51 protein-coding genes and 1 pseudogene (2 of these 52 only partly in view) are annotated in these 57,451 nt (G+C 67.8%); 13 read left to right on the top strand and 39 right to left on the bottom strand.

Translation table 11 applies throughout. From position 1 onward, the window contains the following. The 5 genes from VH571_RS14355 to VH571_RS14335 all read right to left on the bottom strand — a co-directional run. Positions 1-1,691 carry the 5' portion of an alpha-mannosidase gene (locus tag VH571_RS14355; protein WP_423265107.1) on the bottom strand. The gene continues 1,324 nt to the left of window position 1, outside the view, so only the first 1,691 of its 3,015 coding nucleotides appear in the window; its start codon is at positions 1,689-1,691; its stop codon lies off the left edge, out of view. A gap of 90 nt (positions 1,692-1,781) precedes the next feature. Then, positions 1,782-2,618, bottom strand: a complete 837-nt coding sequence (locus VH571_RS14350) for a carbohydrate ABC transporter permease (protein WP_423265106.1) — start codon at positions 2,616-2,618, stop codon at positions 1,782-1,784. A gap of 2 nt (positions 2,619-2,620) precedes the next feature. Beyond that, on the bottom strand, positions 2,621-3,598 hold the full coding sequence (locus VH571_RS14345; RefSeq protein ID WP_423265105.1) for a carbohydrate ABC transporter permease: 978 nt from the start codon (positions 3,596-3,598) through the stop codon (positions 2,621-2,623). Positions 3,599-3,603: 5 nt separating this feature from the next. Further along, the gene (locus VH571_RS14340; protein WP_423265123.1) at positions 3,604-4,995 is read right to left on the bottom strand and encodes an extracellular solute-binding protein; all 1,392 of its coding nucleotides are present in this window, start codon (positions 4,993-4,995) and stop codon (positions 3,604-3,606) included. Positions 4,996-5,255: 260 nt separating this feature from the next. Then, positions 5,256-6,575 carry an ROK family transcriptional regulator gene (locus VH571_RS14335; protein ID WP_423265104.1) on the bottom strand — a complete coding sequence of 440 codons (1,320 nt, stop codon included), beginning with the start codon at positions 6,573-6,575 and terminating at the stop codon, positions 5,256-5,258. A 74-nt stretch (positions 6,576-6,649) separates the two neighbouring features. Between VH571_RS14335 and VH571_RS14330 the strand changes: the two genes are divergently transcribed. Further along, positions 6,650-7,129 carry a GNAT family N-acetyltransferase gene (locus tag VH571_RS14330; protein ID WP_055965141.1) on the top strand — a complete coding sequence of 160 codons (480 nt, stop codon included), beginning with the start codon at positions 6,650-6,652 and terminating at the stop codon, positions 7,127-7,129. Positions 7,130-7,159: 30 nt separating this feature from the next. Then, positions 7,160-7,504, top strand: a complete 345-nt coding sequence (locus tag VH571_RS14325) for an MGMT family protein (RefSeq protein WP_055965136.1) — start codon at positions 7,160-7,162, stop codon at positions 7,502-7,504. Between the two features lie 80 nt (positions 7,505-7,584). Here the strand turns inward: VH571_RS14325 and VH571_RS14320 are convergent, their stop codons facing one another. The 7 genes from VH571_RS14320 to sucC form a co-directional block, all read right to left on the bottom strand. Next, the gene (locus tag VH571_RS14320) at positions 7,585-9,405 is read right to left on the bottom strand and encodes an ABC transporter ATP-binding protein (protein ID WP_055965133.1); all 1,821 of its coding nucleotides are present in this window, start codon (positions 9,403-9,405) and stop codon (positions 7,585-7,587) included. Next, positions 9,402-11,267 (bottom strand): ABC transporter ATP-binding protein, encoded by a 1,866-nt coding sequence (locus tag VH571_RS14315; protein WP_423265103.1) that lies wholly within the window; start codon positions 11,265-11,267, stop codon positions 9,402-9,404. Before VH571_RS14315 ends, VH571_RS14320 begins: the two co-directional genes overlap by 4 nt. A gap of 517 nt (positions 11,268-11,784) precedes the next feature. Next, complete coding sequence (gene purH, locus VH571_RS14310; RefSeq protein WP_423265102.1) at positions 11,785-13,431, bottom strand: bifunctional phosphoribosylaminoimidazolecarboxamide formyltransferase/IMP cyclohydrolase; 1,647 nt, start codon at positions 13,429-13,431, stop codon at positions 11,785-11,787. Continuing rightward, positions 13,428-14,021, bottom strand: coding sequence for a phosphoribosylglycinamide formyltransferase (gene purN, locus VH571_RS14305; RefSeq protein ID WP_055965123.1), 594 nt, complete (start codon positions 14,019-14,021; stop codon positions 13,428-13,430). Before purN ends, purH begins: the two co-directional genes overlap by 4 nt. A gap of 154 nt (positions 14,022-14,175) precedes the next feature. Beyond that, positions 14,176-15,684 carry a DUF6350 family protein gene (locus tag VH571_RS14300; protein ID WP_423265101.1) on the bottom strand — a complete coding sequence of 503 codons (1,509 nt, stop codon included), beginning with the start codon at positions 15,682-15,684 and terminating at the stop codon, positions 14,176-14,178. A 184-nt stretch (positions 15,685-15,868) separates the two neighbouring features. Continuing rightward, entirely contained in the window at positions 15,869-16,756 is an 888-nt protein-coding gene (gene sucD, locus VH571_RS14295) for a succinate--CoA ligase subunit alpha (protein WP_123939524.1), read from the bottom strand. A gap of 12 nt (positions 16,757-16,768) precedes the next feature. After that, the gene (sucC, locus tag VH571_RS14290; protein WP_423265100.1) at positions 16,769-17,947 is read right to left on the bottom strand and encodes an ADP-forming succinate--CoA ligase subunit beta; all 1,179 of its coding nucleotides are present in this window, start codon (positions 17,945-17,947) and stop codon (positions 16,769-16,771) included. A 223-nt stretch (positions 17,948-18,170) separates the two neighbouring features. Here sucC and VH571_RS14285 point away from each other — a divergent pair, with 223 nt between their 5' ends. The 3 genes from VH571_RS14285 (at position 18,171) to VH571_RS14275 (ending at position 20,988) form a co-directional block, all read left to right on the top strand. Further along, entirely contained in the window at positions 18,171-18,584 is a 414-nt protein-coding gene (locus VH571_RS14285; RefSeq protein ID WP_055965115.1) for an ester cyclase, read from the top strand. A gap of 1 nt (position 18,585) precedes the next feature. Beyond that, positions 18,586-18,810 (top strand): hypothetical protein, encoded by a 225-nt coding sequence (locus tag VH571_RS14280; RefSeq protein ID WP_055965113.1) that lies wholly within the window; start codon positions 18,586-18,588, stop codon positions 18,808-18,810. 111 nt (positions 18,811-18,921) lie between these two features. Then, the gene (locus VH571_RS14275; RefSeq protein WP_423265099.1) at positions 18,922-20,988 is read left to right on the top strand and encodes a hypothetical protein; all 2,067 of its coding nucleotides are present in this window, start codon (positions 18,922-18,924) and stop codon (positions 20,986-20,988) included. Positions 20,989-21,159: 171 nt separating this feature from the next. Here VH571_RS14275 and VH571_RS14270 read toward each other — a convergent pair whose 3' ends face one another. Continuing rightward, on the bottom strand, positions 21,160-23,604 hold the full coding sequence (locus VH571_RS14270) for an ATP-dependent helicase (RefSeq protein ID WP_423265098.1): 2,445 nt from the start codon (positions 23,602-23,604) through the stop codon (positions 21,160-21,162). Positions 23,605-23,656: 52 nt separating this feature from the next. After that, positions 23,657-24,667 carry a glycerophosphodiester phosphodiesterase family protein gene (locus tag VH571_RS14265; RefSeq protein WP_423265097.1) on the bottom strand — a complete coding sequence of 337 codons (1,011 nt, stop codon included), beginning with the start codon at positions 24,665-24,667 and terminating at the stop codon, positions 23,657-23,659. Between the two features lie 231 nt (positions 24,668-24,898). On the opposite strand from VH571_RS14265, the gene VH571_RS14260 reads away from it, so the two are divergent. Continuing rightward, positions 24,899-25,753: a Bax inhibitor-1/YccA family protein gene (locus VH571_RS14260; RefSeq protein WP_194600636.1), complete on the top strand. Its 855-nt coding sequence runs from the start codon at positions 24,899-24,901 to the stop codon at positions 25,751-25,753. 659 nt (positions 25,754-26,412) lie between these two features. On the opposite strand, the gene guaA is transcribed toward VH571_RS14260, so the two are convergent. The 8 genes from guaA to guaB form a co-directional block, all read right to left on the bottom strand. After that, complete coding sequence (guaA, locus tag VH571_RS14255) at positions 26,413-27,996, bottom strand: glutamine-hydrolyzing GMP synthase (protein WP_423265096.1); 1,584 nt, start codon at positions 27,994-27,996, stop codon at positions 26,413-26,415. Then, the gene (locus tag VH571_RS14250) at positions 27,993-28,433 is read right to left on the bottom strand and encodes a DUF3817 domain-containing protein (RefSeq protein WP_055965098.1); all 441 of its coding nucleotides are present in this window, start codon (positions 28,431-28,433) and stop codon (positions 27,993-27,995) included. The genes guaA and VH571_RS14250 overlap by 4 nt, the downstream gene beginning before the upstream one ends. 31 nt (positions 28,434-28,464) lie before the next feature. Next, positions 28,465-29,292, bottom strand: coding sequence for an SURF1 family cytochrome oxidase biogenesis protein (locus VH571_RS14245; protein ID WP_423265095.1), 828 nt, complete (start codon positions 29,290-29,292; stop codon positions 28,465-28,467). Continuing rightward, positions 29,292-30,722 (bottom strand): cation:proton antiporter, encoded by a 1,431-nt coding sequence (locus VH571_RS14240; RefSeq protein ID WP_423265094.1) that lies wholly within the window; start codon positions 30,720-30,722, stop codon positions 29,292-29,294. Before VH571_RS14240 ends, VH571_RS14245 begins: the two co-directional genes overlap by 1 nt. A 5-nt stretch (positions 30,723-30,727) precedes the next feature. Then, entirely contained in the window at positions 30,728-31,300 is a 573-nt protein-coding gene (locus VH571_RS14235; protein WP_055965091.1) for a cation:proton antiporter regulatory subunit, read from the bottom strand. Between the two features lie 223 nt (positions 31,301-31,523). Further along, complete coding sequence (locus VH571_RS14230; RefSeq protein ID WP_423265093.1) at positions 31,524-32,645, bottom strand: GuaB3 family IMP dehydrogenase-related protein; 1,122 nt, start codon at positions 32,643-32,645, stop codon at positions 31,524-31,526. A 100-nt stretch (positions 32,646-32,745) separates the two neighbouring features. Next, complete coding sequence (locus VH571_RS14225; RefSeq protein WP_423265092.1) at positions 32,746-33,327, bottom strand: hypothetical protein; 582 nt, start codon at positions 33,325-33,327, stop codon at positions 32,746-32,748. A 490-nt stretch (positions 33,328-33,817) separates the two neighbouring features. Further along, positions 33,818-35,320, bottom strand: coding sequence for an IMP dehydrogenase (guaB, locus tag VH571_RS14220; protein ID WP_055965083.1), 1,503 nt, complete (start codon positions 35,318-35,320; stop codon positions 33,818-33,820). Between the two features lie 307 nt (positions 35,321-35,627). Between guaB and VH571_RS14215 the strand changes: the two genes are divergently transcribed. The 5 genes and pseudogenes from VH571_RS14215 to VH571_RS14195 form a co-directional block, all read left to right on the top strand. After that, on the top strand, positions 35,628-37,049 hold the full coding sequence (locus VH571_RS14215; RefSeq protein WP_423265091.1) for a branched-chain amino acid ABC transporter permease: 1,422 nt from the start codon (positions 35,628-35,630) through the stop codon (positions 37,047-37,049). A gap of 12 nt (positions 37,050-37,061) precedes the next feature. Further along, a complete protein-coding gene (locus VH571_RS14210; protein WP_055965080.1) occupies positions 37,062-38,048 on the top strand; it encodes a branched-chain amino acid ABC transporter permease in 987 nt (328 codons plus the stop codon). After that, positions 38,041-39,072: an ABC transporter ATP-binding protein gene (locus VH571_RS14205; protein WP_123939546.1), complete on the top strand. Its 1,032-nt coding sequence runs from the start codon at positions 38,041-38,043 to the stop codon at positions 39,070-39,072. The genes VH571_RS14210 and VH571_RS14205 overlap by 8 nt, the downstream gene beginning before the upstream one ends. Before the next feature lie 59 nt (positions 39,073-39,131). Then, a complete protein-coding gene (locus VH571_RS14200) occupies positions 39,132-39,854 on the top strand; it encodes an ABC transporter ATP-binding protein (protein WP_370275166.1) in 723 nt (240 codons plus the stop codon). 169 nt (positions 39,855-40,023) lie between these two features. Further along, positions 40,024-40,199: pseudogene (locus VH571_RS14195) on the top strand (GNAT family N-acetyltransferase); the annotation flags it as partial. 278 nt (positions 40,200-40,477) lie between these two features. Here VH571_RS14195 and VH571_RS14190 read toward each other — a convergent pair. The 3 genes from VH571_RS14190 to groES form a co-directional block, all read right to left on the bottom strand. Next, complete coding sequence (locus tag VH571_RS14190) at positions 40,478-41,809, bottom strand: ABC transporter substrate-binding protein (protein WP_423265090.1); 1,332 nt, start codon at positions 41,807-41,809, stop codon at positions 40,478-40,480. A gap of 111 nt (positions 41,810-41,920) precedes the next feature. Further along, on the bottom strand, positions 41,921-42,922 hold the full coding sequence (rarD, locus tag VH571_RS14185) for an EamA family transporter RarD (RefSeq protein WP_423265089.1): 1,002 nt from the start codon (positions 42,920-42,922) through the stop codon (positions 41,921-41,923). Between the two features lie 125 nt (positions 42,923-43,047). After that, positions 43,048-43,344 (bottom strand): co-chaperone GroES, encoded by a 297-nt coding sequence (gene groES / locus VH571_RS14180; RefSeq protein WP_055965070.1) that lies wholly within the window; start codon positions 43,342-43,344, stop codon positions 43,048-43,050. A 137-nt stretch (positions 43,345-43,481) separates the two neighbouring features. Here groES and VH571_RS14175 point away from each other — a divergent pair, with 137 nt between their 5' ends. Further along, entirely contained in the window at positions 43,482-44,690 is a 1,209-nt protein-coding gene (locus tag VH571_RS14175) for a class I SAM-dependent methyltransferase (RefSeq protein ID WP_423265088.1), read from the top strand. A gap of 110 nt (positions 44,691-44,800) precedes the next feature. On the opposite strand, the gene VH571_RS14170 is transcribed toward VH571_RS14175, so the two are convergent. The 10 genes from VH571_RS14170 to glmS form a co-directional block, all read right to left on the bottom strand. After that, on the bottom strand, positions 44,801-44,992 hold the full coding sequence (locus VH571_RS14170) for a hypothetical protein (RefSeq protein WP_423265087.1): 192 nt from the start codon (positions 44,990-44,992) through the stop codon (positions 44,801-44,803). Beyond that, positions 44,989-45,552 (bottom strand): DUF4190 domain-containing protein, encoded by a 564-nt coding sequence (locus VH571_RS14165; protein WP_423265086.1) that lies wholly within the window; start codon positions 45,550-45,552, stop codon positions 44,989-44,991. Before VH571_RS14165 ends, VH571_RS14170 begins: the two co-directional genes overlap by 4 nt. Before the next feature lie 290 nt (positions 45,553-45,842). Beyond that, positions 45,843-46,901 carry a tRNA (adenosine(37)-N6)-threonylcarbamoyltransferase complex transferase subunit TsaD gene (gene tsaD, locus VH571_RS14160; RefSeq protein ID WP_423265085.1) on the bottom strand — a complete coding sequence of 353 codons (1,059 nt, stop codon included), beginning with the start codon at positions 46,899-46,901 and terminating at the stop codon, positions 45,843-45,845. After that, positions 46,898-47,368 (bottom strand): ribosomal protein S18-alanine N-acetyltransferase, encoded by a 471-nt coding sequence (gene rimI / locus VH571_RS14155; RefSeq protein ID WP_423265084.1) that lies wholly within the window; start codon positions 47,366-47,368, stop codon positions 46,898-46,900. Before rimI ends, tsaD begins: the two co-directional genes overlap by 4 nt. After that, positions 47,365-48,096, bottom strand: a complete 732-nt coding sequence (gene tsaB / locus VH571_RS14150) for a tRNA (adenosine(37)-N6)-threonylcarbamoyltransferase complex dimerization subunit type 1 TsaB (protein WP_423265083.1) — start codon at positions 48,094-48,096, stop codon at positions 47,365-47,367. Before tsaB ends, rimI begins: the two co-directional genes overlap by 4 nt. 227 nt (positions 48,097-48,323) lie before the next feature. Further along, positions 48,324-48,815 (bottom strand): tRNA (adenosine(37)-N6)-threonylcarbamoyltransferase complex ATPase subunit type 1 TsaE, encoded by a 492-nt coding sequence (tsaE, locus tag VH571_RS14145; protein ID WP_423265122.1) that lies wholly within the window; start codon positions 48,813-48,815, stop codon positions 48,324-48,326. Between the two features lie 35 nt (positions 48,816-48,850). Beyond that, positions 48,851-50,029, bottom strand: coding sequence for an alanine racemase (gene alr, locus VH571_RS14140; protein WP_423265082.1), 1,179 nt, complete (start codon positions 50,027-50,029; stop codon positions 48,851-48,853). Next, positions 50,026-51,129 carry an alanine racemase gene (alr, locus tag VH571_RS14135; RefSeq protein ID WP_423265081.1) on the bottom strand — a complete coding sequence of 368 codons (1,104 nt, stop codon included), beginning with the start codon at positions 51,127-51,129 and terminating at the stop codon, positions 50,026-50,028. Before alr (VH571_RS14135) ends, alr (VH571_RS14140) begins: the two co-directional genes overlap by 4 nt. Then, on the bottom strand, positions 51,129-51,521 hold the full coding sequence (locus tag VH571_RS14130) for a holo-ACP synthase (RefSeq protein ID WP_233572915.1): 393 nt from the start codon (positions 51,519-51,521) through the stop codon (positions 51,129-51,131). The genes alr (VH571_RS14135) and VH571_RS14130 overlap by 1 nt, the downstream gene beginning before the upstream one ends. Positions 51,522-51,524: 3 nt before the next feature. Next, positions 51,525-53,372, bottom strand: coding sequence for a glutamine--fructose-6-phosphate transaminase (isomerizing) (glmS, locus tag VH571_RS14125; protein WP_423265080.1), 1,848 nt, complete (start codon positions 53,370-53,372; stop codon positions 51,525-51,527). Positions 53,373-53,437: 65 nt separating this feature from the next. Between glmS and coaA the strand changes: the two genes are divergently transcribed. Then, complete coding sequence (gene coaA, locus VH571_RS14120) at positions 53,438-54,388, top strand: type I pantothenate kinase (protein WP_055965469.1); 951 nt, start codon at positions 53,438-53,440, stop codon at positions 54,386-54,388. Positions 54,389-54,418: 30 nt separating this feature from the next. Here the strand turns inward: coaA and glmM are convergent, their stop codons facing one another. From glmM to VH571_RS14100, 4 genes are all read right to left on the bottom strand, one after another. Next, positions 54,419-55,789 (bottom strand): phosphoglucosamine mutase, encoded by a 1,371-nt coding sequence (glmM, locus tag VH571_RS14115; RefSeq protein ID WP_423265079.1) that lies wholly within the window; start codon positions 55,787-55,789, stop codon positions 54,419-54,421. Between the two features lie 19 nt (positions 55,790-55,808). Next, a complete protein-coding gene (rpsI, locus tag VH571_RS14110; protein ID WP_055965039.1) occupies positions 55,809-56,294 on the bottom strand; it encodes a 30S ribosomal protein S9 in 486 nt (161 codons plus the stop codon). 29 nt (positions 56,295-56,323) lie between these two features. Then, positions 56,324-56,770 (bottom strand): 50S ribosomal protein L13, encoded by a 447-nt coding sequence (rplM, locus tag VH571_RS14105; protein WP_055965036.1) that lies wholly within the window; start codon positions 56,768-56,770, stop codon positions 56,324-56,326. 185 nt (positions 56,771-56,955) lie between these two features. Beyond that, positions 56,956-57,451 carry the 3' portion of a tRNA pseudouridine synthase A gene (locus tag VH571_RS14100; RefSeq protein ID WP_233572916.1) on the bottom strand. Its footprint extends 383 nt past the window's final position, so only the last 496 of its 879 coding nucleotides appear in the window; its start codon lies off the right edge, out of view — the gene reads right to left on this strand; its stop codon occupies positions 56,956-56,958.

The raw sequence follows: 57,451 nt of genomic DNA, 5'->3' as shown, positions 1-57,451 counted from the left end.
TCGTCGTAGGGGTAGTCGAGCAGGCCGCGGGCGGCGGCTGTCGCACTCCAGAGCTCGGCTTCGCGGAGCAGGTGCTCGCTGACCCGGTTGCCCTGCTTGGTGTTCGCCTGCGACGTGTAGGTGCCGCGGTGCAGTTCGAGGTACATCTCGCCCGACCAGACCGACGGGTGGGGCAGCGTCGCCTTGGCCTCGTCGAAGAACTGCTGGGGCGAGCCGATCGTCACCTTGGGCGACCCCTCGAGGTCGTGGGTGCGCCCCGCTGCGGCGAGCATCTCGCGTGTGGGCCCGCCGCCGCCGTCGCCCCAGCCGAAGAGGCCCATCGAGATGTTCGACGCGCCCTTCTCGGCGTACTGCCTCTGGGCGCGGGCCAGATCGGAGGCCGCGAGGTCGGAGTTGTAGGTGTCGCTCGGCGGGAAGTGCGTGAAGACCTGCGACCCGTCGATTCCCTCCCAGAGGAACGAGTGGTGCGGCATCCTGTTGGTGTCGTTCCAGGAGATCTTCTGCGTGAGGAAGGAGTCGGATCCTGACGCCCTGACGATCTGGGGCAGCGCGGCCGTGTAGCCGAACGAGTCGGGCAGCCAGACCTCTTTCGGCTCGTAGCCGAACTCGAGGAGAAAGAAGCCCTTGCCGTGCACGAACTGGCGCACGAGCGCCTCGCCGCCCGGCATGTTGGTGTCGCTCTCGACCCACATGCCGCCGACCGGCACGAAGCGGCCCTCGGCGACTCGCTCGCGGATGCGCTCGAAGAGCTCGGGGTAGAACTGCTTCATCCAGGAGAACTGCTGGGCGCTCGAGCAGGCGAAGACGAAGTCGGGGTCGACGTCCATCAGCTGCAGCACGTTCGAGAACGTGCGCGCGCACTTGCGGACGGTCTCGCGGGTCGGCCAGAGCCAGGCCGAGTCGATGTGCGCGTGGCCGACGGCCGTGATGGCGTGCGCGCTGGCGTAGGCCGGCGAGGCGAGAACCGCCTCGAGTTCCGCTCGACCCCGGCCCGCGGTGGAGGCGACGTCGTCGGGGTCGACCACGTCGCAGACCCGCTCGAGCGCGCGCAGGATCTCGGCGCGACGCGGCAGGGTGGGCTCGAGCTCGCGCATCAGACCGAGCAGGCTCCACACGTCGCGCTCTAGCTCGTACACGTCGACGTCGCGTTCGACGAGGTCGATCTGCCGCAGCGTGTAGATGGACTCGGTGCCGGCGGTCGCCTTGTCTCCGAGGGGCGTCGGAATGTAGAAGAAGTTGCCGCCGACATCGGGGTTCGATGCCGCCTCGATGTAGAAGTCGAGACGGTCGCCGGGGGCGACGTCGAGCGGCACGTAGCCGTTGTAGGGCTCGATCGCCTTGACGATGGTTCCGTCCGGGCGGAAGACGAGGCCTTCCGCCTGGAAGCCGGGCTGCCGCGTGCTGAACCCCAGGTCGACGAGGAGCTCGAGAGCCGTTCCTGCGCTGCCCCACCCCGCGGGCACCTCGCCGGTCACGTGAAACCAGGTGGTCCCCCACGGCTTGCTCCACGGGGTGCCGACGGCGAAGGGCGTGAATTCCTGCGCCACCGCCTCGGCGAACGGCACGGGTTCGTCGGGGACGTCCCACGCCTCGACGGTGAGGTGATGGGAGCGGCGGTACAGGGCCGGGATGAGCCGCTCCAAGACGAAACGGTCGACGCGGACTTCGACGGAGGCAGAGTTGTCGTGCATGGGGTGGTGCTCCTTGCAGAATTCGCGGCCGCCGGAGGGGCGACGCGAGGGCGAGAGGTGGAACGGGATCGAGGGGTTCTGCCTACCGGCCTACCCCTTCACGGCACCGGCCAGTGCGTTCGAGCCGCCGAGCACGCGCGAGATGAAGACGTACAGGGCGATCACCGGCACCGAGTAGACGAGCGAGAAGGCGGCGAGCTGCCCGTAGGCGACGGAGCCGTACTGCCCGAAGAAGTTGAAGATGCTCACGGCGGCCGGCTGGTTGCCCGGGCTCAGCAGCAGGATGAAGGGAACGAAGAAGTTTCCCCAGGCCTGGATGAACACGAAGATGAAGACGACCGCGATGCCCGGTCGCATCAGCGGCACGACCACCCGGGTCAGGGTGGTGAACATCGAGGCGCCGTCGGTCCAGGCGGCCTCCTCGAGTGAGATCGGCACGGAGTCCATGAAGTTCTTCGACATCCAGATCGCCATCGGCAGGCTGGAGGCGGCGAGGAAGAACACGGTGCCGGCCACGGAGTCGATCAGGTTGAGCGACACGAACAGGCTGTAGACGGGCACCATGATCGCGGTGATCGGCAGGCAGGTGCCGAACAGGATCCCGTACAGGAACGGCTTGTTGATCCGCATCCGGTAGCGCGACAGCGGGTACGCCGCGAGGATCGCCACGACGACCGTCACGATCGCGCACCCGCCCGACAGGATAAGGCTGTTCATCAGCGGAATGAACGAGATGTCGGGCGTCAGCACCTTCTGGAAGTTCTCCATGGTGAACTCGGTCGGGATCTTCACCGACAGCGTCGCCGAGGAGTCGAACGAGGCCAGCACGAGCCAGACGAGTGGCACGGCGAAGCAGACGGCGATGATGACGAGCACGCCGTTCGAGACGAACCGCAGGTTGCGGCCGCTGGGAGAGGTCATGGCCATGGTCAGTCGACCTCCGGCTTAAGGGCCCGGATGTAGACGATCGAGAAGATCGCGCCGATGAGCAGCATGATCGTCGCGATCGCGGTTCCGAAGCCGAGTTGCGAGAACTTGAACGCCTCCTGGTAGGCGAGGATCGGCAGGGTCGAGCTGTTGGTTCCGGGCCCGCCTCCCGTCATCACGAAGATGAGCGTGAAGACCGACAGGGTCTGCAGCGTCGTCAGCATCAGGTTGGTCGAGATGCTGCGTCGGATCACGGGCAGCGTGATGTAGATAAGGCGCTTGAACCCGCCCGCTCCGTCGACCTCGGCTGACTCGGTGATTTCGGGCGGCACCTCTTGCACGGCCGCCGCGTAGACCAGCATCGAGAAGGCCGTGCCGCGCCAGATGTTCGCCAGGATCACGGCGATCATCGGGAACGTGTAGAGCCAGTTCGCGCCCTCGATGCCGAACCACGCGAGCACCGTGTTGAGCGTACCCGTCTGGTTGAAGAACGCGTACGCGGCGAACGCGGCGACGATCTCGGGCAGCACCCAGGCCGCGACGACGAACGTGCCGACGAGCGAGCGGACGACGGTGTTCGCCGAACGCATCAGGAGAGCGAGGCCGAGCCCCAGGACATTCTGGCCGATGACCGCCGACGCGAACAGGAACACCAGGGTCAGCACGATCGACTTGGGGAAGTCGGGTGAGTTGAAGAGCTTGACGTAGTTGTCGAGCCCGATGAACGACGACTTCTGCGCCGCGGCCCCGGTGAGCGAGGCGTTGGTCAGTGACCCATAGAACGACGAGACGATGGGCCCGAGCAGGAACAGCGCCAGGAGCACCATCGACGGCACGAGAGGAATCGTGCGACCGACGGTGCGGATGTTCCGCGCTCGCGCCGACCCCGGCCGAGGCCCCTGCGACGGTGTGCCGCTGGAGCCCCGGCCTCCGGCCGGATCAGTGTCTTTGCCGAGAGGGGTCGGCGCGATCGTTGCCATCAGCCCTACTTCGAGACCGTCTTGTCGGCGCCGACGATGCCGGTGAGGGCGGTGTCGTAGGCCTTCGCGGCTTCCTCGGGCGTCTGCTGGCCCGTCATGACCGCTTCCATCGCCACGGTGATCTGGTTCGAGATCTGGCTGTAGTCGGTGGTCGCGGGTCGGAAGTGCGTGTCTTTCACGAGCGACGAGAAGAACTTAAAGCTCGGGTTCGAGTCGGCGTAGTCGGGGTCGGTCGCGACGTCGCTGCGCACCGCGATCTGGCTGGCGGCGATGTCGTACGACATCGAGCCGTCTTTATCGAGTGCGTCGGCGATGAAGTCGAACGCCTTGTCGGGGTTCTTGCTGGTCGCGCCGACCGCGAGGGTCCAGCCGCCCGACATGCTGTTCACGCCGGGAGCCTCGCCGTTCTGGGTCGGCATTCCGACCTGGCCCATGACCTTGCTCCACTCGGGCCACGGGTTCGTGCCCGTCGAGAGCCAGGTGCCACTGAGCCACGAGCCGTCGAGGTCGATGGCGAGCTTGCCCTTGGGCAGCCACTCGCCGCCGACGACGGTCGAGATGTTGGTGTCGAGGGCCTGCTCGGGTGTCGGGCCCACTCCGCCCTGGTAGACGTCTTTGATGAAGCCGAGCGAGTCGGTGAAGTTCGACGACCCGGTGATCCACTTCCTCGACGCGTCGTCGTAGAGGGTGCCGTTCGGGGTGCCGTACAGGAGCATCTCGAAGCCCTGCATGGTCGAGCCCTCGCCCTGCGGCTTGCCCGAGTAGACGTTGAGCGGCACGACGTCGGGCAGCTTCGACTTGATCGTCTTGGCCGCACTCAGCACGTCGTCCCAGGTCTTGGGCGCCCACGGCACGGTCAGACCGGCCTTCTTGAAGAGGTCTTTGTTGTACCAGAGGGCCCTGGTGTCGGTGCCCATCGGGATCCCGTAGGTTTTACCGTCAGTGCCGACGCCCGCCTCTTTGGCGTTGTCGAAGAACTTGCTCCAGTCGGCCCACTTCGCCGTGTATTTGTCGAGGGGCAGCAGGTAGCCGGCCTCGGCGTCCGCCTTCACCTTGAACGTGTCTTCGTAGATGACGTCGGGGGCCGTCGAGGGCGCGCGCTCCATCAGGGCGAGCTTCGTGTAGTAGTCGTCGTTCTGGGCCGCGATCGGCTCGAGCTGCACCGTCATGCCGGGGTTGTCCTTCTCGAACGTCTTCTTCACCTCTTTGAGGTGGGCGTCGAGCTGCGTGAACGTGCCGAACTTCTGGTACGCGATCTTGATCGTGTTCGAATCGCCACCGCCGCCGGCGCTGCACCCGGTCGCGACCAAGGCTGTGGTCATGACGGTGGCCGCGATGGCGAGGATGCGGGCGGCTCGCCGCCCCCTGCGAGAAGTGGTGGTGCCGGTGCTGCTCATCATGGTGCTCCCTTGCTCCATAAGACGCCGTCTCGGCAACTCCGCCGATCCGCTCGGCATTACTCAATCGTCTTTACTAACCTCTGTCAAGACTCATTTTCGTAACGCTCCGATTGGGATCCTGCGTTCGCTCGTGCCGTCGCCGCTCCTGCAAATTCGAAGGAGAAACCGGCGCCGGGCGACGAGAAATCAAGGATCCGACGGGGTCACCCACGCGGATCTCCTTCGAATTCGACGTCGTACCGCGAGCCGCGAGCGGGTCAGACCGAGATGAGCATCCCCGACGGCCGCGGCGAGAACGCATGGTCGAGCACCAGGCACGCAGCACCGACAGCGGCGACGTCTTCACCGATCGCCGAGCCGACGAACCCGAGCCCGCGCCGCGGGATGAGCGCGGCCGACTGCTCCACCGCCTCGGGAAGCACCTCGAGCACGACATCGCCGATCTCGTCCCAGAACGGGCCTCCGAAGACGAGCTCGTCGAGGTCCAGCAGGTTGACCAGCACGACGATCGCCCGGGCGAGGTGCAGCCCGGCCCCGTGGAGGATGCGCCGAGCGGAGTCACGCTGATCGGAGGACGGCGTCGCCTGGGCATCGGCCGGGCCGGATCCTTCGATTTCAGTCGCGTCGACGGGAGCACCGCCCGCGATGGCCGCGAGTCGGTGGAAGGCCCCGCTGACCGACTCCATGTCGGCGCCGTCGTCGAGCGCGGGAAGCAGTCCCGCGTCGACCGCCTGGCACACCAGCGCGCGAGGCGTGATGAGGTCGCCCACGCAGCCGGCCCGCCCGCACACGCAGATCGCCCCCGCGGGATCGACCGTGATGTGCCCCGCGTCGCCGGCATTCGAGCTCGAGCCCCGGACGACGTCGCGCCCGACGACCAGCCCGGTGCCGAATCCGGTGCCGTAGTAGACGAACGCGAAATTGGCGCGCTCGGAGGCCGTCGAGAACCAGAGCTCGGCGACCGCGGCGGCCGTGACGTCTTTCTCGAGCAGCACCGGCAACCCCGTCGCCTCGCTGAGTGCTGCCCGGAGCGGCACATGACGCCAGAGCGGCAGCATCGGCGGGTCGAGGACGATGCCCTGCTCGGCGTCGATGGGGCCGGGCGAGGCGATTCCGACACCGATCACGAGCCGAGGATCCACGCCCGAGTCGCCGATCAACCGGTCGATCGAGCGCGCCATCAGGTCGATCAGCTGAACGGGCTCCGACGCGGAGGGCGTGCGGGTGCGGGAGTGCGACACGACGGCCCCGCGCAGATCGAGGACGACGTAGGTGATGACGGCCGGGTCGATATGGACGCCGACCGCGTAGCTGCCGCGAGCTTCGAGCTGCAGGATGGTGCGCGGCTTGCCCGGGCCGTTGACGATCTTGCCCGTCTCGCGCACGAGGCCCGCCTCGAGCAGGCGCCTCGACACGTTCCCGATCGTCTGGGCGCTGAGCCCCGTCTGCACGGCCAGCTCGACCCGGCTCAGCCCCTCGGATGCGCGCCGGATCGCGTCGAGCACGACGGCCTGGTTGTAGCCGCCGATCGCCGGAAGGTTCGTGCCGGTTCGCATGGCGTCGAGAGTAGCGGTCATCCGGCTGACAGGCGTTCTCCACAAGGGCCGAAGGGATCCTGTTGCACCCCGGAGCCGCACGCTAGCCTGGGCACATGAGTGACCTCCGCCTCGAAGAGCTGTCGGCCAAGACCATCGTCGCGGCCAATACCCTGACCCTCAAGCCGGGCCAAGAGCAGTACGTGGCGCCCGTGTCGCACTCCATCGCCGAGGCCTACGTCAACCCGACGTCGGCGTGGCCACGAGTCGTGCTCGACGGCGACGAGGTGGTCGGCTTCATCATGGGGCAGTTCGACCCCGACAACGATCACGAAGAGCTCCGCAGCTGCATCTGGCGCATCAACGTGTCGGCCGACGCGCAGGGCCAGGGGGTGGGCCGCTTCGCCGTGCACTCGCTGGCCACCGAGGCGCGCAACCGGGGCTTCGAGCGACTCACCGTCATCTACGAGCCCGGCGACGACGGCCCCGAGAGCTTCTTCACGCACGTCGGCTTCGAAGTGATCGGCGAGACCCCCTACGGCGAGCACCTGGCCGCGCTGACCATCGCCCCGTCGCCCCACGACGACGAGGCCTGAGCCCCGACGACGCCTGAGCCGCAGCGTTCCATGCGCTCTTCCGAGCCCGGCGCCGACCTCGCGAGTCCGGCAGACGCCGACGACTGGGTCTCCCGCGTTGTCGCCGTCGTCGAGTCCATTCCCGCCGGGTGCGCGCTCAGCTACGGCGGGGTCGCGGCCCTGCTCGGCTCCCGCTCCTCCCGCGGCGTCGGCAAGGTGATGGCGCAGGCCGGCCACGATCTGCCGTGGTGGCGGGTGATCCGCGCGTCGGGTCATCCGCCCGAAGGCCACGAGCAGCGCGCCCTCGAGATGTACCGCGTCGAGGGCACGCCGCTCCGGTGGAGCCGCACGGGCACCTGGCGCGTCGATCTCGACGCTGCCGAGTGGCGCCCCTGAGCCATGAGCGCTCGTGGCACCATGTTTCGGGCCCAGCACCGCCGACAGACGGTGCCCTGCCCGAAACGTGGTGTCGGCGCTCAGACCAGCGACTCCCGCCACGCCGCGTGCAACTGCGCGAACCGGCCCGTCCCGGCGATGAGGTCATCGGGCGTGCCGTCTTCGACGATGCGTCCGTACTCCATCACGAGCACCCGGTCGGCGATCGCGACCGTCGAGAGCCGGTGCGCGATGATCAGCGCTGTCCGGTCGCTCAGCAGCGTCTGCAGCGCCTCTTGCACGAGCCGCTCCGACGGGATGTCGAGCGACGCCGTCGCCTCGTCCAGAATCAGCACCGCCGGGTCGGCGATGAACGCCCGCGCGAACGAGAGCAGCTGACGCTGACCCGCTGAGACACGACCGCCGCGCTTGTTCACGTCGGTGTCGTAGCCGTCCGGCAGCGCCATGATGAACTCGTGCGCGCCGACCGCCCGCGCCGACCGCTCGATCTCCTCGCGCGTCGCGTCGGGCTTGCCGAGCGCGATGTTGTCGGCGACGGATCCCGAGAAGAGATACGCCTCCTGGGTGACCATGACGATCGCCCGGCGCAGGTCTTTCGGGTGCAGGTTGCGCAGGTCGACGCCGTCGAGTCGAATGCTGCCGCGCGACGGGTCGTAGAAGCGCGCGATCAGCTTCGCGAGCGTCGACTTGCCGGCACCGGTCGATCCGACGAGGGCGATGGTCTGGCCGGCCGGCACGTGCAGGTCGAACTCGGGGAGCACGACCGCGTCGCTGTTGTACGCGAACTCGACGTCGTCGAAGTCGACGGCGCCCTTCGCGTCGTAGAGGTCGGTCGGGCGCACCGGATCGGGGACACTCGGCTCCTCCTCGAGCACGCCCGAGATCTTCTCGAGCGCGGCCGACGCCGACTGGTAGCCGTTGTAGAACATCGCCAGCTCTTCGGCCGGATCGAAGAAGCGTTTCGCGTAGAGGGCGACAGCCAGCAGCGCGCCGATCTCGAGCGAACCGTCGATGACACGGAACCCGCCGAACAGCACGACCGCGGCGAGGGTCGCGTTGCCGATCATCACGAGGCCGGGGTCGAACGTTCCGAACAGGCGGAAGACCTTCGCGTTGGCCTGCCGGTAGCTCTCGACGTACTCGCCGTAGGTGTCTTCGTTGCGCTTCTCCTTGCGGAACGCCTGCACGGCACGAATGCCCGTCATCGTCTCGACGAAGTGCACGATCACGCGCGCACTGGTCGTGCGGGTGGCACGGAACAGTCGCTGCGACCGGACCTGGAACCACCGGGTGAGGGCGAACAGCGGAATCAGCGCCACCCCGAGGATCAACCCCGACGGAGCATCGAGACTGACGAGCGCGATGGCCGTGAAGACCATGTACAGCAGACCCTGCACCAGCTGGTTGATACCCGAGTCGAACAGTTCGCGGATCGAATCGAGGTCGCTCGTCTGGCGCGAGATGATCCGGCCCGACGTGTAGCTCTCGTGGAACTCCAGGCTGAGTCGCTGCGTGTGCAAGAAGAGTCGCTTGCGCAGGTCGAACAGCACGCTCTGGCTGATCCGGGCGAAGAGCACCGTGTACTGCGCCATCATGACGGCGCCGATGATGCCGGTCACGAGATACAGGCCGACCACGACGAAGGTCGGAGCCCAGTTCTGATCGTCGAGCAGCGCCGGCAGCGCGTTGTCGATGCCGTACGCGATGAGGGTGGGCCCGGCGACCTGGGCAGCGGTCGAGAGCACCACGATGATCGCGGTGACGAGGATCCTGCGCTTCAAAGGGGACAACAAGGATCCGAGGAGACGCCGCGAACGCAACTGCAGTCGCCTGCTCTCGTCGCGCGTGAAGTCGTTGCGCTCTTCGCCCTTGACACCCTGGGTGCTTGCAGTGGTGCTCACGCCAGCACGTCCTCTCGGGTGGTCCGATCGTCGTCGAGCGACGAGATCACATAGCGGTAGTGGTCGTTGGTGGCGATTAGGTCGGAGTGCCGGCCGACCGCGGTGACGCGTCCGTTTTCGAGGAGCGCCACGCGATCCGCGAGGTTCACGGTCGACGGACGGTGCGCCACGATCAGCGACGTCGTCTCGGAGAGGACCCGCCGGAGCCCCGCCTCGACGCGGGCCTCGGTGTCGACGTCGAGCGCCGACAACGGGTCGTCGAGCACCAGCACCGACGGCCGCGCCGCGATGGCCCGGGCCAGGGCGAGCCGCTGGCGCTGGCCTCCTGAGAGGCTGAGCCCCTCTTCGCCGACAGTCGTGTCGACACCCTCCGGTAGATCGTGCACGAACCCGGCCTGAGCGATGTCGAGGGCCTCGCGCATCACGCGATCGGCCTCGTCGCCCGACAGGTCGGGTCGTCCGAGCAGCACGTTGTCGCGCACCGTGGTGCTGAACAGGGTCGCGTCTTCGAAGGCCATGCCGATGTGGCGGCGGAGCTCTTCGCGCGTCAGATCGCGCACGTCGACACCGTCGAGCAACACCTCCCCGTCGGTGACGTCGTACAGGCGCGGCACGAGAGCCAGGAGCGTGGTCTTGCCGGATCCTGTGAGCCCGACCAGGGCCATCGTCTCACCCGGCTGGAGCTCGAGATCGACGCCGTCGACGAGGTCGGCGAACTGCGCCGGGCTGTCTTGGTAGCGGAAATGCGTCGCCCGGAACTCGAGGTGACCGCGGGGGTTCGTGATGGTCTTGGGCTCGACCGGATCGGTCACCGTATTGACGCTGTCGAGCACCTCGAAGAAGCGGTCGACCGCTGTGCGGGTGTCGAAGGTCATCGACAGGAGGAACCCGATCGATTCGACCGGGAAGCGCAGCACGGTCGCCGTAGCGAAGAACGCGAAGAGCTCGCCGACAGTCAACTGCCCCTCGGAGGCCAGCCAGATGCCCGCCAGCAGACACAGCGCGAACGCCACGTCGGGCACGAGCAGCAGCCACAGCCACAGTTGTGCGATCGCCTTCGACTTCTCGATCTCGGTGCCGCGCAGCTCTTCGGCACGCTTCGCGAAGTCGCGCAGCGAATGCTTGCCGCGACCGAACGCCTTGAGCACCCGGATGCCGTGCACCGATTCTTCGACGCTCGTCGCGAGGTCGCCGACCTGGTCTTGGCTCCGTCGCGCGATGACCGAGTAGCGGTTCTCGAACCGCAGGCCGACGACCCAGATCGGAATCGACGCGACCACGAAGATCAGGCCGAGCAGCCAGCTGTAGAAGAACAGCACCACGAAGCCGACGACGATCGTCAAGAAGTTGACGATCAGCAGAACGATTCCGAACGCGAGCCACCGGCGGATGAGGCTGAGATCGCTGACCGAACGGCTGAGCAGCTGGCCGCTCTGCCATCGGTCGTGGAAGGCCACGGGCAGGTCTTGCAGCTTCTTGTAGAGGCCGTTGCGCATGCTCGTCTCGACGTGCGTGCTGGGCGTGAGCACCAGCCAGCGCCGGCCCATGATCATGACCGCCTCGACGACGCCGAGCCCGAGGACGATCCAGAACGCCGGCCACACCTGCCGCGAATCACCGCTCGACAGCGGCCCGTCGACGAGCTGCTGGAGCACGAACGGGATCAGCAGGGCGACGACGGAGGCCAAGAGCGCGGCCACCATGCCGAGGACGATGCGGGGGAAAGCAGGCTTGACGAAGGGATAGAGGCGCTTGAGCGTGTCGAACGTCGAGAGACGGTCGGCCGTGTCGGTGCTCGTGGTGTTGCCGGTGCTCGTGTTCGTGTTCGTGTTCGTCTTCGTGGGAGGGGGATGCTGAGACATGAAGGATCCAAGTCGTGGGGCAGGGTCGACGCGGCGATCCTGAAAGTTGCGATGTGATGGGCGTGACCGTGAAGGAGGTCACGTGAACGGCGCCACGCGGGCGCGGATGGTGCTGCGGAGGCGATCGCTGGTCAGGCGGCCGAGGCAGAGTGTCGGCGAGCGCGCGGGGAAGAGGCGGCGCTGATAGCCACCGTCCGGAACGAGGTGTGGGCTGTCTTCGTCATTGTGTCCTCCCGAGGCATTCGCTTCTGCATATAGTCACGTGGCTTCATGCCGCCACTTTGAAGGTGACTGCAAGCAGCCTTACAGGATAAACCGACGCCGACGTAAACCGCAATGAAAAGTTCGGTTCTCGCGCTGCCCCCGAATTCGAAGGAGAAACGCCCGACCGACCCCGCCCGATCGGCATGAAGTCGTCGGCGCGCTCGTGTTTCTCCTTCGAATTCGGGCCCGACCCCGCGCTCCGGCAAGAGAGCCCGAAACCGGCGGAGAGGACTCGCCCCGAAGACGCCCTCACCTAGTGGAAGAAGTGACGCTCTCCGGTGAAGTACATCGAGACACCGGCGGCCTGCGCGGCGGCGATGACCTCGTTGTCGCGGATCGACCCGCCCGGCTGCACCACGGCGCGAACGCCCGCGGCGAGAAGCACCTCGAGCCCGTCGGCGAACGGGAAGAACGCGTCGGAGGCAGCTACGGAGCCGAGAGCCCGGTCGCCGGCACGCTGTACGGCCAGGTGGCAGGAGTCGACCCGGTTGACCTGCCCCATGCCGACGCCGACCGAGGCACCGCCCGAAGCCAGCAGGATCGCGTTCGATTTGACCGACCGCGATGCAATCCAGGCGAACTCCAGGTCGGCGCGCGTGGCCTCGTCGACCTCCTCGCCCGCCACTAAGCTCCAGCCCGACGACGAGAAGCCCGTGAAGCGGTCGCTGTCTTGCACGAGCACGCCGCCCGAGATCTGCTTGTACTCGCGGTCGGCGAGGGCGAACCCGTCGGGAAGCTGCAGCAGGCGGATGTTCTTCTTCGCCGTCAGAATCGCGAGCGCCTCCGGCTCGAAGCCCGGTGCGATGACGACCTCGGTGAAGATGTCTTTGACCGTCTCGGCCATGGCGACGGTGACGGTGCGGTTCGCCGCGATCACTCCCCCGAAGGCCGACAGGGGGTCGCAGGCGTGCGCTCGGGCGTGCGCGTCGGCGATGGGGTCTGCCTCATCGAGACCTCCGACGGCGATCCCGCACGGGTTGGCGTGCTTGATGATGGCGACGGCCGGACGGTCGAAGTCGTATGCCGCCCGCACCGCCGCGTCGGCGTCGACGAAGTTGTTGTACGACATCTCTTTGCCGTGCAGCTGGGTCGCCTGCGCGATGCCGGTTCCGTCCGTCTCGGCGTACAGCGCGGCTGCCTGGTGCGAGTTCTCGCCGTAGCGGAGGGTGTGCTCCAGTTCGGCCGAGACGGCGAAGGCCTGATCGAACGGGGCCGAGGATCCTGCCGTCGCCGCTGGGGCATCCGTGCCGGCATCGTGCTCGGCCCGCACCCCGACACTCGCCGCGAAGTACGCCGCGACCGCGGTGTCGTAGGAGGCGGTGTGGGCGAAGGCCTCGCCCGCGAGACGCTGCCGCTGGGCGAGAGTCGTGCCGCCGAGGGTGAGTGCCTTCGTGATCTGGGGGTACGACGCCGGTGAGACGGCGATCGCCACGTTGGCGTGGTTCTTGGCCGCCGCCCGGACGAGCGCCGGGCCGCCGATGTCGATGTTCTCGATCACGGTCGGGGCATCGGCGCCCGAGGCCACCGTCTCGACGAATGGGTAGAGGTTGACCACGACGAGCTGGAACGGCTTGATGTCGAGGTCGCGGAGCTGGTCTTCGTGCGTCTCGAGTCGCAGGTCGGCGAGCACGCCGGCGTGGATGGCGGGGTGCAGCGTCTTGACGCGGCCATCGAGCGACTCGGGGAAGTCGGTCACCGCACTCACGTCGGTGACCGCGAACCCGGCGTCGCGGATCGTCTGCGCGGTCGAACCCGTCGACACGATCTCGACGCCCGCCTTCGCGAGGGCCGTCGCGAGTTCGACCAGTCCGGTCTTGTCGCTCACGGAGATCAGCGCGCGCGCGATCTCGATGGCGTCGCGGTCGCGGTAGAGGCTGGGGTCGATTGCGTGGCCGCTCATGCGGGAGTCTTCTCCGTCAGGTCGATTGTTCCGTTGGCGATGTCGAGGATGCTCTGCACGAGCAACCGGCGCTCGACGACCTTGATGCGGTCGTGGAGCGTGTCTTCGGTGTCGCCGGGGTGCACGGGAATGCGCTCCTGCGACAGGATGGGGCCCGAGTCGACGCCGTTGTCGACGACGATGACGCTCGCCCCGGTCTGGCTCACTCCGGCCGCTATCGCATCACGGACCCCGTGCGCGCCGGGAAACTCGGGCAGGTAGGCAGGGTGCGTGTTGATCAGCCTCGGGCTGAACGCCTCGACGACTCGGGGCGGTACGAGCCGCATAAAACCGCTGAGCACCACGAGGTCGGGCTGCCACTGCCGAATCTGGTCGAGCAGCTCGTCGCCCCAGGCCTCACGGTCGGGAAAACTCGTGAACGGCACCGAGAACGTGGCAATGCCGAATGCCTCGGCGTGGTCGAAACCGTCGGCCGCACGATCGGCCCCGACTGCGACGACCCGGGCCGGATATTCGACGTCGCTCGCGGCTTCGAGGAGGGCCCGGAGATTGGAGCCCCCGCCGGAGATGAGCACGACGAGCCTTAGCACCCGGCAAGCCTAGCGTGCGGCTCACGGCAGCCCGGGCGGTTCTCCACAGGGCTATCCGGCCCGGGAAAGCTGCTCGGAAGCGGGCCCACCAGTCGGCCCGAAATGCGGACAACGCACCAATGCCCTTCATGGTGTCGAGTCTGCATCGTGGGCGTCAGCGGGTGAACCCGTCGAGGCGCTCGGTCGGAACGTCGTCGGGCGAGCGCGTGTCGGACGACCGCGTGTCAGACGGGCGGCCGTCGGACGAGCGCTTGTCGCGCGGCAGCACCGTGTCGAGGCTCGGCAGCCCGTCGGCTGTCTCGGGCGCGCCGGGCCCGCCGGCGTCACGGTCACCGGCACCACGCGAGCGATCAGGATCCGACACAGCTGACTCCGACTTCGGCTTGTCGCGAGCAGCGGACGCACGCTCCGGCAGCCTCTCGCCCACCACCTGCGCGAGGTCGCCGATCGCCTCGGCCCCCGACTTCACCACGAGGGCGAGAACGGCCGGGATGCCGACCTCCAGTGCAGCGAATAGCCCCACGACCCAGGCGTCGGGCCCCACAGACGCAAGCCGACCCGGACCGGCGGAGCCGGCCGAGACGCCGGCCACCCCGCCGATGATCAGACCCGCGACGACGCCCGTCGAGACGCCGACGACGGCGCGGAAGAGAAGGGAGTCGCGGGCCCCCAGAGCGCGCTCGATGCGGCCGCGCATCAACGTGACGACTACGAACGAGGCGACCACGGGAACGACGAGGCCGACGAACGCGAAAGCCGGGGTCGACGTCGGCAGGGCGCCGAGGAAGGGCACGGCCGGCATCGGGCCGAGGGTGGTGCCGAGCGGCGAGACCGAGGATCCTTCGCCGAGTGCGAAGCCCGGGCCGATCAGCCACGACGCGACCCAGGCGACGGCGTTGGGCACCAGGGCAATCTGGCCGATCGTGAGAGCGAGTCCGCCGAGCACCCCGGCGTGTGCGCCCTCGTACAGCGAGATGATCGACGCGTAGTTCGTCAGCAGGAGGAGTGCGAGGATCGCCCCGGCGACCGCGAAGACGATGACCGCGACGGCGGCGCCCGCGCGAAGCGACACCAGGCCGATCGATCGACCGAGTGACGGGATGGCTTCTACCCCGCGCAGAAGGAGGGCCGTGAGCGGGTCGGGTGTCGCGTCGCGGCGACGCCGGTTGACCTCGGCCGACGCGAGCAGGGGAACGGCGAAGACGAGCGTGGGCAGGACGATGCCCTGCGCGAGGGAGACTGTCGCCCCGGGACGGCTGGCCGTGGCTGTCACGATGGCCGAGGCGAGGGCGAACGCGAGGACGGCGACGCCGGAGCCGATCGCGCGATGGCTCGTCTCGGCGATTCGCCGGCCCGCACGCGCACCGAGCAGCACGGTGGTGAGCGCAAAACCCAGAGCCGCTATCGAGATGGCGATCGGAGCACCCGCGCCGCTGATGCCGGTCGCCGCCGCAGCCGATTTTGAGAGCGTCAGGGTGAGATCGGCCCCGTGGCCCACCAGCCAGACGTCTACGCCGGCCTGCCAGAAGACGACCCAGTCGATCTGCAGCCCGTACTGGAAGGCCCAGAGGAAGGTGAGCGACACCACGGGGATGCCCACGCCGATGCCCACGACGAGCAGAGACTCGAGCGCGGCGAAGACGGCGGTGAGAGGGCGATTCATACGGCCATGACTGTACCGGGGGCCACCGACGCCGAAGGGCCGCCCCGCCGAAAGCGGAGCGGCCCTTCAGCAAGCAAGCCGCAGCCCGTGACACCGCAATTCAGCGCCGACACCGCCGATGGGCGGTCGTGCCACCGAAATGCAGTGTCAGCACCGAAATGCAGTGCCAGGCCCGAAAGCGGCGTCAGAGCGAGCTGTAAACCTCGCGCAACAAGGCAGCAGTCTCGCTGGGCGTCTTACCGACCTTGACGCCGGCGGCCTCGAGGGCCTCCTTCTTGGCCTGCGCCGTGCCGGCCGACCCGGAGACGATTGCACCGGCGTGGCCCATGGTCTTTCCCTCGGGAGCGGTGAATCCGGCCACGTAGCCGACAACCGGCTTCGTGACGTTCGCCTTGATGTAGTCAGCAGCGCGCTCTTCGGCGTCGCCACCGATCTCGCCGATCATCACGATCGCCTTCGTCTCGGGGTCGGCCTCGAACGCGGCGAGCGCGTCGATGTGCGTCGTGCCGATAACAGGGTCGCCGCCGATGCCGATCGCAGTCGAGAAGCCGAGATCGCGGAGCTCGAACATCATCTGGTACGTGAGCGTGCCCGACTTCGACACGAGGCCGATCGGACCCTTGCCGGTGATGTTGTTGGGGGTGATACCGACGAGCGACTCGCCGGGCGTGATGATGCCGGGGCAGTTCGGGCCGATGATGCGGGTCGCGCCACCCTTCGACTTGGCGAGCGCCCAGAACTCGGCGGCGTCTTGCGCCGGGATGCCCTCGGTGATGACGACGACGAGCGGGATGCCCGCTTCGATGGCCTCGACGACGGCGTCTTTGGCGAACGCCGGCGGAACGAAGACGATCGACACGTCGGCGCCGGTCGTCTCGATGGCCTCGGTGACGGTGCCGAACACGGGCAGCGTGACGTCGCCGTGCGAGACGGTGGTGCCGGCCTTGCGGGCGTTGACGCCGCCCACGACCTGCGTGCCCGCCTTCAGCATGAGAGCGGTGTGCTTGGTGCCCTCGCCGCCGGTGATGCCCTGGACGATGACCTTGGAGTCTTTGGTGAGGAAGATCGACATTGTTCTGATCCTTTACTTCTCGTCGGCAGCGGCGAAGGCCAGCTCGGCGGCTTTGTCGGCGGCTTCGTCCATGGTCGCAACGACGGTGACGAGGGGGTGAGCGGCTTCGGCCAAGATCTTTCGGCCCTCGTCGACGTTGTTGCCGTCGAGACGCACGACCAGGGGCTTCGTCGCGGCGTCGCCCAGGATGCCGAGCGCGGCGACGATTCCGTTGGCGACGGCGTCGCACGCCGTGATGCCGCCGAAGACGTTGACGAAGACGCTCTTGACCTGCTCGTCGCCCAAAATGACGTCGAGGCCGTTCGCCATGACCTCGGCGCTCGCTCCGCCGCCGATGTCGAGGAAGTTGGCCGGCTTGACCCCGCCATGCTTCTCTCCGGCGTAGGCGACGACGTCGAGGGTCGACATGACGAGACCCGCGCCGTTGCCGATGATCCCGACCTGGCCGTCGAGTTTGACGTAGTTGAGACCCGCAGCCTTGGCCTTGGCCTCGAGCGGGTCGGCGGCCTCCGCGTCTTCGAGGGACGCGTGGCCGGGGTGACGGAAGTCGGCGTTCTCGTCGATCGAGACCTTGCCGTCGAGTGCCACGATGTCGCCCTGCTCGGTGAGCACGAGCGGGTTGACCTCAACGAGAGAGGCGTCTTCGCCCTTGTAGACGTCGTAGAGCTTCACGAGCACAGGCGCGACCTTCTCGATCAGGTCGTCAGGGAATCCGCCCGCCTTGGCGATCTCGGTGGCCTTCGCGAGGTCGATGCCCGTCAGCGGGTCGACCTCGACTCGGGCGAGAGCTTCAGGACGCTCGACGGCGAGCTCTTCGATCTCCATGCCGCCCTCGACGCTGCAGAGCGAGAGGTACGAGCGGTTGGCCCGGTCGAGGAGCACGGAGAAGTAGAACTCCTGCTTGATCTGGGCCCCGCCCGCGACCATGACGCGCTTGACCGTATGGCCCTTGATGTCGAGCCCCAGAATCGCTTCCGCCGCGGCCTCAGCATCGGCGGCTGTCTTCGCGACCTTGACGCCGCCGGCCTTGCCTCGGCCGCCTACCTTGACCTGGGCCTTCACCACGGTCACGCCGCCGATCTTCTCCGCCGCAGCCCGCACCTCGGCGGGAGTATCGGCGATGATGCCGGGGAGGACTGGTACGCCGTAGGCCTCGAAGAGGTCTCTGGCCTGATACTCGAAAAGATCCACGCTGTTCTTCCAATCCGCATCGCTGCGTCTCACCACACGGTGTCGTTCCTCTTCCAGCCTGGATAACCGGCGGGAAGGGCGTCTCGAACTCTCTCGACATCGAGACTATGGGCCGTCCATCAGCCTAGCGCGCACCCCCAACACCCTTCTGGCTCTGTCCACAGGTCCGTTCCCCTGGGAGCGCCCGCAGAGAGGCCCGTACCCCGCGGCGTAGACCGGAGGCATGGCTAAAGACACGAACGTCAAGACGCAAGAGAAGCTCGGCGAGATCCTCACCGCCCGTGAGGTGTCGCGCCTCGGCGAGGGATTCCACGCCGACGTCGTCGACCACGACCCGGTTCCCGGTGCGCCCGCGGGCCTTGCCGGCATCCAGGAGTTCTGGTCCTCCTTCTTCGAGGCCTTCCCCGACGTCGACCTCAAGGTAGAGACGCTGGTCGCCGACGACGAGTACGTCACCGCGGTCTTCACGATCTCAGGCACCCACACCGGTCCGTTCGAGGGCAACGAGCCGACCGGCAAGAGCTTCCAGGTGCGAGGCATTCAGGTCGGCAAGTTCAACGACGAAGGCCTGATCGTCGAGCGCTGGGGCGCCACCGACCAGGCGACCCTGATGCAGCAACTCGGATTGGACTCCTGACATGAGCGACGCACCATTCACCGACGCGAGCGACCCCGACGAATCGTTCGCCGAGTCGGAGCAGATCGTCACCAACGATGCCGTGGCGGGCGAAACCGTCGAGCCCGGCATCGGTGAAGGCAACGACGGACCGACGGGCGGCGCACCCTCCGAGGGCGAGCCGGAGTACGCCGAGAACGACCTCGCCGGCGACGACATCGACCTCAGCGACGACGCCGACAACTGATCGTTAACACCTGAAGACCCCCTCTCCACAGAGGGGGTCTTCGTGGTTTCCGGAGCACCCCCTGTGGAAAGCGGCGGCGAAGCCGGCCGAGGATCCGAGAGGGTCATCGGCATGAATCGACGAACGTCTCCCCCTCTCCCACCGCCGCGCGCGGGCTCGACCCGGCCACGGCGGATCCTGCTCGCCCTCCTGGCTCTGCTGGCCACCTGTCTGCTGTTCGCTCCGCCGCCTCCCGCCTCCGCCCTCCAGTCGACCGGTCACGGTCGCGGATTCCTGTGGGACGGCGACGGGGTCTCCTGGCTCGGCACGTACCGCCTCGCCGACGGGCGGTCGGCGTTCTGCCTCGAGGTCGGCAGATCGTCGCCGGTGGGGAACGACTACGACCTGAGTTCCTCGGCGACAGGGCTCGGCCTGACCTCGACCGAGATAGCCCGACTCGCATATATCGCGCGCACCTGGTCGGGCACCACCGATCCGGTGACGGCGGCGGCGGCCCAGCTCTCGGTCTGGTCGATCACCGGTCTCGACGGGCACACCCTCGAGTACTACGCCGGCCGGGCCAACGAGAAGCGCGATACGGTGCTGAAGAAGGCGGCCACCTTCAGCGCCAGGGCTGCTGCGCAGGCGACGAACGGGGTCACGGCCGATGTGAGCCTGACCCTCGACGGCACCGGGGCGGGGCGAGTGCGCGCCGATCTCAGCGCCCGGCTCGAATCGGGCGGAGGCACGACGGTGGCAGCGGGTGCATTCGCCGGCACGATCACCCTCCGTGGAGGCGCCTTCGCCGACGGTTCCTCGACCAAGGCCCTGCGTAACGGCCGCAATCAGTCGTTCCGAGCGACCGGTACGACGCCGATCAACCACGTCAGCGCCACCGCGTCGTTCTCCGGCCTTCCCTACCGCGCCGTGATCACGGTCGGCTCGAGCGCCGCCGGCTCCCAGCGATTGCTCTTCGATACCGCACCCACCGGCACTGCGACCACGACCGAGACGGTCGAGGCCGTGTCGCCCCGTCCGTTCCAGCCGCGCGTCACAACGTCGACGAGCATGACCCGGGCTGCCGCTGGCGCGGCCATCACCGATGAGCTCAAGCTGTCGGTCCGACCGGGCGCGGGTCTGCTGTCGAAGTGGGGCGTCTACCGGGTCTCCGGCACCTCGCATCCCGTGCCTGTGACGATCCGCAGCAGACTCCTCGGACCATTCGCGAAAAAACCGGCGACGTCGTCTGCGTGGCCGGCGAAGGCCCCCGAGGTCTGCCGCCTTGCGACGGTCGTGAAAACGGGGCCGGGTACCTACCGGACGAAACCCTGCACGCTCCCCTCGGAGGGCTACTTCGTCTGGGTCGAGACCATCGATCCGAAAGACACCCCCGTCGCTCAGGGTCGCTCCCGGGTCAAGGCCTGGAAGTCGCCGTTCGCGTCCGCGACCGAGGTGACGTTCTCGCCACCGAAACCCCCGTCCCCGCTCCCGTCGATCACCACGTCGGTGGAGCACGACGAGGTCGTTCCCGGCGAATGCACGCCCGATCGTCTCGTCGCGACCGGATTCCCCACCGACGCGGGCGATGTCGTCGTCGAATCCGTCCTTCTCGGCCCCTTCGCCGATGCGCCAGCCGATGGTCACGACTTCGGGCCCGACAAGACCCTCGACGATCTGCCGGTCGCAGGCCGAGTCGAGACCGTCGTGACAGGCGACGGGGAGTACGAATCACCCTGCGTCGAGACCCGAAAGCCGGGGCACTACATCTGGGTCTTCCTCTCCGAGGGGTCGAAGACGATCGGCGCCGCGCAGGCGGTCGCCCCCTTCGCCGATCTCACCGCTCACGCGAGCGAGCGGTTCGTCGTGTCGAAACCCGACGTGCCGACCCCGACACCGACCCCATCCGTCCCGCCCACAACCCCGCCGACGCCCCAGAGAACGACGCCACCGACCCCCTCGGCGAGCACTCCTCCGACGACTACGCCCGTGCCTCCCGCACCTGACGAGCCCCGGCCTCCGCGCCTGCTCGCGTTCACCGGGTCCGGGCCTCTCAGGCCCATCGCGATCGCCGCCGGGAGCAGCGTCGGCCTCGGCCTGCTGGCAGTTCTCGCAGGGGTGAGCACTCGCCGCCTCCGAGCTCGGCGCGAACCCGCACCGGCTTCAGGATCCGCCGCACCCCCGCTCGACGACACCGTCTAGCCGGCCCCAACGAAAGTGCCCAAAACGGTGCTTGCCAGCTCGGTGAGCGCCGTTTTGGTCACTCTCGTGCCGCGCCTACGATCCGGCCGAACCACCCGGCAGCCCCGCTACCCGGCAGCGCCGCTACCCGGCAGCCGGACCCACCCGGCAGCCGGCAGCCGGGCAGCCCGGCTAGATCTTTTGGATCGGCGCGACCTTGACCAGCAGCTTCTTTCGGCCCGCGGTGTCGAACTGCACCTCGGCGATGCGTCGCGGACCGATGCCGGTGACGGCGACGACCCGGCCCTCGCCGAAGTCGACGTGGGAGATGCGGTCGTCGGCCGCGAGCTCGAGGTCGCCGTTGTCGCGCACGGTGCCGGTGACCCGGTTGGCCCATTCGGTCTTGGGCTTCGTCTTGGCCGCGGCTGCCGCCCGGTCGTAGCTGCCGCCGCCCATACCGCCGCCGCCGCGTAGTCCACCGGCTCGAGGAGCACCACCGAAACCGCGATCGGTGAAGCCGCTGTCGCGGCGGGCGTTGAGCGCGCGCGGTTCGGTGCCCCCGCGGCTGTTGGCCATGCCGGGCGATTGCTTCCAGTCGATGAGCTCGACGGGGATCTCCTGCAGGTAGCGCGAGGGCATCGCGACGTTGACTTCACCGAACTGCGCCCGCGTCATCGCGAGCGACAGGAACAGCTTCTGACGCGCCCGCGTGATGCCGACGTAGAACAACCGTCGTTCTTCGGCGGGGCCACCCGGCTCCGACGCCGACATGCGGTGCGGCAGCAGGTCTTCTTCGACGCCGGTGAGGAACACCGCCTCGTATTCGAGCCCCTTCGCCGTGTGCAGCGTCATCAGCGACACCGTGCCGCTGGTGTCGTCGAGGTCGTCGGCCGCGGCGACGAGAGTGACCTCGGTGAGGAAGTCGAGGAGGACCCCGTCGGGGTTGTTCTTCTGGAACTCGCGGGTGACGGCGACGAGCTCGTCGATGTTCTCAGCGCGGGCCTCGTCTTGAGGATCGCGCGACGCGCGGAGAGCGGCAACGAGCCCGCTGCCCTCGATCAGCGCCGTGAGGATCTCGGAGACCGGAGCGGTCGCCGCGGTGGCTGTCACGTCGTCGAGCAGCTGAGCCAGGCCGGTGATCGCACCGGTCACCTTCGGCCCCAGGCCGAGAGCCGCGGCGTTGCGCATTGCGTCGCGTAGGCCTACCTCGTTGGTGTCGGCATACCGCTGCAGCGCCGTCTCGGTCGCCGGACCGATGCCGCGCTTCGGGGTGTTCATGATGCGCCGGAGTGCCATGGGGTCTGCCGGGTTCGCCACGGCGATCAGGTACGCCATCGCGTCTTTGATCTCGGCGCGCTCGTAGAACTTCGTGCCGCCGAGCACGCGGTACGGGATGGCGGAGCGGATGAAGATCTCTTCGAGGGCTCGCGTCTGCGAGTTGGTGCGGTAGAAGACGGCCACGTCTTTGTAGGCCATGCCGGCCTCGTGCAGGGAAGCGATCTCGTCGGCGACGAACTGCGCCTCGTCGTGCCCGGTGTAGCCCGTGAACCCGACGATCTTGTCGCCCGACCCCACTGTCGTGAAGAGGCTCTTCGCCTGGCGGTCGAAGTTGTTCGAGATGACGGCGTTCGCCGCGTCGAGGATGTTCTGCGTCGAGCGGTAGTTCTGCTCGAGCAGAATCACCTTCGAGTTCGGGAAGTCGTGCTCGAACTCGGTGATGTTGCGGATGTCGGCGCCACGGAACGCGTAGATCGACTGGTCGGAGTCGCCGACGACCGTGAGCGACGCCCCGGGGATCCGCCCGCTGCCGTCTTTCAGCGAGGCGACGTACTGGCCGCCGCGCTCGAGCTCTTCGACGAGGGGTGTCTCGACCGGGCGTGTGAGTTCTCGGATCAGGGCGTACTGCGCGTGGTTGGTGTCTTGGTACTCGTCGACCAGGATGTGCCGGAACCGACGCTGATAGACGGCCGCCACGTGCGGGAACGCGCGGAACAGGTAGACCGTCTGGGCAATGAGGTCGTCGAAGTCGAAGGCGTTGGCTCGCTGGAGCTCGCGGGTGTACTGCCGGAAGATCTCGAGGAACATGACCTCCTGCGGGTCTCCCATGTTGATCTGGCGGGAGTAGGTCTCGACGTCGCTGAGCTCGTTCTTGAGTTTGGAGATCTTTCCTGAGGCCTGGCTCACGGTAAATCCGAGCGAGTCGGCGTCGAGCTCTTTCAGGATTCGCTTGAGCAGCGCCCTCGAATCGGCGCTGTCGTAAATCGTGAAGCTCTTAGTGAAGCCGAACTGTTCGGCCTCGCGCCGAAGAATGCGCACGCACGCCGAGTGGAACGTCGAGATCCACATCCCCTCGGCCGACTGCCCGACGAGCTGGGCGACTCGCTCACGCATCTCGGCTGCCGCCTTGTTGGTGAAGGTGATGGCGAGGATCTGGCTGGGCCAGGCCTCACGCGAGTCGAGGAACCCCGCGATGCGGCGGGTGAGCACGCTCGTCTTACCGGAGCCGGCGCCGGCCACGATGAGAAGCGACTGGCCGCGGTACTCGACCGCTTCTTTCTGCTGCGGATTCAGGCCGGCGGTCAGCCGATCGTTCGGCGTGCCGCCGGTGCTGTCGAAGGGCTCGAGGACGATCGTCATGATCCCCCAAGCCTACGGCCGCCCACCGACACCGCCACCCGCGGCGTGCGTCTCAGCTGTTGGCCGACACCCTCGGAAGAACCTCCAGCAGCAGCTCGGGAAAGTCGGTGAAGACCCCGTCGACGCCGGTCGCGGCGATCTCGTGGAATTCGGTGCGCCAATCGCCATGATCGGCCTTTGTCGACCCAATTCGGTTCGGCTTCGCGAGGAACGCGTTCTCCGGTCGCAGGGTCCAGGTGAAAGCCTCGAGCCCGAGCCCGTGCGCCCGCTCGACCAGGGTCGCGTCGCCGCGCCCGCCCTCGCCGAGCAGCAGGCCCTTGGGCACGCTGACCCCGTCGAGACCTTCGTCGCGGTTCAGGGCGGCCATGCCCTCCGCAGTCAGCTGCTCGGCGTACGTCGTCGCCGCCGCGCCATCGCGCGCCACCAGGTCGAACGCCGCGCCCGCCGCTTCAAGCAGGTAGACGAAGCGTCCTCCGACACCGCGCCCGCGCAAGTCGTCGAGGACGCCCCGCTCGAAGCTCTCCACCGTCAGCCGGGGGTCGTCGATCCAGCCGGTCTCGGCCAGTTCCGTCGCAACCAGCTCGCCGAGCGGCAGCCCGATCGAGGTGAAGTAGGTGGCGTGCTTCACCTCGGCGACGAGCGAGACGGCGGCCTCGACGGCCTGGTCTGCGTCGAGGAGGTCGAGCAGATCGCGGAACCGCAGGATCCTGCCCTCGCCGTCGTGGCCCGCACTCTCGGGTCGCAGCAGCGGCAATCGCTCCCGGATGCGCAGGCGCTGCAGCTCGGGCCAGGTGAAGTCTTCGGTGAACCAGCCGGTGACCTGCTGGCCGTCGACCTCTTTGGTCGTGCGGCGACCTTCGAAGTCGGGGTACTCGGCGACGTCGGTCGTTCCCGAGATCTCGTTCTCGTGCCGCAGCACCAGCACTCCGTCTTTCGACGCGACGATGTCGGGCTCGATGGCGTCGGCTCCGAGCTCGATGGCCAGCTGATACGCGTCGGCGCCGTGCTCGGGGCGGTGGCCGCTGGCTCCGCGATGGGCGATGACGAGGGGTTCGAGGGTCACGAGAACACGGTAACCGCAGGATCCGACAGCCCGGCTCACGACCCTCTCCCCACGCCGCTCTCAGTCGGGTGCAAACGTGCACGCCCTGCACGTTCTCCCGTGGCGAAACCGCCTCTCATCAGGTGAATTCTCAGCACGTGCCGTACAGCAAACACGTAGACTCGAGTTCAACAAAAGCAGTGTCGGCCGACCCCACCAACCATCGCCGACGCGGATCCCCTGGAGGACCAATTGGCTCACTCGAATCCCGGCTTCAGTCAGTCGCCGGCCTTTTCGAACAACGGCAACGACCTGGTGAACTGGCAGGCCGCGCAGTCGGCTCAGGGCAAGGCTGGTCAGCAGCCGGTCGTGAACGGCGGCATGACTGCCGAGCAGCTCAACGACCTGTACAGCAAGCCCAGCGCCACGCCGGTCGACACCGACCGGATGACGTACGAAGACGTCGTCGCCAAGACCGTCGGCGCCTTCGCTGTGCTCCTCGTCGGTGCCGCGATCGGCTGGTTCGTTCCCGCTCTCGCCGTCGTCGGCGGAATCGTCGGCTTGGTCCTCGCCTTCGTCAACATCTTCAAGAAGCGCCCGTCGGGCGCGCTCGTCCTGGCTTACGCCGGCTTCGAGGGTCTTCTCGTCGGTGGGCTCTCGAGCTACTTCGAAGCCGCCTACGACGGCATCGTCGTCCAGGCCATCCTTGGCACGCTCGGTGTGTTCGCGGTGACGCTGGCCCTCTTCAAGTCGGGCAAGGTCCGCGAGTCGAAGCGCGCTACCCAGATCTTCCTCGTTGCCATGCTCGGCTACCTGGCCTTCTCGTTGATCAGCTTCGTTCTGCAGCTCACCGGCGTGACCTCGGGTCAGTTCGGCCTCCGCAGCATCGAGTTCCTCGGCATTCCGCTCGGCTTCTGGATCGGTATCATCGTCGTGCTCCTCGCCGCCTACTCGCTCGTGATGGACTTCACGCAGATTAAGGTCGGCGTCGAGCGGGGTGTCCCGCGCGTCTTTGGATGGCAGGCCGCTTTCGGCCTCGTCGTCACGATCGTGTGGCTGTACACCGAGATCCTGCGCATGCTCGCGATCCTGCGCGGCAACAACTAGCTTCTGTCTCAGCACACGGGCCGCTCTCCTCACGGAGGGCGGCCCGTTTTGCGTCCACCCTGGTGCGGGCCGGGCATGAGCTCGGCCCCGGTCGATGGACAGCCGCGGCCGCTGGGGCCGCCGTAACCGCCGAGATCGCACCTGTGGTCGCTGCCACCCGACCACTACTGCGATCTCGGCGCCCGGGCGTCGCACGGCCCGCGAAATGGCCCGATCTCCCGCTTTACGCCGGCATTCTCGTAGTTCAGGCCACCTCGCGCTCTGCGGCCCCCACTGCGCCGAGAACGCACTAGTGGTCGCCACCACCCGACCACGACTGCGATCTCGGCGACGTCCCGGCGTGCCAAGCCGCGGGCGGCACCCGCGAGATGGCCCTATCTCCCGCCAGCCGTCGGTAATCCCGGAGGTCGGGCCATCTCGCGGCCGCCGCCTTGGCGCCCCGGCCTGCACCGCCGCTGTGCCGCACCCCCGCCGTGCGACGCTTCACGCCCGCGCCGAGATCGCACTAGTTGTCGCCACCACCCGACCGCTACTGCGATCTCGGCGATGGCGCCCCTCGTACCCCGGAACCGCAAACGGCCCACGACACCGCCGAAAGGCGGTGTCGCGGGCCGAAAGCGGTGCGGCTCGGAGCTAGCCAGCGAACCAGCTGCGCTCCGCTACTCCCACTCGATGGTGCCCGGCGGCTTCGACGTGACGTCGAGCACGACACGGTTGACGCCGGCGACCTCGTTCGTGATGCGGTTCGAGATCTTGGCGAGCACGTCGTAGGGCAGGCGGGTCCAGTCGGCGGTCATCGCGTCTTCGGAGGAGACGGGGCGGAGCACGATGGGGTGACCGTAGGTGCGCCCGTCGCCCTGGACGCCGACCGACCGGACGTCGGCGAGGAGCACGACCGGGCACTGCCAGATCTCGTTGTCGAGGCCCGCCGCGGTGAGCTCGGCACGGGCGATCTTGTCGGCAGCACGAAGCAGCTCGAGACGCTCGTGCGTGACCTCGCCGACGATGCGGATACCCAGGCCGGGACCGGGGAACGGCTGGCGGCCGACGATGACCTCGGGAAGCCCGAGCTCGCGACCGATGGCGCGGACCTCGTCTTTGAACAGGGTGCGGAGCGGCTCGACGAGCTCGAACTGCAGGTCTTCGGGGAGGCCGCCGACATTGTGGTGGCTCTTGATGTTCGCGGTGCCGGTGCCGCCGCCCGACTCGACCACGTCGGGGTAGAGCGTGCCCTGCACGAGGAACTTGACCGGCTCCCCAGCACCCGAGGCGTCGGCTTCAAGGACGAGGGCCGTGGCCGCCTCCTCGAAGGACCGGATGAACTCGCGACCAATGATCTTGCGCTTCTGCTCGGGGTCGGAGACTCCGGCGAGAGCGTCGAGGAACTGCTGCTCGGCGTCGACCGTGATTAGACGGATGCCCGTGGCAGCGACGTAGTCGTTCTCGACCTGAGTGCGCTCATCGGCGCGCAGCAGGCCGTGATCGACGAAGATGCAGGTGAGCTGGTCACCGACGGCCTTGTGCACGATGGCCGCGGCCACTGCCGAGTCAACCCCGCCCGAGAGACCGCAGATAACGCGGCCCGCACCGATCTGCTCCTGGATGCGTGCCACCTGCTCGGCGATGACGTTGCCGCTGTTCCAGTCGGCGGGAATGCCTGCCGCGCGGTGCAGGAAGTTTTCGAGCACGGCCTGCCCGTGGGCGGAGTGCTTGACCTCGGGGTGCCACTGCACGCCGTACAGACGTCGGGCGTCGGAGGCGAACGCGGCCACGGGAGTCGACGCACTGGAGGCGAGCACCTCGAAGCCCTCGGGCGCCTTCGAAACGGAGTCGCCGTGGCTCATCCACGCCGTCTGTGCGGCGGGTTGCCCATCGAGCAGTGTCGACTCGGTGCCCGAGACAGTCACGTCGGTGGCGCCGTATTCACGCGCGCCCGTCTTCGCCACCTCGCCGCCCAGGGCGACGGCCATGGCCTGGAAGCCGTAGCAGATGCCCAGCACGGGCACTTCGAGGTCGAGGATGCCGGCGTCCAGGGCCGGCGCACCCTCTTCGTAGACGCTCGACGGGCCGCCACTGAGGACGATGCCGACCGGGCTCTTCGCCGCGACCTCGGCCGCGGTGATGGTGTGCGGCACGATCTCGGAGTACACGCCGGCCTCCCGAACGCGTCGGGCGATCAACTGGGCGTACTGCGCGCCGAAGTCGACGACGAGGACGGGCTTCTGCACGGTCTCGTCGCTCATGCGGTGGCCTTCGCCGTCTCGCGCTCTGCTTGCAGCGCCTCGTATTCGGTCAGGGCGATCTTGGCCATGTGGCGCTCCACGAAGAATGACATCAGAGGGATAACCCCGCCGAGAGCGATGAGGATGAACCGAGAGAACGGCCACCGCATGATGCTCCACAGGCGGAAGTCGGTGAACAGGTAGACGACGTACAGCCAGCCGTGGGCGATGAGGATGCCGAGCGACAGGTCGAGAGCTGGGCTGCGGATGGTGCCCTCGCGCACGAAGAAGCCGCGCGGATCGCCGATGGCCATCTCGGTCTGGAGGCCGGTGTACTTCAACAGCATCTCGAAGCAGAGCAACAGCAGCATGACACCGGTGACGTAGGCGGAGATCTTGTACAGGCGCACCGCCCCCGGGATCTTGGGGATATTGCGCGGCCGAGGCTTCAGGGGCATGGGAGCCAGTCTAATCGAGGCGGATCAGGGGTCAGTCGGCGTGAAGCGATGCCTGGGGAGAACCACCCTCGAGCAGCGCACGGGCCTCTTCGGCCTCCTCGATCTCGCGCTCGAAGGCGTCTCGCACGAGACGGAACCAGAGGAAGATCGCGAAGCCGGCGAAGACCACCCACTCGATCGCGTAGAAGAGGTTCAAGAAGTTGATCGAGGTCTTGTCGATCGGGGGCGGCGAGTAGATCGCCGTCAGGTCGCCCCAAGAGCGATCGGCCACGACATAGCCGTTGTAGACGTCGCCCGAGAAGTCGCTCCACTGATTGATGAGCTGCGGTACGGCGACGACCGTCTCCCGGCCCTCCTGGAACTTGCCCTCGGATGCGGCCTCACTCGGCAGGTACCGCCCGGCGAGCGCGGTCGTCGTCGGGGCCACCGGCACCGACGAGATCGCGGACCTGGCGTCGGCGGCAGTCGCACCCCAGCCGAGCGCGACGGCGAGCGAGCCGCCCGTCGAGGAGTCGACGAAGCGGCCGACGAGCCAGTAGCCACTGTCGGAGTGGTTGAGGCGGCCGCTGATGACGCGGAAGTCGTCTTTGTCGAACGCGCCCGTGACCGTCACCTTCTGGCCGGTGAACTTATCGAGGTATTTGCTCTGGGGCGACGTGAGGTCGGAGAGGGGGGTGCTGGTCTCGGATCCTGTGCTGACGGGCTTGAGGCTGTCGACGCTGCGATCGAGCTGCCAGTGCCCGAGCCAGGCGAAGAGGGCGGCGACAGCGAGGGCGAGGGCGAGCATGCCGATCCAGCGCGGTCGACGCGCGACCTCCCACATGCTGTCGGGAAGCGGTCTCACCTGGTCGTCGCGCATCAGTATTCGGGGTCTCTCTGCCGTGTTGCTCGGTGGTCGGACTGCTGGCTGGCCTGCTCGGCCGCAGCGTCGACCTCGTCGTCGTCGGTGCCGTAGAGGAATTCGTCGGTGTCGACGGGGACCGCAAGCGCCACCGCTTCGAGGTCGTCGTCGAGATCGGCACTCTGCCGGGGTGTCTCACCGGCGAGGGCAGCCTCCATCAGCGCGATTTCTTCGCTGCCCCGCGGCACGACCTGTTGCTTCGCGTTCGCCCGGGCGGCCTTCTTCTTCTTGCGCAAGAGTACGCCTCCGATCTTCTCGGAATTGGCGGCGAGCAGCGGCCCGATGACGGCCATGATGAGCACGTAGAGACCGGCAAACGGTTGGATGCGGTCGTCGAGCCCTGCCCCCAGCGAGAGCGTCGCGAGGATCAGCGCGAACTCGCCCCGGTTGTGCAGAATCGCCGCCGCGTTGATTCCGGCCTGCGGCCCGAGCTTGTTGAGCCACGCGACGAACTGGCCGGCACCCGCGTTGAGCACGATCGTCATGACGACGGCCGCGATAACGGGCCAGACCACCGCGGGGAAGGTGCCGGGGTTCAGCGCAAGGCCGAAGTTCAAGAAGAAGAACGCCGCGAAGACGTCGCGCATCGGGAGCGCGAAGGTCTCGATGCGGTTGCGGAACCGCGTCGCCCCGCAGACCAGACCGATCAGGAACGCCCCGATCGCGTCGGTGACGCCGAGGATTTCGCCGATCCCCGCGAACATGACGGCGAGCCCGAAGAAGAGGATCGTGAAGAGCTCGTCGTCTTTGGTGCGCATGAGTTTCGAGACCCATTTGCCGCCCCATCTCGCGATGGTGAACATCACTATGAGGAACAGGAACGCAATCGCGAGTTTGCCGATCACCGGCCACGGCGCGGTCTCGCCGCTGAGCACGACCGAGACGATCGCGAGGTAGATCGCGATGAAGATGTCTTCGACGACAGTGATGCCGAGGATCATCGGCGTCTCGCGGTTCGCCAGACGGCCGAGCTCGATCAGCAGCTTGGTGACGATCGCCGACGACGACGTGGCCGTGATGCCCGCGATCACGAGCGCCTCGCGCGTGCCCCAGCCGACCCAGAAGCCGAAGGCCAGGCCGACGACCATATTGACGGCTATATAGCTGCCACCCGACAGCACCAGCTTGCCGACGTTGCCGAAGAACTCGTCTTGATCGAACTCGAGCCCGAGGTTGAACAGCAGGAGGATCAACCCGAAGATCGCGATCAGCTCGATCTTGTCGGACTCGAAGTCGAGGGGGAACCAGCCGACGTGGGGGCTCGCGAGCAGGCCGACGACCATGTAGACGGGAATCGTCGGGAGGCCGATCAGCTTCGCCAGCCGGCCGAGGATGTACGCCAGGACGAGGAGGATCCCTAAGACGAGGAGCTCTTGACCCAGGTGCATACGGCTTAGACCCCCGGCGGGGAGTCGAGCGACGAACCGCCGTCGACGAGCGTGCTGCCGCCCGCGGGCACGCCGGCCGCCGACTTGATGCCGCCGCTGCGGTAGAAGTGGAATGCCTTCGCGACCTTCTCGGGCGAACCCGCGACCACGAGCGTGTCGCCCGGGAACACCTTGAAGTCGCCCGAGGGCGCCGGGTTGGCGGTCTCACCGCGTACGACCGCGACGACGGTCAGACCGACGACGCCTTTGGCCGCGAGGTCACCGAGCGGCTGCCCGGCGATGTGATCGTCGTAGTCGACCGTGAACCAGTCGATGCTGAGGCCCGGCATCTGCTCGAGCGCCGACAGTGACTCGGTGATGCGGGTGCCGCCGAGCAACTCGGCGAGGGTGTGCGCTTCGTCTTCGCTCAGACGCAGCGACACCTTCGTGACGTTGTCGCCGTCGGCATCGTCGCTGAACGTGATGAGGTCGCTGTGGCCGGAACGATGCGTGATCACTCCGCACTTGCCACCGTCGTCGGTGATGAAGGTGTGAAGCACTCCCACACCGGGGAGTTTCACACGACGCACGTCAACCATGGGCTGGTCTCCAGAAGCTCGGGGGCAGTCGTCTCAGCTTACCGTCGCGAAAATCGAGGCGAGCCGGGCTGTCCACAGGGTCAACAAGGATCCGGCGGCGGCGCTTCCCGGCACCGGGTCGCCCCGCGCACGCTGTCAGCGAACCCGGCCCGCGGGATCCTGCGCTTCTCGTCGGTGCGAATCGAAAGGCCTCAACACGCGCCGCTCGACCTGACCTGCCCGGCTAGTGCGGGTGGTACGGCGCGACGACCACTTCGACGCGCTGGAACTCTTTGAGGTCGCTGTAACCGGTCGTCGCCATGGAGCGGCGGAGGGCTCCCATGAGATTCGCCGTGCCGTTGGTCGTCGGCGCCGGGCCGAACAGGACGTTCTCGAGCGTGCCCGTCGATCCGACGTGCATGCGTCGGCCACGGGGCAGTTCGGGGTGGTGCGCTTCGGCTCCCCAGTGGAAACCGCCACCCGGCACGTCGGTCGCACGGGCGAGGGCGGCACCGAGCATGACGGCGTCGGCCCCCATCGCGATGGCCTTGACGATGTCGCCGGAGGTGCCGAGACCGCCGTCGGCGATGACGTGCACGTACCGGCCGCCCGACTCGTCGAGGTAGTCGCGGCGTGCTCCGGCGACATCGGCGACCGCCGACGCCATGGGTGCGTGGATGCCGAGCGAGGCTCGGGTGGTCGAGGCTGCTCCCCCGCCGAACCCGACGAGGACGCCGGCCGCACCCGTGCGCATGAGGTGCAGCGCCGCCGTGTAGGTGGAGGCACCGCCCACGATCACGGGCACGTCGAGTTCGTAGATGAACTTCTTCAAGTTGAGCGGCTCGGCGTTCTTCGACACGTGCTCGGCCGAGACCGTCGTGCCGCGGATCACGAAGAGGTCGACACCGGCGTCGACCACCGTCTGGTACAGGTCTTGGGTGCGCTGCGGGCTGAGGGCGCCGGCGACCGGAACCCCGGCTGCGCGGATCTCGGCGAGCCTCGCCGTGACGAGCTCGGGCCGGATGGGCGCCGCGTAGATCTCTTGCATGCGGGCGGTGGCGATCTCGTCGGGCAGGCCGCGGATCTCAGCGAGCACCGCCTCGGGGTCGTCGTAGCGAGTCCAGACGCCCTCGAGGTCGAGCACGCCCAGGCCGCCGAGCTGACCGATGCGGATGGCCGTCGCGGGGCTCACCACCGAGTCCATGGGGGCCGCGATGATCGGCGTCTCGAAGTGGAACGCGTCGATCGACCAGCCGAGGTTGACGTCGCGGGGGTCACGGGTGCGGCGGCTCGGAACGATCGCGATGTCGTCGAACGCGTATGCGCGGCGGGCGCGCTTGGCGACGCCGATCTCTACCTCAGTCACTCGTCAACCCTACCGGCCTGCCGCCCTCCTGCCCGTGACACCGCTTTTCGGACTCAACACCGCCGATGGACGTGCTCCGCCCCGAAAGACGGTGTCGCCGTCATCGCCGAGTCACGCCGGCGGTACTCAGCAGCGCGTGAAGCCGTGGCGGCTCCAGCGCATCTCGCCAGACCCATCGCACCACAGTGCGAACCACCGGCAGGGCTTCGAGTCGGCGCTCGCGATGCTTCTCCCCGACGACCACCTGCGACGGTGTGCGCCCACGGAGGTACTCGGCCTTCGCGTATTTCTGAAAGCCATCCAGCTCGCCGATGACCCCCGCTCGCTCCCACCAGAAATCGACGACGCCGATGCGGCCTAGGCGGTCGTCGAAAGGGACCTGCAGCTGCGGCGCCTCGAAGCCGAGGCTGTCGATGACGACGCGCGAGAGGCTTTCACCTGGATTGGCCGCCCGAGGATCGGCAAAGGCGAGTACACGCTGAGCCTGCTGGCGCCCGTGGGTCCGGCCGGAATCTCCCAGGGCGCACGCAATGGCATCAATGGTTGTTCTTTCGAGTCGAAGTGCCGCGTCGCAGACCGCGACCGCGTCGGGGAAAGAACTTCCGAGCGCGATATCCGCGAGAGTCCGTGTCGGCGAGGTCAGTGTGAATGGTGGCATCTCGATGACGTCGGTCGCGGTCAACGGACCAGCGTGCCACGTCACCCCGCTCCGCGACCGGGTGCTCCGAATCTCCGGGCTCGTGAAGTGCACCTCTTCAGGCTCGTTCAGTAGCGGCAATCCCAGCAGAACGGCAGCCGACTCGTGAGACAGCACATCCTGAAACCCGCGCGACGCCGCCACCGCCTGAATGATCAGGAGTGATCGCCGTCGGCGATCGCTGGCCTCCCAGAGCGAAGCGTCAACGTACGCGCCGGCTCTCACTCGACGAAGCACACCCGACTTGCAGGCCTGCCGGAAGGTCTCGAGTGCGCGGCCACCCCTCGAGACATAGACGCCCTCGAATGGCCCGGGCGGAAGATCGAATCGCATGCGACGAGCTTTGACGACCCCAAGGATCCTTCGCTCGCGCTCTCCACAGCCCTCGTGGCGAAACACATCCCCGCTCACCACCGCAAAACGGAGAGGGCACCGCCCATCGGCGGTGCCCTCTCCGGAAAGCGCTGCCTAGCGACTACCGGCGGTAGTTCGGCGCCTCCACGACCATCTGCAGGTCGTGCGGGTGGCTCTCCTTGAGCCCCGCGGCGGTGATGCGCACGAACTTGCCACGGGCCTTCAGCTCGGGGATCGTGCGGCCTCCGACGTAGAACATCGACTGGCGGAGCCCGCCGGCGAGCTGGTACACGACGTTGGCGAGCGCGCCGCGATACGGCACCTGGCCCTCGACGCCCTCGGGAATGAGCTTGTCGTCGCTCGGCACATCGGCCTGGAAGTAGCGGTCTTTGGAGTACGAGGTGTTCTTGCCGCGGGTCTGCATGGCTCCGAGCGAGCCCATGCCGCGGTAGGCCTTGAACTGCTTGCCACCCACGAACACCATCTCGCCCGGGCTCTCGTCGCAGCCGGCGAGGAGCGAGCCGAGCATGACGGTGTCGGCGCCGGCCACGAGGGCCTTGGCGATGTCGCCGGAATACTGCAGGCCGCCGTCGGCGATGACCGGAACGCCGGCCTCGCGTGCGGCGAGCGACGCCTCGTAGACGGCGGTGACCTGGGGCACGCCGACGCCCGAGACGACGCGGGTGGTGCAGATCGAGCCGGGGCCCACGCCGACCTTGATCGCGTCGGCGCCGGCGTCGATGAGGGCCTGGGCACCCGAGCGCGTTGCGACGTTGCCGCCGATCACGTCGATGTCGGCGAAGGTCGGGTCGGCCTTGATGCGCTTGATCATGTCGAGCTCGCCGAAGCTCTCGCCATTGGCGGTGTCGACGACGAGGACGTCGACGCCCGCGTCGCGGAGCGCCTGGGCGCGCTGCCACGCGTCGCCGAAGAAGCCGATCGCCGCACCGACACGAAGTCGGCCCGCGTCGTCTTTGGTCGCGTTCGGGTACTGCTCGGTCTTGTCGAAGTCTTTGACCGTGATGAGACCGCGGAGGCGACCGGCTTCGTCGACGAGGGGAAGCTTCTCGATCTTGTGCTGCGCGAAGATGGCGATCGCCGAGTCGGGATCGACGCCCTCGGCCGCGGTGATGAGCGGCGCCTTCGTCATGACGTCGCGCACGAGCGTGCTGGCCATCTCGAACTTCGAGACGAAGCGCATGTCTCGGTTCGTGATGATGCCGACGAGCGTGCCGTCTTGTTCGATGACCGGGAGGCCGGAGACACGGAACTGACCGCACAGGGCGTCGACGTCGGCGACGGTCGCGTCGGGCGTCGTGGTGACCGGGTTGGTGATCATGCCCGACTCGCTGCGCTTGACCTTGTCGACGTGGGCCGCCTGGTCGGCGATCGACAGGTTGCGGTGGATGATGCCGAGACCGCCCTGGCGCGCCATGGCGATGGCCATGCGGGATTCGGTGACGGTGTCCATGGCCGCGGACAGGAGCGGCGTCGCCACCCGGATCCTTTTCGTCAGCTGCGACGAGGTGTCTGCCTCGGACGGGATGACGTCGGTGTGCCCGGGCAGGAGCATGACGTCGTCGTACGTGAGTCCGATGAAACCGAAGGGATCCGGCTGGTCCATGAGCCACCTTTTGAGTGAATGAAGCTGCGACAGTGGGAACCGGTTTCGCCGTCGAGCACCGGTGATACATCTTAACCCGCGGGGCACGCGATCATTCCCGAGACCGGAGTGGAGCAGGCCCGCCACGGACCCGCAACAGCGCCGACACGAGCCACCGGTACCGCGACGAGCCTAGGAACCATTTAGACTCCTGTGTCTCTACCGTGTTTTCGCGGAAACACAGCCGACACATAGGGAAAGTACTGTCAACGACGACGGCGAGCCAGACCCTCGGGGAAATGTCCGACTGGGCCGTCCAGGAGGTTCTGTGATTCTCGTGCCCACGAACACACCACCGCTCCGGAGTTCCCGCTCCCTGCGAACGCGTTCTGATACCCGATCGGGCTCCCGCTCCCGCATCCCCACCCGCCACTCGCTGGTCGTCGTGGCATCACTGCTGATGCTCGGGCTGCTGGCCAGCCTCGCCTCGCTCGTGCTCGCGCCGACCTCGGCGCAGGCGGCGACCACGACCTGTGTGGCCGATGCGACGACCGCGTGCATCCAGGGCACGCTGAAGACCAGCGACGGCAAGCCCGCCGAGGGCGTCACCATCTCGGCGAAGCCCGAGTCGGGCGATGCCCTGACCGGCACGACGAATGCGGTCGGCCGCTGGGTGATTCCGGCCAAGACGGCGGGCACCTACACCGTGTCGCTCGACGAGTCGACCCTGCCGAGCGGGCAGTTCCTGGCGAACGCCGGCACGAACGACCGCAAGGTCCAGGTGAGTCTCGGCTCGTCGGCCGGAACGCTCTTTCAGCTGACGACCACGAAGGGCGCGACCATCGACAACGCCGCGACCAACGACGTCACCTGGCAGCGCTTCGCCCAGCAGGCGGTCTCCGGGATCCGGCTCGGCCTCCTTCTGGCCCTCGCTGCCATCGGCCTCTCGCTGGTCTACGGCACGACCGGCCTCCAGAGCTTTGCCCACGGCGAGCAGGTGACGCTCGGCGGGTTGCTCGCCTACACGTTCGCGAACGTGCTGGGGCTCAACCTCATCCTCGCCGCGGTCGTCACGGTGGTGATCTCGGCGGCAACCGGGTTCTTCCAAGACGCCCTGATTTGGAAGCCGCTGCGCAAGAAGCGGCTCAGCCTGACGCAGCTCATGATCGTCACTATCGGCCTCTCCATCGCCCTGCAGTACGCCTTCCAGTACTTCTACGGCGCGGCCACGGTGCGCATCTCGACCGCCAACCCCGAGACGGTGACGATCGGCGGCGTGACGCTGACCATCCAGTCGTACGTCGCAATGGGCATCTCGATCGTCGTGCTCGCCGGCGCCGGGTTCTTCCTCCTGAAGACCCGCACCGGCCGTGCCACCCGCGCGGTCTCGGACAACCCGTCGCTCGCCGCCGCCTCGGGCATCGACGTCGACCGGATCATCCGCCTCGTGTGGACTGTCGCCGCCGGTCTCGCCGGCCTCTCGGGCGTCATGCTCGGCCTCGTGCTGAACGGGGTGAACTGGCAGACCGGTCTGCAGATCCTTCTGCTGATCTTCGCCGCGGTGACCCTCGGCGGCCTCGGCACGGCGTTCGGCGCCCTGGTCGGTTCCATGATCGTCGGCATCATCGTCGAGCTCACGAACCTCGTGCTCCCCGGTGACTTCAAGTACGCGACGGCCCTCCTCATCCTCATCCTCATCCTGCTGTTCCGGCCGCAGGGCATCTTCGGCCGCCGCGAGCGCATCGGTTAAGGGAGACAACTCATGGACTACATCGTCAATCTCTTCCAATCCCTGACCGTCCAGGCGCTTGCGCCGACGACGGCCGCCTTCGCCATCGCGGCGATCGGCCTCAACGTGCACTTCGGTTTCGCGGGTCTGCTCAACATCGGCCAGGCGGCGTTCCTGCTGCTGGGCGCCTACGGCTTCGCCATCGCGGTCGAGCGGGGTCTGCCGATCTTCGCGGCCGTCCTGGTCGCCATGCTCTGCGCGCTCGTCTTCGCGTTCATCCTCGGTCTGCCGACGCTCAAACTGCGGGGCGACTATCTCGCGATAGTCACGATCTCGGCCGCCGAGATCATCCGCATGGTCGGCCGCTCGAGCATCCTCACCGATCTCACCGGCGGATCGAACGGCATCACGGGCAACTCGTACAACGGCGCCTTCACCGCTCTCTCGCCCCTGCCGAACGGCACCACCACCATCCTGTGGTTCACGTACGACAACAACGGCGTCAACGGCTGGTGGATCCGCATCGTCGGCTGGAGCCTCGTCGCCCTCTTCCTCCTGCTGATCTGGGCTCTCGCCCGCAGCCCGTGGGGTCGCCTGCTCAAGGGCATCCGCGAAGACGAAGACGCGGTTCGCAGCCTGGGCAAGAACGTCTACAGCTACAAGCTGCAGGCGCTGGTGCTCGGCGGTGTGATCGGCGCGATCGCCGGAATCATCTACGTGCTGCCGTCGTCGGTGCAGCCGGACGGCCTCGGTCGTTCGACGACGTTCTTCATCTACACGGCGCTGCTGCTGGGTGGTGCGGCGACCGTCTTCGGCCCCGTGCTCGGCGCGATCCTGTTCTTCGTCATGCGTCTTCTCATCCAGACGCTGGCGCAGGATTTCATCCCCGACTCGATCATGGGAGCCCAGCAGACCGTGCAGTTCTCGTACGTTCTCGTCGGAATCGCACTTATGTGCCTGATCATCTTCAGACCACAGGGAATCCTGGGTAATAAGAGGGAGCTGTCGTTCAGTGTCTGAGACCACAACCAACCTGAAGCCCGGTTACGACTACGACCGCGTCGAACTTCGCAAGAAGCTCGCGACCGTCTCCGAAGAACCAGGATCCGCCAAACCGAACCCGATCCTCACCGTCGACAATGTGATCCGCAAATTCGGGGGCATGACGGCCGTCGATGTGCAGCACGTCGAGGTGCAGCGCGGCGCCATCACCGCGCTGATCGGCCCGAACGGCGCCGGTAAAACCACGTTCTTCAACCTCCTCACCGGTTTCGACAAGCCGAACTCGGCTCCGTCGCTCACCAACCGGGGCGAGGGCACCGCCCGCTGGGTCTTCGACGGCAAGGCGATGGGCGCGGTCGGCGCGGCGAAGGTCGCCAAGAGCGGCATGGTTCGCACGTTCCAGCTGACCAAGGCGCTCTCGCGCCTGACGGTGATGCAGAACATGCTCCTCGGAGCGCGCGACCAGCCGGGCGAGAACTTCTTCATTGCGATCGTCAAGCCGCTCTGGAAGAAGCGCGAGGCCGAGATCGAGGCGAAGGCCGAAGACCTGCTGCAGCGCTTCAAGCTCTACGAGAAGAAGGACGACTACGCGGGCAGCCTCTCGGGCGGCCAGCGCAAGCTCCTCGAGATGGCCCGGGCGCTCATGAGCGACCCCGAGATGATCATGCTCGACGAGCCCATGGCCGGCGTGAACCCCGCGCTGACGCAGTCGCTGCTCGGGCACATCCAGAGCCTCCGCGACGAGGGCACCACCGTCCTCTTCGTCGAGCACGACATGCACATGGTGCGGCACATCTCGGACTGGGTCATCGTCATGGCCGAGGGCAAGATCGTCGCCGAGGGCCCCGCCGACACGGTGATGGACAACCAGGCCGTGATCGACGCCTACCTCGGCGCCCACCACGACACCGACCTCGGTGACGACTCCCTCCTCACCGACGACTCACTCGAAGAGCTCGAGGCCGAGGTCAAAGAAGAGGACGCCGCCCGGGCCGAGACCGAGCACGGCGCAGACGGCAAGGCATCGGAAGGCAAAGCATGAGCATCCTCGACACCAGCACCCACAAGGGCACAGAGAAGTTCGCCGGCCAGGAGCCGATCATGCGCGCCGAGCACCTCGTCGCCGGCTATCTCCCGGGCGTCAACATCCTGAACGACTGCGACCTTGTCTGCTATCCGGGCGAGCTCATCGGAATCATCGGGCCGAACGGCGCGGGAAAGTCGACGCTGCTCAAGGCGCTGTTCGGCGGCGTCAAGATCCACTCCGGGTCGGTCACGCTCGCGGGCCGCGACATCACCAACCTGAAGGCCAACAAGCTGGTCCAGGCCGGTGTCGGGTTCGTTCCGCAGACGAACAACGTCTTCCCGTCGCTGACCATCGTCGAGAACCTCCAGATGGGCATGTTCCTCCGCCCGAAGAAGTTCGAGGAGCGCCTCGACGTCATCTTCGATCTCTTCCCCGTGCTCCGAGACCGTCGCGACCAGCGCGCCGGCTCGCTGTCGGGTGGCGAGCGTCAGAGTGTCGCCATGGCGCGAGCCCTGATGATGGACCCGAAGGTGCTGCTGCTCGATGAGCCGAGCGCCGGGCTCTCCCCCGTGCGTCAAGACGAGACCTTCATCCGCACCCGTCGCATCAACAAGGCCGGCGTTTCGGTGATCATGGTCGAGCAGAACGCCCGCCGCTGCCTGCAGATCTGCGACCGCGGCTACGTGCTCGACCAGGGCCGCAACGCCTATTCGGGCACCGGTCGCGAGCTGGCCGACGACCCGAAGGTGATCGAGCTCTACCTCGGCACCCTGGCGAAAGACGTCGACGGCGAGTAGCCCCGCCCGCCTGCCCCGAGTGGCGGCATCTGCGACTTCGGCTTCGGCCAAAGCGGCAGATGCCGCCACTCGGCATGTGGGGCGGCTCGAGGGCTGGCTGAGCGGCGGACCGCAGGATCCTGCGCTCTCGATCGTCGGCGCTGCCGTCGCGCATGCCGGCCAGCCACAGGCTGCAGGCGGACTCGGGCTGCATCGGATTCAGCCGGCACGCTCGTGCACAATGCTGCATCGCAGCAGGTTCTGCGCCGCAATGGCTTCGAAGAGTTCGGTTTCGCGCGCGACTACCTGCGCATCGCGGGACGCTGGCAGGATCACCGGCTGTTCCAGCGCATCCTGGCTGAGTGATACGGAGCGAGCCGCAGGATCCTGCCCTCCCCGCTCGTCGGCAACCTCGTCCTGAATGCAGGAGAATTCGCGCTCCGCGCCTGAACTACGGGCGGAGACGAAACTCGAAACCTGAACTCAGGATCCGAGGCGCCGCTCGCACCTGAGTCCGCCCCCGGCGCACCTGAATTCAGGTCCCCGGCCACGGCCCCGGCCTCAGCTCGCCGCACGCCATCCCGACACGCCAAAGGGCCCGGCAGGATCGCTCCCGCCGGGCCCTCTGTGTCAGGGGTGGTGAATTACTTCACGTCACCCTGGATGCTGCTCTGGTAAACCGGCTTGTTGTCTTTGTCGAACTTGTAGATGCCGATGTAGGCGCTCGACGGGTCGTTGTTCTTGTTGAACGGTCCGATACCCGAGGGGCCCGTGTACTGGATGTCCGTGCCCGCGTCGAGGAGCTTCTTGCACTCGGCGTAGGTGGTGCACTTCGTACCACCGTCGGCACCCGAGACAGCGGCCATCTTCGACTGGATCGTCGGAGCGTCGGTGCCCTTGCCGGCTTCGGCGGCGAGAGCGGTCAGGATGATTGCGTCGTACGACTCAGCGGCGTACGAGTAGTCGCTGAGCGCCTTGCCGTTGTTCGTCTTGTACCAGGTGTTGAGGCGCTTCTTGAGGCTGTCGTTCGGCTGCGCGCCGGGGATGGTGCCCTGGGCGCCCGAGAGGGTCTTGGCCTTGAAGTCTTTCGAGTAGTCGGCCGTGTTGCCGTCCGACATGTAGACGGTCGACAGGTTGGCGCCCTGCGAGACGAGCTCGGGAACGATCGACTTGGTCTCGTCGAAGGCCAGGATGACGATCGCGTCGGGCTTGGCGGCGAGCGCCGCGGTCACCTCGGACGAGAAGGTCGTCTGACCGGGAGGGAACTCCTGGCTCTTGCCCTTGCCGCCGTAGACGACCGAGCCGCCGGCTGCCTCGATGGCGGCCTGGGTCGAGTCGCGGAGGCCGGTGCCGTACGAGTCGTTGAAGACGAGGAACGCGACCTTGGCGGCACCGTCGTTGACGATGAGCTGGCCGAGAGCCGAACCCTGGACCGAGTCCGGCGGTGCGGTGCGGTAGTAGTACGACGAGTAGCCCGAGAGAGTCGACGCTGTGTTGGCGGGCGAGATCTCGATGGTGCAGCTGCCGGTGATCTGGTCGACCACGTTCAGCGTGACGCTGGACGACTCGGCGCCGAGCACGACGGAGACCTTGGCGGCCTTGAGCTTGGCGGCAGCCGCGCTCGAGACGGTGAGGTCGGTCGAGTCGCCGGAGTCGGTGGCGGTCGAGATCTCGGCGGGCTTGCCGACGACGCCGCCGGCCTTGTTGATGTCTTCGAGAGCGAGCCCGGCGCCGGCGATGGCGGGCGGTCCGAGGTACGCGAGCGAACCCGTGAGCGGCAGCATGGTGCCGATCTTCATCGCGTCAGTGCTCGGCGACGAGGGCACCTTGCAGTTGGCGGCCGGATCGGCCTTCGCGGTCGACGACGCTGACGACGTGTTGGAAGGCGTTGCCCCTGTCGAGGAACAGCCCACGAGGAGCATGGAGGCTGCCCCCATGACGGCTAGTCCCTTGAGGGCGGTGATGGATCGGATCATCCGTGAACCCTTTCTTGACGGTGGTGATGCGGCCGCGCGATGGTGCGCGGCCCAACCGTGTGAATGGGTTAGAACCTATGTGCAGATTGTTTCGACCGTGTGTTGCGGGCGTCACCTTGCGGTTTCGTTAGCAATTCGTGATGAATCACCTGCGTGCTTCTGCGGTTCGTCGGCGGCGATATCGACTGCGGGCTCGGGTCGACCGCGCCTGGCCGCACGGACGGCGTCGGTGCTGAGCACGACGAGGGCCACCCAGATGAGCGCGAATCCGATCCACCGAGCGGTCGTCATCGGTTCGTGCAGGAGGGCGACGCCGACGATCAGCTGGAGGATGGGCGCGATGTACTGCGTCAACCCCAGCGTGGAAAGGGGCAGCCGCCGTGCCGCGCTCGCGAAGAGCAGCAGCGGAACAGCCGTGATCACGCCCGTGCCGACCACCGCCACGGTCTGCAGCGTGCCCGACGAGCCGAACGCGAGGCCGCCGGTCTGCGAGGTGAAGCCGGTCGCGCTCACGACGACGAGGGCGACAGCCGCGGGCACTGCCAGCGCGAGCGTCTCGATGCTCAGGCCACTGACCGCGTCGACCCGGCCTCCGACCCTCTTCTTGATCAGACCGTAGAAGCCGAACGAGAACGCCAGGATCAGCGAGATCCACGGGAACCGGCCGTAGCCGATGGCGATCACCAGGATCGCGACGAGTGAGATGCCGACGGCCACCCACTGGAGCACCCGCAGGCGTTCGCGCAGCAGCAGCACGCCCAGCAGCACCGTCACCACCGGATTGATGAAGTAGCCGAGGGCCGCCTCGACGACGTGCCCGGAGAGCGTCGCGAAGATGAAGGTGGTCCAGTTGACGACGATGAATGCCCCGGCGAGCCCCAGTGTGCCGGCGATGCTGCGATCGCGCAGAAGGGCGACGAAACGGCCGAACGAGCGCGTGACGGCGAGGAGCACCCCGCAGAAGACGAGAGACCAGAGGATCCGCCACGCCACGATCTCGACGGCGCCTGCGGGCCGCAGAAGCAGGAAGTACACCGGCAGCACACCCCAGAGGCCGTAGGCGATGACCGCGTAGATCAGGCCGGAACGGGCGGTGCCGATGTCGTCTTTCACTGGGAAAGACTATCGACGACCTCCGTCATCGGAGGGGTTCCGGACTGCCACACCCCGGCACGGGAGCGCCAACGACGAAGGGCCCCGTCTCCAGTGAGACGGGGCCCTTCGCAGGGGGCTTCGACCTAGTGGACGATGACCGCCAGCACGTCGCGGGCCGAGAGCACCAGCAGGTCTTCACCCGAGTACTTCACCTCGGTTCCGCCGTACTTCGAGTAGATGACCTTGTCGCCGACGGCGACGTCGAGGGGAACGCGGTTTCCGTTGTCGTCGATGCGACCCGGTCCGACAGCCACGACCTCGCCCTCCTGGGGCTTCTCCTTGGCGGTGTCGGGGATCACGAGGCCGGAAGCAGTGGTCTGCTCGGCGTCGACCTGACGAATGACGATGCGATCTTCGAGCGGCTTGATGTTGACCGACACGGTTGACCTCTTCTTTCTCACAAGCGGCGTGACTCTGGAAATCTCTGGTTGGCACTTCACGCGTGTGAGTGCCAGAACAAACTCTAGAGCGTGGCTGGCACTCGGTCAATCCGAGTGCCAGGTGCGACGATGAACTCATGGAATCCTCCGAGCTCCGCGAGCTCCTCACGCCCGAGGGGCTGCGGCTGCTCGATTCGCTGCCCGCCTTCGACCAGAAAGCGGACGTGGTGTCGCAGGTCGCACGCCTCCGAAAAGCCGGCCACTCGCCCGAGCTCGTCGCCGCGGTGCTCGGCCAGTCGCGGCTGCGCGCCAAGGGTCGTGCCAAGTTCGGTGACTTCGCCGAGCGCATGCTCTTCACCGAGGCCGGGCTCGAGCAGGCCACACGCCTCGCGGTCGCCTCCACCCACGCGGGCCGCTTCCGTCGGGCGGGCGTCACCCGGGTGGCCGACCTCGGCTGCGGCATCGGCGGCGACGCCCTGGCCTTCGCGGCGCTCGAGCTGGGAGTGCTGGCCGTCGACCGCGACGAGGTGACCGCGGCCGTCGCGACCTACAACCTCGCCCCGTGGAGCGGCGCCGAGGTGCGACTGGGCGACGCCGAACAGGTGGATCTGGCGGGGGTGGACGGCGTGTTCCTGGATCCTGCGCGCCGGACGGCCGGCCACGCCAACACCTCACGAATTCAGGATCCGAGTCAGTGGTCTCCGACACTCGACACCGCGTTCGCCTTCGCTTCGCGTTTTCCGACCGGAGTGAAGCTCGGCCCCGGCGTCGACCGCGATCTGCTTCCGACCGATGCCGAATGCCAGTGGATCTCGGTCAACCGCTCGGTGGTCGAGGTCGGCGTCTGGTTCGGCGATCTGGCTCGCCCGGGCGTCGGCCGCGCGGCACTCGTCTTCGGCCCGGACGGGCCCTCCGAGATGACGGCCCCCGGAGACTCGGACGACGTCGACGTGGCCGAACTCGCGGAGTACGTCTACGAACCCGACGGCGCTGTGATCCGGGCCCGCCTGATCGGCGATCTGGCCCGGACCCTTGATGCGCATACGATCAGCCGCGACATCGCCTACCTGTCGTCGGCGACCGCTCGGGCCACTCCGTTCGCGCAGTGCTTCCGTGTGATCGAGACGTTCCCGCTCGACGAGAAGCTCCTGCGCCAGGAGCTCAAGACGCGCGGCATCGGCCGGGTAGAGATCAAGAAGCGCGGGGTCGACGTCGACCCGGCGGCGTTCCGCAAGAAGCTGCAGCTGAAGGGCGCGAACGAGGCCACACTGATCTTGACGCGAGTGGCGGGCCGACACACGGCGCTGCTCTGCGAGCGCGTGGTCGCGGCTGATCTCGGTGCCTAGCTCAGGCGATGCCTGAGATGGCCCGATCTCCCGCCGATCGGCACCACAGCCGCAGGTACGGCCATCTCGCGGCACTGCCACTCGAGGCGCCTTCGCTCACTGCGCGGCACTCAGGCCCGGACGACAACCCAGACGAGCAGGGCGACGCACGCCACGACGACGAGCGCCGCCACGGCCAGCGCAGCGATCCAGACACCGAGGATGACGCGCGTCGCCGTGGCCGGCAGGGTGCCCGGCGCACCCGGACGCACCCTGGAGCGGAGGGCAAGGAGCAGCCCGAGCCTCCAGAGGGCCGGGATCACGTGTTCGGGTAGGAGGAGGGGTCGAAGTCGCCGTTCGAGTATCCAGCCGAGAATGCAACGATCACGAGGATGATGATGCCGATCGCGACGACGACGCCTGCGATGCCGAGGATGAGGCCGGCCAGCGAGAGTCCCTTGCCGCCCTGGTTGCGCGCCTTGATCTGCCCGCGCGCGATGATCGCCAGGATGATGGCGGCGATACTCGGCAGCACGACCGGGAAGATCGTGAGCCCCGCGATGCCCGTGATCAGCGACGCGATCGCAAGCCCGTTGGTGGTCGGACGGTCGTAACCGGGCTGGCCGTACGGCTGGTACGGGTTCGGCTGCTGCTGGCCATAGGCCTGCTGGCCGTACTGCTGCTGGCCGTAAGTCGGCTGCTGACCGTACGCCGGCGGCTGCGCGTTCTGCTGGCCGTAGGTCGGCTGCTGGCCATACGTCGGCTGCTGCCCGCTCGGCTGCTGCCCGTAGGTCGGGTTCGGCTCGTACCTCGGCGGCTGCTCCGAGTCTTTCCGCGCCTGGTCGTCGGCGGAAGGACGGTCGTGTGAGTTGTTGTCGGTCATGGTGACTAGCTCCGGTCTGTGATCGCGGCCGTGGGTCGTTCATCCCCGACAGTACCCGCCGCCAGGCAGAGGGTGGAGGCCCCAAAAGGAGTCTCCGCCACCGCCGACAGCTCCGGTCTGACTCGCCCCGGCCTCACCTGACCCGATCGTCAACAATTTGAGAGCGATCCGTTCGGCGCCTCCCACAAGCACGGAGAAAAATGGGGCGACGACCAGAAATCACTCTCAAATTGCCGAGATCACCTAGAGCGCCCTAGCCGACCCACCCGCACGCACGCACGCAACGGGCGTCAGCTGGCCTGCGCGCTCGTCACCGGCAACGTCGAGTCAGCGCCGAAGCCGAGGGGGCTGGGCGCCCGCCCGCGCGACGCCAGCTCAGCGCCGAGAGCCGCGATCATGGCGCCGTTGTCGGTGCAGAGGGCGAGCGGTGGGATCCTGAGTTCGATTCCCGCCGCAGCGCACCGCTCAGCCGCGACCTGGCGCACGCGCGCGTTGGCGACGACACCGCCGCCGAGCAGGAGGCGCGGCACGCCGAGTTCGGCGCATGCGGCGAGCGCCTTCGTCAGCAGCACGTCGACGACGGCCTCTCGGAAACTGGCGGCGACGTCGGCGGTCGGCACGTCGGATCCTGCGTTCTGGAGCTTTTCGACGTGCCTGGCGACCGCCGTCTTGAGGCCCGAGAACGAGAAGTCGTAGCGGTGCTGAGCCAGGTCTTTCGGCAGGGTGAGCCCGCGTGGAAAGCGGATCGCCTTCGGGTCGCCATCGGTCGCCACCCGATCGATCTGCGGCCCTCCGGGGTAGGGCAGCCCGAGCAGGCGCGCGACCTTGTCGAAGGCCTCGCCGGCCGCGTCGTCGATCGTCTCGCCGAGCAGTTCGACGTCGTCGAGCAGGTCGCGCACGTGCAGCAGCGACGTGTGTCCGCCGCTGACCAGCAGGGCGATGGTGGGGAGTTCGATCTCGCTGCCATCGTCTCGCAGCACATCGGCGCCGACGTGTCCGACGAGATGGTTGACGGCGTACAGGGGCTTGCCTGCGCCGAGCGCCAGCGCTTTCGCCGCTCCGACGCCGACCATGAGTGCTCCGGCGAGGCCCGGGCCGCTCGTCACCGCGATGGCGTCGAGGTCGTCCAGTGTGACGCCGGCTTCGGCGAGCGCGGCCTCGAGCGTCGGTTGCAGTGCTTCGAGGTGGGCCCTCGCCGCGATCTCGGGCACGACTCCGCCATAGCGCGCGTGCTCGTCCATCGACGACGCGATGACGTTGGCCAGCAGGGTGCGGCCGCGCACGATGCCGATTCCGGTCTCGTCGCAGCTCGTCTCGATGCCGAGCACGAGGGGGTCGGTGGCGCTCATTCGGCTTGCTCCAGGTCTTTCTTCATCACGAGGGCGTCGACGCCGTCGGGCATGTAATAGCGGGGGCGGACGGCGATCCCCTCGAAGCCGAGCGACTCGTAGAGGGCCTGCGCGCCGGGGTTGTCGACGCGCACCTCGAGGAACGTCTCGCGGGCGCCGCGCTCCACCGCCTCGGCGAGGAGACGGTTCATCAGGGCGCGAGCGATCCCCTGTCGCCGGGCCTCGGGCGCCACCGCGATCGTCTGCACGTCCGACTCCGGCGCCCCCCGAGGCGAGAGCAGCCCGGCGTAGCCGACCACACCCTCGCCCTGCTCGGCGATCAGATAGAAGCCCTGCGGATTCGCCAGCTCGGCATCCATCAGCTCGGGGCTCCAGGCGTCGTTCACGAACAGCGCCGTCTCGAGCGCCATGATCGCGTCGAGGTCGTCGGCCACGGCACGCCGGTAGACCGGTTCGGCGTTCGTCACGAGACCCTCTTGGGCGCGCCCGGAACGGTCACGTCGGGCGAGCGCAGGTAGAGCGGCTCGTCGCGGGCGAACGGACGCCCTGCGGCGAACAGCACCTCGCCGAGCATGCCCAGGGCGGCGGCCGACACGGGAGTGGAGGTCGGGTCGGTTCGCGTCGCCTCGGCGACGAAGGCCGAACCGCAGGATCCGGCGACAGCCTCATCGAGCTCAGCGGGGCGGGCCAGCCCGGGCGCTGCCAGCCGCACCGGCAGCCCGGCGCCGTCGAGTCCCCTGAACGCGCTCCAGTACAGCTCGCGGCGTCGCGCGTCGGTGATCACGAGAAGGGGGGCGACGGCCTCGGGTGCTGCGGGCTCGGGTGCTGCGGTTTCGGAGGCGGCGGGGTCGGGTGCTGCGCCGCTGATCGCCAGGGCCAGCCCTCCGAGCCGCTCGAACGCGATGGCGTCGTGGCTGATGAGCGGCAGGCAGGGCTTGCCCGCTCCGAACGCGAATGCTCGCGCGGCCGCGATGCCGACCCGCAGCCCGGTGAAGGGCCCCGGGCCCATGCCTGCGACGACGGCGCTGAGCTCGTCCGGAGCGACGCCAGCCGCATCGAGGCAGAACGCGATCGACTCGCCGATGACCTCGGCGTGGCGGCGCGTATCGAGCTCGGTCACCTCGGCGAGCACGCCGCCGTCGCGGTCGACCACCGCCACCGAGGTTCCTGACGACGTGTCGATGGCGAGAAGCATCTGTCAACTGTATTCGCCCACGATGCGGACAAGGCACCACGGATCCTGATGGTGCCGAGTCCGCATCATGGGCCCGCCCGGCCTCCCCGCACCCCGATCTGATTCGCCGGTGGCGGCACCTCCTCAGAGACGTTTTGCGCGGCATCAAATTTGACCGCGCGCAAAACGCCTCCACGGAGGTGCCCACGCCCGCGTCGATGCCCCCGCCCTGCTAAACCTCCGGCCACTCAGCCCAGCGAAACTCCGTGCCAGCGGGGCCCGTGCGCTTCGACGACCACGTGACGCGGCTCGTCCGGCACCTCAGAGGCGTCGATCGCGTCGAGGCCCGCATCATCCGCGTCACCAACACCAACACCAGCCCCAGCACCCACGGGCCGCGAGATCTTCACGTCCAGCCACGACGACGCCACACCGTCGAGCAGCCCGGCACCCCACTCCACGACCACCACTGACGCGTCGTAGTCGATGTCGAGGTCGTCTAGCTCGGCCGCCGAACCCAGGCGATACGCGTCGACGTGCACGAGCGGTACTCCGCCCGGGGTGAGCGACGGGTGAGTCCGCGCGAGCACGAACGTCGGCGAGGCCACCTGACCCCGCACCCCGAGACCGCGGCCAAGACCACGCGTCATCGTCGTCTTCCCGGCTCCGAGCGGCCCGGTCAGCACGAGCAGGTCTCCGGCCCGAAGCAACGCGGCCAGGCGCAGGCCGAAACCCTCCATGGCGGTTGCATCGGCCACAGGGCCGTCGAACAGGATCACACGTACACCCGTGGCACCCGCGCCCCGATCGAGCAGCACACCTCTTCGCCGATCGTTCCGATCAGGTCGGCCCACTCCCCCACCGTCAGTTCGTTCTGCGAGCCCGAGCCGAACAGCGTGACCTCGTCGCCGACCGACACCTCGTCGTCGCCGACGTCGATCAAGAACTGGTCCATGGCGACCCGGCCCACGATCGGGTACCGCTTGCCGTTCAGCGCGATCGTCACCCCGTGCTGCGCCCGCCGCGAGATGCCGTCGGCGTAGCCGACCGGCACGAGAGCGAGCGTCGTGTCTTTCGGAGCGACGAACGTGTAGTCGTACGAGACGCCCGTCCCGGCGGCCACGCGCTTCACCCGCGAGACCCGAGCCTGCAGCGTCATCACCGGGGTGAGTCCGCGGTCGGAGGCCGAGACGCCATCCGTGACCGGGATCCCATACGTGTTCGACCCCATCCGCACCATGTCGAGCCGCAGTTCGGGGCGCTCCATCCCCGCGCTCGACGCCGTCAGATGCCTCAGTTCGAAACGCGCACCGAGCTCGTGGGCCCGCTCGATCGACTCGGACAGCAGCAGGGCCGAGTCAGTGTCTTCGTCGTCGGAGGCCTCCGCCAGGTGCGAGTACACCCCTCGAAGCTCCAGGATCCCCCGGCCCGCCAGTTCGACAGCGCGCGTCACGACGGCGTCCCAGTCGTTCTGCAGCACTCCGTCGCGGTGCAGGCCGGTGTCGACGTTCAAGTGCACCCGGGCGGGCTCGACCGAGCGCCCCTCGGTGGCGTCGGGCGCGGCAGCCTCGGCGATCGCCTCGACGGCCCGCGCCACCGCGTCGAGCTGCGCGACCGACGACAGCCCCAGGTCGATCTTCTCGGCGACGGCTCGCTCGAAGGTCTCCGACGCGGCGAACTGCCACGCGAAGACGGCGATCTCGGGGCCGATCCCCGAGGCACGCAACTCGTGCGCGTTCTCGAGACTCAAGGATCCGAGCCACGTCACCCCGGCAGCCACGGCCGCCGCCGCGACGTGTGTCGCGCCGTGTCCGTATCCGTCCGCCTTCACCACGGCCATCAGCTCGGCCGGCGCTACGAGCTCGCGCAGGCGCGCGACGTTGCTCCGGTAGGCGCCGAGGTCGATGGTCGCGCGTCGCAGCCACGGTGTCTCGGCGGGTGAGACCTCGCTCATCGGTAGCTCCTCGGCAGTCGCGGTGACAGTCGCGCCACGACCTCATAGTTGATGGTTCCCGTCGATTCGGCCCAATCGAATGCGGTGGGATGCCCGACCGTCGCGTCGCCGAACAGGATCGCCTCGTCGCCGAGGTGCACGGCCGCACCGGCATCCGTCGGCTCGGGCCCGATGTCGACCGTCATCGAGTTCATGGCGATGCGGCCCACGACGGGTCGCAGTTCGCCGCCGATCAGGGCGAACGCACGGTTGCCCGCGTGCCGCTCGATGCCGTCGGCGTAACCGAGCGGAAGGAGCGCGAGTCGGGTGTCGCGCTCGGCACGCCAGGTGTAGCCGTACGAGGTGCCCTCGCCGGCCGCCACCTCTTTGATGCCGATCACCGGGGCCGACAGGGTCAGTGCCGAGCGGAGGCCGAGGTCGCCGGGTGAACGGTCGGCGAAGGGTGACAGGCCATATGACGCGAGGCCGATGCGCACCATCGTGATCCGCGACGCCCCGTACGACACGGAGGCCGCGGAGGCGGCGAGGTGCTGCAACGGCGGCGTGATGCCTCGCTCGCCGAGCATGCCGGCGGCGGTGACGAACGACGCCATCTGGTGCCCGTCCTCCTGCGGCGAGGTGTTCGACAGGTGGCTCATGACGCCCTCGACCGTAATGCGGTCGCGGAGTTCGGCCGCCCGGTCGAAGAGCGCCGGCCATTCCGACTCCACCGCGCCGTTGCGACTCAGCCCGGTGTCGAGGCACAGGTGCACGCGGGGCACGCCGGCCGCGACGCAGGCTTCGAGCTGCGCGAGGTCGGAGATGCCCGGGGTGATGTCGTGCTGCACGGCGCGCTCGAACGTCTCGCCGGGGGCGTGCAGCCAGGCGAGTATCGGCAGTTTCACCCCGCCGGCACGAAGCGCTGTGGCCTCGTCGAGGTCGACAACACCGAGCCAGTCGACGCCGGCGTCTTCGAAGGCGAGCGCGCACGCGACGGCGCCGTGCCCGTAAGCATTGGCTTTCACGACCGTCATCACCTTGGCGGGAGCGACCGCCGCACGGAGCACCTGGACGTTCTGGCGCAGAGCCGCTGTATCGATCGAGACGAGTGGGCCACGCATCAGCCGTCGGATCCTTGTCGTGTTGTCTGCTCGGCGACCACGAAGGCGGTCGCGATGCCGGCGTCGTGACTGAGCGAGAGATGGATTTCGTCGGCTCCGCGGGAGGCGGCGAGCGCCGCAGCCCCGCCGCTGAGCTGCAGGGAGGGCGCCCGCTGGTCGTCGGCCCCCACGACCATGTCGTGCCAGAAGACTCCTGCCGAACCGCCGAGCGCCTTGATGAGCGCCTCTTTCGCCGCGAACCGGGCCGCGAGAGACTCGATCGCCCGCGGCTCGCCGTTTCGCACCAGTTCGGAGTCGCTGAAGAGTCGCCACCGCAGTTTCGGGGTCCGCTCGAGCGCACGCCCGAAGCGTGCGACGTCGACCACGTCGACCCCGATCCCGACGATGGCCACCGCTTACTCGACCGTGACGCTCTTGGCCAGGTTGCGGGGCTGGTCGACGTCGAGCCCCTTGGCGGCTGCGAGCTCCATGCCGAAAATGTGCAGGGGCACCACGGCGAGCAGCGACTCGAACAGCGGGGCCGCGAGCGGAATGTGCAGCACCTCGTCGGCGAAGGGCAGCACGGCGGCGTCGCCCTCTTCGGCGATGGCGATGACGCGAGCGCCCCGAGCCCGGATCTCTTGGATGTTCGAGACGACCTTGGGGTGCAGCGAGCGCGGGTCGCGGGGCGACGGGACGATCACGAAGACGATCTGGCCCGGCTCGATCAGCGCGATGGGGCCGTGCTTCAGCTCACCGGCCGCGAAGCCCTCGGCGTGGATGTACGCCAGCTCTTTGAGCTTAAGGGCTCCCTCGAGAGCGATGGGGTAGCCGACGTGACGGCCGAGGAACAGCACGGAGCGGGTATCCGCCATCCAGCCGGCCAGCGTCTTGATCCGCTCACCGGTCTCCAGCACGCGCGAGATCTTCTCCGGGATCGCCTTGAGGTCGTCGACCTGCTCGGCGATCTCGGCGCTCGTCATGGTGCCGCGGATCGTCGCGAGGTGGAGGCCGAGCAGGAACAGCGCGGTGCCCTGGGCGACGAACGCCTTGGTCGACGCCACCGCGACCTCCGGGCCGGCGTGCGTGTAGATGACGGCGTCGCTCTCGCGCGGGATGGTCGCACCCTGCGTGTTGCAGATCGACAGCACCTGGGCGCCCTGCTCGCGGGCGTACTTGACGGCCATCAGGGTGTCCATCGTCTCGCCGGACTGGCTGATCGAGACGACGAGGGTCTGCGCGTCGAGCACGGGGTCGCGGTAGCGGAACTCGTGCGCGAGCTCGACCTCGACGGGGAGGCGCGACCACTGCTCGATGGCGTACTTGCCGAGGATCCCGGCATACGCCGCAGTACCGCACGCGATGATGATCAGACGGTTCACGGTCAGCAGGCGGTCTTTGATCGCGTCGAGGTCATCGAGGTGCACGGCCCCGTCGACGGCGCGTCCGAGCAGCGTGTTCGCCACGGCCTCGGGCTCTTCGCTGATCTCTTTCGCCATGAAGCTCGACCAGCCACCCTTTTCGGCCGCCTTGGCGTCCCAGGTGATCTCGAACTCGCTCGCCTCGACGGGGTTGCCCTCGAAGTCGACGACGTTGACGGCCTCGGACGAGATCGTCACGATCTGGTCTTGCCCGATCGCCATGGCGCGGTGAGTGAACTCGACGAACGCGGCCACGTCGGAGCCGAGGAAGTTCTCGCCGTCGCCGAGCCCGATCACGAGCGGCGAGTTGCGGCGGGCACCGACGACGACGCCGGGCTGGTCGGCGTGCACGACGAGGAGCGTGAACGCGCCCTCGAGCCGCTGCACGACCGCGCGGAGAGCCTCGGTGAGGTCGCCCGAACGGCGGTACTCCCGGGCGACGAGGTGCGCCGCGACCTCGGAGTCGGTCTCGCTCGCGAACTGGACGCCCTCGAGCAGCAGCTCTTCTTTCAGCTCGGAGAAGTTCTCGATGATCCCGTTGTGGATCAGCGCGAGCCGGCCGCCGTCGGAGAGGTGCGGGTGCGCGTTCTCATCGGTCGGGCCGCCGTGGGTGGCCCAGCGCGTGTGCCCGATTCCGGTGGTGCCGTCTCGGAGCGGAGCCGCCTCGAGGTCGTCCACCAGCATCTGCAGCTTGCCGGCTTTCTTGCGCATGCCGAGCTCTCCGTCGGCGTCGACGATGGCGATTCCTGCCGAGTCGTAGCCGCGGTACTCAAGCCGCTTCAATCCGCCGAGAAGTACCTCGACGCTCTTGTCCGTTCCGACGTAACCCACGATGCCACACATGCGAGCCAGCCTATTCGACCGTGCCCGTGCACCTCGTCCGCCTCGCGATGGATAGCCTGTACCGCATGGCCGATGCGACCACCGCCGCTCCTCCCACCCATCCCACGCCGTTTGTCGAGATCGACCGTGCGGACTGGGCTGCCCTCGCGCCCGTGGCGAAGAATCCGCTGACAGAGACGGAGCTCGTGCAGCTCCGGGGGCTCGGCGATCGGCTCGATCTGCAGGAGGTCAGCGACGTCTACGTTCCGCTGAGCCGCCTGCTCAACCTCTACGCCGGCGGTGCGCGCAACCTGCACCGGGCCACCAGCGACTTCCTCGGCGAGCGCGCGCAGCGCACCCCCTTCGTCATCGGGGTCGCCGGCTCCGTCGCCGTCGGCAAGTCGACGGTCGCGCGTCTGCTCCGCGAACTGCTGTCGCGGTGGAGCGACACCCCCCGCGTCGAGCTGATCACCACCGACGGGTTCCTCTACCCCAACGCCGAGCTCGAGCGCCGCGGCATCATGGACCGAAAGGGCTTCCCCGAGTCGTACGACCGCCGCGCACTCCTGAAGTTCGTAACGAACGTCAAGAGCGGGGCCGAAGAGGTGCGGGCGCCGTTCTACTCGCACATCGAGTACGACATCGTGCCGGGGGCCGAGGTGGTCGTCCGCCGCCCCGACATCCTCATCGTCGAGGGCCTCAACGTGCTCCAGCCGCCGATCGGCGGTCGCCTCGCGCTCTCCGACCTGTTCGACTTCACGGTCTACGTCGACGCTCGCACGCACGACATCGAGAACTGGTTCGTCGAGCGCTTCCGATCACTGCGCGAGGGCGCGTTCAGCCAGGAAGACTCGTTCTTCCACCGGTTCGCGGCCATCCCGGAGGCGGAGGCGCTCGAATTCGCACGCCAGGTGTGGCGCAGCGTCAACGAGCCGAACCTCAAGCAGAACGTTCAACCGACGAGATCTCGCGCGACACTCGTGCTTCGCAAGGGCGCCGACCACAAGGTGTCGAGCGTGCTCCTCCGCAAGATCTGACGACAGAACCGAAGGATCCGGCGGCACGCCCTACGCGGCCGCAGTAGCCAGGCGCTCCCGCACGATCTCCGCGAGCGAGTGCGCGATCCGGTCAGCGTCGTCTTGGGATGCCGCCTCGACCATCACGCGCACGAGCTGCTCGGTGCCGGACGGGCGCAGCAGCACGCGTCCGGAATCGCCGAGTTCGCGCTCCGCGGCCACGACTGCCTTGTCGATGACCTCGTCGCCGGTGAGGCGGGTCCGGTCGACGCCGCGCACGTTGATGAGAATCTGCGGGAACACGGTCATGACCGAGGCCAGCTCGGCGAGTGACTTGCCGGTGCGAGCCATCTCGGCCACGATCGAGAGCCCGGTCAGGATCCCGTCACCCGTCGTGGCGTGATCGGCGAACACGATATGCCCCGACTGCTCGCCGCCGAGGTTGTAGCCGTGCTCGTTCATCGCCTCGAGCACGTAGCGGTCGCCCACCCCGGTCTCGACCATGGCAATGCCGTTGGCGGCCATGGCGCGTTTCAGACCCAGGTTCGACATGACCGTCGCGACGAGCGTGTCATGCACGAGGTCGCCGCGCTCTTTCATTGCGACGGCGAGGATCGCCATGATCTGGTCGCCGTCGACCACGTTGCCGTCGGCGTCGACCGCGAGGCAGCGATCAGCGTCGCCGTCGTGCGCGATGCCGACGTCGGCCCCGTGCTCGAGGACTGCGGCCGCCAGGTTGTCGAGGTGGGTGGAGCCCACACCGTCGTTGATGTTCATGCCGTCGGGGTCTGCCCCGATGACGGTGACTTTGGCGCCCAGATCGTGGAAGACCTCGGGCGAGACGCCGGCTGCGGCGCCGTGGGCGCAGTCGAGCACGACGTGGATGCCGTCGAGCCGGTTCTTCACGGCTCCGAGCAGATGCACGACGTAGCGGTCTTCGGCGTCCGCGAAGCGGCGGATCCTGCCCACGTCGCCACCCACCGGCATCAGCCGCGGGGCGTCCATGGTCGCTTCGATCCGGTCTTCGACCTCGTCGGGAAGCTTGGTTCCTCCGAACGCGAAGAACTTGATGCCGTTGTCGGGTGCGGGATTGTGCGAGGCACTGATCATCACACCGAAATCGGCCCTCGCGTCGTCGACGAGGAACGCTGCGGCGGGGGTGGTGATCACTCCGGCGTCGAGCACGTCGACGCCAGAGGAAGCAAGACCGGCGGCAACCGCAGCGGCCAAGAATTCGCCCGAGACACGGGGATCGCGCGCGAGGACGGCCGTGGGGCGGCGGCCCTCCGCGCGGCGGGCATCGGCGTGATGCCCGCGAGTGAGCACGACCGCGCTCGCCTGGGCAAGACCCAGGGCGAGCGCGGCCGTCAGCTCACGGTTGGCAAGGCCCCGAACTCCGTCGGTTCCGAAAAGTCGCGTCATCGCGAAGCCTCGCCAGGTGTTAGCGCTTGGAGAACTGAGGAGCCTTACGGGCCTTCTTGAGACCAGCCTTCTTGCGCTCCTTGACGCGAGCGTCGCGGCTGAGGAAGCCCGCCTTCTTCAGCTCGGCGCGGTTGTTCTCTTCGTCGATCTCGTTCAGCGTGCGGCTGATGCCGAGGCGGAGGGCACCGGCCTGACCCGAGGGGCCACCACCGGAGATCTTCGCGACGACGTCGTACGAGCCGAGCAGGTCGAGGACCTTGAACGGGTCGTTGATCAGCTGCTGGTGCAGCTTGTTGGGGAAGTACTCCTCGAGCGTACGGCCGTTGACGGTGATGACACCGGTGCCGGGCGTGAGGCGCACGCGGGCGATGGCCTGCTTGCGACGACCGACGGCGCCGCCGCCGACGGTGAGGACGGGGCGAGGGGCGGCCGCGGCAACCGGGGCTGCGCTCTCGGTCGTGAAGCTCTCGGGGGTGGATTCGATGGAATCGGCGATGCTTGCCACTGTAGGGATCCTTAAGTCTTCAGCGGTCGCTACTGGGCGACCTGGTCGAGGGTGTACACCGTGGGCTTCTGAGCGGCGTGAGGGTGCTCAGGGCCCGCGTACACCTTCAGCTTCGAGATCTGGGCACGGCCCAGCGAGTTCTTCGGCAGCATGCCGCGGATCGCCTTCTCGACGGCGCGAGTCGGGTGCTTCTCGAGCATCTCGGCGTAGGTCTGAGCGCGGAGGCCGCCCGGGTAACCCGAGTGGCGGTAGGCGAGCTTCGTCTGAAGCTTGGAGCCGGTCAGTGCGACCTTCTCGGCGTTGATGACGATGACGAAGTCGCCCATGTCCATGTGCGGAGCAAAGGTCGGCTTGTGCTTGCCACGGAGGAGTGCGGCAACGTGGCTGGCGAGACGGCCGAGAACGATGTCGTTCGCGTCGATGATCAGCCACTCCGGCTGAACATCAGCCGGCTTGGGGGAGAAAGTGCGCGTCACAGTAGTGCTGCTTTCTGGTCGAGGTGAGAGGTTCGTGAATCCCGCTCCGTTGCCATTCACTCGCGATGCGAGACGAATGAGTCAGGTGGAGGGCTCAACTTCGGGTGAAGCGCGCAGTTGCGCAGACACCAAGGGTATACGTTACAGGATCCGACAACACCCGGCAAGCGGGCCGGTCGCGTCCGTCACATGGCCTCGCGCTTCGAGCGGGTGAGGGCCGCTCGCGAGGCGAACTCCGCTTCGTCGGGGTAGGCGACGTGCATCAGAGTGAGGCCGTTGGCCGCGGCGACCTTGAACTGGCCCTTGCGGGCGCGGGAGTCTCGGATCCTGACCACGTCGTCGACCTCGAGGCGGCCCTCGCCGACGGCGAGCGTCGCACCGACCAGCGACCGCACCATGCTGTGGCAGAAGGCGTCGGCTCGCACGCGGGCGACGAGGATCCCATCCGGGTCGCGTCGCCAGTGGAATGCCTCCAGTGTGCGGATGGTCGTCGCGCCATCGCGTTGCTGACAGTACGCCGCCCAATCTTCCAAGCCGAGGAGCGAGAGGGCTGCTGCGTTCATCCGGTCGACGTCGACCGTCGCGTCGAACCACAGTGTGTCGAGGCGGCGGATCGGATGCCGAGGGCCCGAGAGATCCGACACCCGGTACTCGTATTCGCGCCAGAGGGCCGAGTAGCGA

Source organism: Frondihabitans sp. 4ASC-45, from assembly GCF_049472575.1.
Taxonomy (GTDB): Bacteria; Actinomycetota; Actinomycetes; order Actinomycetales; family Microbacteriaceae; genus Frondihabitans.
The sequence above is the reverse complement of the archived record's forward strand: the minus strand, read 5'-3'. Positions and strand labels throughout refer to the sequence as shown.

Bases quoted from the DNA above. Each gene is read 5' to 3' on its own strand.
- VH571_RS14325 (WP_055965136.1), top strand. From the start codon at position 7,160: ATGCGCTCTTCCGAGCCCGGCGCCGACCTCGCGAGTCCGGCAGACGCC.
- glmM (WP_423265079.1), bottom strand. From the start codon at position 55,789: ATGACGCGACTTTTCGGAACCGACGGAGTTCGGGGCCTTGCCAACCGT.
- VH571_RS14315 (WP_423265103.1), bottom strand. From the start codon at position 11,267: ATGTCTCAGCATCCCCCTCCCACGAAGACGAACACGAACACGAACACG.
- tsaB (WP_423265083.1), bottom strand. From the start codon at position 48,096: ATGCTTCTCGCCATCGACACGTCGTCAGGAACCTCGGTGGCGGTGGTC.
- VH571_RS14335 (WP_423265104.1), bottom strand. From the start codon at position 6,575: ATGACCGCTACTCTCGACGCCATGCGAACCGGCACGAACCTTCCGGCG.
- alr (WP_423265081.1), bottom strand. From the start codon at position 51,129: ATGCGTGGCCCACTCGTCTCGATCGATACAGCGGCTCTGCGCCAGAAC.
- VH571_RS14345 (WP_423265105.1), bottom strand. From the start codon at position 3,598: ATGGCAACGATCGCGCCGACCCCTCTCGGCAAAGACACTGATCCGGCC.
- VH571_RS14300 (WP_423265101.1), bottom strand. From the start codon at position 15,684: ATGAATCGCCCTCTCACCGCCGTCTTCGCCGCGCTCGAGTCTCTGCTC.
- VH571_RS14285 (WP_055965115.1), top strand. From the start codon at position 18,171: ATGGCTAAAGACACGAACGTCAAGACGCAAGAGAAGCTCGGCGAGATC.
- VH571_RS14250 (WP_055965098.1), bottom strand. From the start codon at position 28,433: ATGCCCCTGAAGCCTCGGCCGCGCAATATCCCCAAGATCCCGGGGGCG.
- VH571_RS14190 (WP_423265090.1), bottom strand. From the start codon at position 41,809: ATGATCCGATCCATCACCGCCCTCAAGGGACTAGCCGTCATGGGGGCA.
- VH571_RS14330 (WP_055965141.1), top strand. From the start codon at position 6,650: ATGAGTGACCTCCGCCTCGAAGAGCTGTCGGCCAAGACCATCGTCGCG.
- guaA (WP_423265096.1), bottom strand. From the start codon at position 27,996: ATGAGCGACGAGACCGTGCAGAAGCCCGTCCTCGTCGTCGACTTCGGC.
- VH571_RS14270 (WP_423265098.1), bottom strand. From the start codon at position 23,604: ATGACGATCGTCCTCGAGCCCTTCGACAGCACCGGCGGCACGCCGAAC.
- alr (WP_423265082.1), bottom strand. From the start codon at position 50,029: ATGAGCGAGGTCTCACCCGCCGAGACACCGTGGCTGCGACGCGCGACC.
- VH571_RS14240 (WP_423265094.1), bottom strand. From the start codon at position 30,722: ATGCACCTGGGTCAAGAGCTCCTCGTCTTAGGGATCCTCCTCGTCCTG.
- coaA (WP_055965469.1), top strand. From the start codon at position 53,438: ATGGCCGATGCGACCACCGCCGCTCCTCCCACCCATCCCACGCCGTTT.
- tsaD (WP_423265085.1), bottom strand. From the start codon at position 46,901: ATGAGCGCCACCGACCCCCTCGTGCTCGGCATCGAGACGAGCTGCGAC.
- tsaE (WP_423265122.1), bottom strand. From the start codon at position 48,815: ATGGAGGGTTTCGGCCTGCGCCTGGCCGCGTTGCTTCGGGCCGGAGAC.
- guaB (WP_055965083.1), bottom strand. From the start codon at position 35,320: ATGGACCAGCCGGATCCCTTCGGTTTCATCGGACTCACGTACGACGAC.
- VH571_RS14200 (WP_370275166.1), top strand. From the start codon at position 39,132: ATGCGCGCCGAGCACCTCGTCGCCGGCTATCTCCCGGGCGTCAACATC.
- VH571_RS14350 (WP_423265106.1), bottom strand. From the start codon at position 2,618: ATGGCCATGACCTCTCCCAGCGGCCGCAACCTGCGGTTCGTCTCGAAC.
- VH571_RS14165 (WP_423265086.1), bottom strand. From the start codon at position 45,552: ATGACCGACAACAACTCACACGACCGTCCTTCCGCCGACGACCAGGCG.
- VH571_RS14275 (WP_423265099.1), top strand. From the start codon at position 18,922: ATGAATCGACGAACGTCTCCCCCTCTCCCACCGCCGCGCGCGGGCTCG.
- VH571_RS14245 (WP_423265095.1), bottom strand. From the start codon at position 29,292: ATGCGCGACGACCAGGTGAGACCGCTTCCCGACAGCATGTGGGAGGTC.
- purH (WP_423265102.1), bottom strand. From the start codon at position 13,431: ATGAGCGGCCACGCAATCGACCCCAGCCTCTACCGCGACCGCGACGCC.
- VH571_RS14235 (WP_055965091.1), bottom strand. From the start codon at position 31,300: ATGGTTGACGTGCGTCGTGTGAAACTCCCCGGTGTGGGAGTGCTTCAC.
- glmS (WP_423265080.1), bottom strand. From the start codon at position 53,372: ATGTGTGGCATCGTGGGTTACGTCGGAACGGACAAGAGCGTCGAGGTA.
- VH571_RS14280 (WP_055965113.1), top strand. From the start codon at position 18,586: ATGAGCGACGCACCATTCACCGACGCGAGCGACCCCGACGAATCGTTC.
- VH571_RS14210 (WP_055965080.1), top strand. From the start codon at position 37,062: ATGGACTACATCGTCAATCTCTTCCAATCCCTGACCGTCCAGGCGCTT.
- sucD (WP_123939524.1), bottom strand. From the start codon at position 16,756: ATGTCGATCTTCCTCACCAAAGACTCCAAGGTCATCGTCCAGGGCATC.
- VH571_RS14175 (WP_423265088.1), top strand. From the start codon at position 43,482: ATGGAATCCTCCGAGCTCCGCGAGCTCCTCACGCCCGAGGGGCTGCGG.
- VH571_RS14340 (WP_423265123.1), bottom strand. From the start codon at position 4,995: ATGAGCAGCACCGGCACCACCACTTCTCGCAGGGGGCGGCGAGCCGCC.